General features: G+C 73.8%; 49 protein-coding genes (1 of these 49 cut by a window edge). 30 read left to right on the forward strand and 19 right to left on the reverse strand.

The genetic code is table 11. The features are described 5' to 3' along the window. Positions 1-107 (reverse strand): acyl-CoA dehydrogenase family protein (locus ACFVU3_RS21960; RefSeq protein ID WP_242483871.1); only part of this gene is annotated, 107 nt, incomplete at its 3' end. A gap of 177 nt (positions 108-284) precedes the next feature. Continuing rightward, a complete protein-coding gene (locus ACFVU3_RS21965; protein WP_390068502.1) occupies positions 285-965 on the reverse strand; it encodes a ScbR family autoregulator-binding transcription factor in 681 nt (226 codons plus the stop codon). 127 nt (positions 966-1,092) lie between these two features. On the opposite strand from ACFVU3_RS21965, the gene ACFVU3_RS21970 reads away from it, so the two are divergent. The 4 genes from ACFVU3_RS21970 to ACFVU3_RS21985 all read left to right on the forward strand — a co-directional run bounded on the left by ACFVU3_RS21970 (position 1,093) and on the right by ACFVU3_RS21985 (position 4,551). Then, positions 1,093-2,043, forward strand: coding sequence for a ScbA/BarX family gamma-butyrolactone biosynthesis protein (locus tag ACFVU3_RS21970; protein ID WP_390068504.1), 951 nt, complete (start codon positions 1,093-1,095; stop codon positions 2,041-2,043). Between the two features lie 39 nt (positions 2,044-2,082). Next, the gene (locus tag ACFVU3_RS21975) at positions 2,083-3,060 is read left to right on the forward strand and encodes an NAD-dependent epimerase/dehydratase family protein (protein ID WP_390068506.1); all 978 of its coding nucleotides are present in this window, start codon (positions 2,083-2,085) and stop codon (positions 3,058-3,060) included. Between the two features lie 54 nt (positions 3,061-3,114). Further along, positions 3,115-3,879: an SDR family oxidoreductase gene (locus tag ACFVU3_RS21980; RefSeq protein ID WP_390068508.1), complete on the forward strand. Its 765-nt coding sequence runs from the start codon at positions 3,115-3,117 to the stop codon at positions 3,877-3,879. A gap of 66 nt (positions 3,880-3,945) precedes the next feature. Then, positions 3,946-4,551 (forward strand): TetR family transcriptional regulator, encoded by a 606-nt coding sequence (locus ACFVU3_RS21985; protein WP_390068510.1) that lies wholly within the window; start codon positions 3,946-3,948, stop codon positions 4,549-4,551. Here the strand turns inward: ACFVU3_RS21985 and ACFVU3_RS21990 are convergent, their stop codons facing one another. From ACFVU3_RS21990 to ACFVU3_RS22005, 4 genes are all read right to left on the reverse strand, one after another. Beyond that, positions 4,552-5,769, reverse strand: a complete 1,218-nt coding sequence (locus ACFVU3_RS21990) for a sensor histidine kinase (RefSeq protein WP_390068511.1) — start codon at positions 5,767-5,769, stop codon at positions 4,552-4,554. It lies immediately after the preceding gene. A gap of 74 nt (positions 5,770-5,843) precedes the next feature. Next, entirely contained in the window at positions 5,844-7,799 is a 1,956-nt protein-coding gene (locus ACFVU3_RS21995) for an amino acid transporter (RefSeq protein WP_390068513.1), read from the reverse strand. 204 nt (positions 7,800-8,003) lie between these two features. After that, positions 8,004-9,095, reverse strand: a complete 1,092-nt coding sequence (corA, locus tag ACFVU3_RS22000; RefSeq protein WP_390068515.1) for a magnesium/cobalt transporter CorA — start codon at positions 9,093-9,095, stop codon at positions 8,004-8,006. 55 nt (positions 9,096-9,150) lie between these two features. Beyond that, positions 9,151-10,482 carry a D-arabinono-1,4-lactone oxidase gene (locus ACFVU3_RS22005; RefSeq protein ID WP_390068517.1) on the reverse strand — a complete coding sequence of 444 codons (1,332 nt, stop codon included), beginning with the start codon at positions 10,480-10,482 and terminating at the stop codon, positions 9,151-9,153. Positions 10,483-10,832: 350 nt separating this feature from the next. Here ACFVU3_RS22005 and ACFVU3_RS22010 point away from each other — a divergent pair, with 350 nt between their 5' ends. The 3 genes from ACFVU3_RS22010 to ACFVU3_RS22020 all read left to right on the forward strand — a co-directional run bounded on the left by ACFVU3_RS22010 (position 10,833) and on the right by ACFVU3_RS22020 (position 14,331). Then, positions 10,833-12,074, forward strand: a complete 1,242-nt coding sequence (locus tag ACFVU3_RS22010; RefSeq protein ID WP_390068519.1) for an alanine racemase — start codon at positions 10,833-10,835, stop codon at positions 12,072-12,074. 184 nt (positions 12,075-12,258) lie between these two features. Next, the gene (locus ACFVU3_RS22015; protein ID WP_390068521.1) at positions 12,259-12,858 is read left to right on the forward strand and encodes a TetR/AcrR family transcriptional regulator; all 600 of its coding nucleotides are present in this window, start codon (positions 12,259-12,261) and stop codon (positions 12,856-12,858) included. Between the two features lie 138 nt (positions 12,859-12,996). After that, positions 12,997-14,331, forward strand: a complete 1,335-nt coding sequence (locus ACFVU3_RS22020) for a DUF1254 domain-containing protein (protein ID WP_390068523.1) — start codon at positions 12,997-12,999, stop codon at positions 14,329-14,331. 64 nt (positions 14,332-14,395) lie between these two features. Here ACFVU3_RS22020 and ACFVU3_RS22025 read toward each other — a convergent pair whose 3' ends face one another. Beyond that, entirely contained in the window at positions 14,396-14,596 is a 201-nt protein-coding gene (locus tag ACFVU3_RS22025; protein ID WP_390068788.1) for a twin-arginine translocase TatA/TatE family subunit, read from the reverse strand. A gap of 157 nt (positions 14,597-14,753) precedes the next feature. Between ACFVU3_RS22025 and ACFVU3_RS22030 the strand changes: the two genes are divergently transcribed. The 6 genes from ACFVU3_RS22030 (at position 14,754) to ACFVU3_RS22055 (ending at position 21,884) form a co-directional block, all read left to right on the forward strand. Further along, a complete protein-coding gene (locus ACFVU3_RS22030; protein WP_390068525.1) occupies positions 14,754-15,194 on the forward strand; it encodes a BlaI/MecI/CopY family transcriptional regulator in 441 nt (146 codons plus the stop codon). Between the two features lie 4 nt (positions 15,195-15,198). Next, entirely contained in the window at positions 15,199-16,143 is a 945-nt protein-coding gene (locus ACFVU3_RS22035) for a M56 family metallopeptidase (RefSeq protein ID WP_390068527.1), read from the forward strand. Positions 16,144-16,595: 452 nt separating this feature from the next. Continuing rightward, positions 16,596-17,468: an alpha/beta hydrolase gene (locus ACFVU3_RS22040; RefSeq protein WP_390068529.1), complete on the forward strand. Its 873-nt coding sequence runs from the start codon at positions 16,596-16,598 to the stop codon at positions 17,466-17,468. A gap of 213 nt (positions 17,469-17,681) precedes the next feature. Continuing rightward, complete coding sequence (locus ACFVU3_RS22045) at positions 17,682-18,491, forward strand: DUF4239 domain-containing protein (RefSeq protein ID WP_390068531.1); 810 nt, start codon at positions 17,682-17,684, stop codon at positions 18,489-18,491. Positions 18,492-18,664: 173 nt separating this feature from the next. After that, positions 18,665-19,540 (forward strand): YhjD/YihY/BrkB family envelope integrity protein, encoded by an 876-nt coding sequence (locus ACFVU3_RS22050; RefSeq protein ID WP_390068533.1) that lies wholly within the window; start codon positions 18,665-18,667, stop codon positions 19,538-19,540. Positions 19,541-19,658: 118 nt separating this feature from the next. Then, on the forward strand, positions 19,659-21,884 hold the full coding sequence (locus ACFVU3_RS22055; protein WP_390068535.1) for a choice-of-anchor A family protein: 2,226 nt from the start codon (positions 19,659-19,661) through the stop codon (positions 21,882-21,884). A 127-nt stretch (positions 21,885-22,011) separates the two neighbouring features. Here the strand turns inward: ACFVU3_RS22055 and ACFVU3_RS22060 are convergent, their stop codons facing one another. Further along, positions 22,012-23,010 (reverse strand): LacI family DNA-binding transcriptional regulator, encoded by a 999-nt coding sequence (locus ACFVU3_RS22060; protein ID WP_390068537.1) that lies wholly within the window; start codon positions 23,008-23,010, stop codon positions 22,012-22,014. Positions 23,011-23,241: 231 nt separating this feature from the next. Between ACFVU3_RS22060 and ACFVU3_RS22065 the strand changes: the two genes are divergently transcribed. Further along, on the forward strand, positions 23,242-25,467 hold the full coding sequence (locus ACFVU3_RS22065) for an RICIN domain-containing protein (RefSeq protein WP_390068539.1): 2,226 nt from the start codon (positions 23,242-23,244) through the stop codon (positions 25,465-25,467). Positions 25,468-25,479: 12 nt separating this feature from the next. Here the strand turns inward: ACFVU3_RS22065 and ACFVU3_RS22070 are convergent, their stop codons facing one another. Genes ACFVU3_RS22070 through ACFVU3_RS22080 form a run of 3 tightly spaced genes read right to left on the reverse strand, consistent with a single transcriptional unit; the run spans position 25,480 to position 28,666 of the window. After that, a complete protein-coding gene (locus ACFVU3_RS22070) occupies positions 25,480-27,423 on the reverse strand; it encodes an ABC transporter permease (RefSeq protein ID WP_390068541.1) in 1,944 nt (647 codons plus the stop codon). Between the two features lie 8 nt (positions 27,424-27,431). Next, a complete protein-coding gene (modA, locus tag ACFVU3_RS22075; RefSeq protein ID WP_390068543.1) occupies positions 27,432-28,226 on the reverse strand; it encodes a molybdate ABC transporter substrate-binding protein in 795 nt (264 codons plus the stop codon). 47 nt (positions 28,227-28,273) lie between these two features. After that, positions 28,274-28,666, reverse strand: a complete 393-nt coding sequence (locus tag ACFVU3_RS22080) for a molybdopterin-binding protein (protein WP_390068545.1) — start codon at positions 28,664-28,666, stop codon at positions 28,274-28,276. Positions 28,667-28,924: 258 nt separating this feature from the next. On the opposite strand from ACFVU3_RS22080, the gene ACFVU3_RS22085 reads away from it, so the two are divergent. The 3 genes from ACFVU3_RS22085 (at position 28,925) to ACFVU3_RS22095 (ending at position 31,701) form a co-directional block, all read left to right on the forward strand. Next, positions 28,925-29,770, forward strand: a complete 846-nt coding sequence (locus ACFVU3_RS22085) for a PucR family transcriptional regulator (RefSeq protein ID WP_390068547.1) — start codon at positions 28,925-28,927, stop codon at positions 29,768-29,770. 143 nt (positions 29,771-29,913) lie between these two features. Next, entirely contained in the window at positions 29,914-31,197 is a 1,284-nt protein-coding gene (locus ACFVU3_RS22090) for an NAD(P)/FAD-dependent oxidoreductase (RefSeq protein ID WP_390068549.1), read from the forward strand. 144 nt (positions 31,198-31,341) lie between these two features. Continuing rightward, positions 31,342-31,701: an SAV_915 family protein gene (locus ACFVU3_RS22095; protein ID WP_390068550.1), complete on the forward strand. Its 360-nt coding sequence runs from the start codon at positions 31,342-31,344 to the stop codon at positions 31,699-31,701. A 94-nt stretch (positions 31,702-31,795) separates the two neighbouring features. On the opposite strand, the gene ACFVU3_RS22100 is transcribed toward ACFVU3_RS22095, so the two are convergent. Then, positions 31,796-31,936 carry a hypothetical protein gene (locus tag ACFVU3_RS22100; RefSeq protein WP_390068552.1) on the reverse strand — a complete coding sequence of 47 codons (141 nt, stop codon included), beginning with the start codon at positions 31,934-31,936 and terminating at the stop codon, positions 31,796-31,798. Positions 31,937-31,957: 21 nt separating this feature from the next. On the opposite strand from ACFVU3_RS22100, the gene kdpF reads away from it, so the two are divergent. The 5 genes from kdpF to ACFVU3_RS22125 all read left to right on the forward strand — a co-directional run bounded on the left by kdpF (position 31,958) and on the right by ACFVU3_RS22125 (position 37,091). Further along, positions 31,958-32,047 carry a K(+)-transporting ATPase subunit F gene (kdpF, locus tag ACFVU3_RS22105; protein WP_033204243.1) on the forward strand — a complete coding sequence of 30 codons (90 nt, stop codon included), beginning with the start codon at positions 31,958-31,960 and terminating at the stop codon, positions 32,045-32,047. Between the two features lie 8 nt (positions 32,048-32,055). Continuing rightward, positions 32,056-33,720, forward strand: coding sequence for a potassium-transporting ATPase subunit KdpA (gene kdpA, locus ACFVU3_RS22110; RefSeq protein ID WP_390068553.1), 1,665 nt, complete (start codon positions 32,056-32,058; stop codon positions 33,718-33,720). 29 nt (positions 33,721-33,749) lie between these two features. Then, entirely contained in the window at positions 33,750-35,867 is a 2,118-nt protein-coding gene (kdpB, locus tag ACFVU3_RS22115; protein ID WP_390068789.1) for a potassium-transporting ATPase subunit KdpB, read from the forward strand. Positions 35,868-35,873: 6 nt separating this feature from the next. Further along, on the forward strand, positions 35,874-36,524 hold the full coding sequence (locus ACFVU3_RS22120; protein WP_390068555.1) for a potassium-transporting ATPase subunit C: 651 nt from the start codon (positions 35,874-35,876) through the stop codon (positions 36,522-36,524). 81 nt (positions 36,525-36,605) lie between these two features. Further along, positions 36,606-37,091, forward strand: coding sequence for an SRPBCC family protein (locus ACFVU3_RS22125; RefSeq protein ID WP_390068557.1), 486 nt, complete (start codon positions 36,606-36,608; stop codon positions 37,089-37,091). Positions 37,092-37,441: 350 nt separating this feature from the next. On the opposite strand, the gene ACFVU3_RS22130 is transcribed toward ACFVU3_RS22125, so the two are convergent. Further along, positions 37,442-38,071: a hypothetical protein gene (locus ACFVU3_RS22130; protein WP_390068558.1), complete on the reverse strand. Its 630-nt coding sequence runs from the start codon at positions 38,069-38,071 to the stop codon at positions 37,442-37,444. Positions 38,072-38,309: 238 nt separating this feature from the next. Here ACFVU3_RS22130 and ACFVU3_RS22135 point away from each other — a divergent pair, with 238 nt between their 5' ends. Together ACFVU3_RS22135 and ACFVU3_RS22140 are read left to right on the forward strand one after the other, a co-directional pair. Beyond that, positions 38,310-39,971, forward strand: coding sequence for a phospholipase A2 (locus tag ACFVU3_RS22135; RefSeq protein ID WP_390068559.1), 1,662 nt, complete (start codon positions 38,310-38,312; stop codon positions 39,969-39,971). 184 nt (positions 39,972-40,155) lie between these two features. After that, positions 40,156-42,978 (forward strand): S8 family serine peptidase, encoded by a 2,823-nt coding sequence (locus ACFVU3_RS22140; protein WP_390068560.1) that lies wholly within the window; start codon positions 40,156-40,158, stop codon positions 42,976-42,978. A 70-nt stretch (positions 42,979-43,048) separates the two neighbouring features. Here ACFVU3_RS22140 and ACFVU3_RS22145 read toward each other — a convergent pair whose 3' ends face one another. Continuing rightward, entirely contained in the window at positions 43,049-44,155 is a 1,107-nt protein-coding gene (locus ACFVU3_RS22145) for a magnesium and cobalt transport protein CorA (protein ID WP_390068562.1), read from the reverse strand. A 153-nt stretch (positions 44,156-44,308) separates the two neighbouring features. On the opposite strand from ACFVU3_RS22145, the gene ACFVU3_RS22150 reads away from it, so the two are divergent. After that, positions 44,309-45,415 carry a winged helix DNA-binding domain-containing protein gene (locus tag ACFVU3_RS22150; protein WP_390068564.1) on the forward strand — a complete coding sequence of 369 codons (1,107 nt, stop codon included), beginning with the start codon at positions 44,309-44,311 and terminating at the stop codon, positions 45,413-45,415. Beyond that, positions 45,402-46,028 carry an SUKH-3 domain-containing protein gene (locus ACFVU3_RS22155; protein ID WP_390068566.1) on the forward strand — a complete coding sequence of 209 codons (627 nt, stop codon included), beginning with the start codon at positions 45,402-45,404 and terminating at the stop codon, positions 46,026-46,028. Before ACFVU3_RS22150 ends, ACFVU3_RS22155 begins: the two co-directional genes overlap by 14 nt. Here ACFVU3_RS22155 and ACFVU3_RS22160 read toward each other — a convergent pair. Then, a complete protein-coding gene (locus ACFVU3_RS22160; RefSeq protein ID WP_390068567.1) occupies positions 45,934-46,752 on the reverse strand; it encodes a LuxR C-terminal-related transcriptional regulator in 819 nt (272 codons plus the stop codon). The two genes, ACFVU3_RS22155 and ACFVU3_RS22160, sit on opposite strands and share 95 nt — an antisense overlap. Positions 46,753-46,857: 105 nt before the next feature. Between ACFVU3_RS22160 and ACFVU3_RS22165 the strand changes: the two genes are divergently transcribed. Continuing rightward, positions 46,858-48,540, forward strand: a complete 1,683-nt coding sequence (locus ACFVU3_RS22165; RefSeq protein ID WP_390068569.1) for an AMP-binding protein — start codon at positions 46,858-46,860, stop codon at positions 48,538-48,540. After that, complete coding sequence (locus ACFVU3_RS22170) at positions 48,537-50,135, forward strand: AMP-binding protein (protein WP_390068571.1); 1,599 nt, start codon at positions 48,537-48,539, stop codon at positions 50,133-50,135. Before ACFVU3_RS22165 ends, ACFVU3_RS22170 begins: the two co-directional genes overlap by 4 nt. 22 nt (positions 50,136-50,157) lie before the next feature. Here ACFVU3_RS22170 and ACFVU3_RS22175 read toward each other — a convergent pair whose 3' ends face one another. The 3 genes from ACFVU3_RS22175 to ACFVU3_RS22185 form a co-directional block, all read right to left on the reverse strand. After that, entirely contained in the window at positions 50,158-50,688 is a 531-nt protein-coding gene (locus ACFVU3_RS22175) for a GNAT family N-acetyltransferase (RefSeq protein WP_390068572.1), read from the reverse strand. A 19-nt stretch (positions 50,689-50,707) separates the two neighbouring features. Beyond that, positions 50,708-51,475, reverse strand: coding sequence for a TIGR04222 domain-containing membrane protein (locus ACFVU3_RS22180; protein WP_390068574.1), 768 nt, complete (start codon positions 51,473-51,475; stop codon positions 50,708-50,710). 90 nt (positions 51,476-51,565) lie between these two features. Then, the gene (locus ACFVU3_RS22185) at positions 51,566-52,600 is read right to left on the reverse strand and encodes a hypothetical protein (RefSeq protein ID WP_390068576.1); all 1,035 of its coding nucleotides are present in this window, start codon (positions 52,598-52,600) and stop codon (positions 51,566-51,568) included. 323 nt (positions 52,601-52,923) lie between these two features. On the opposite strand from ACFVU3_RS22185, the gene gcl reads away from it, so the two are divergent. Together gcl and ACFVU3_RS22195 are read left to right on the forward strand one after the other, a co-directional pair. Next, on the forward strand, positions 52,924-54,711 hold the full coding sequence (gene gcl, locus ACFVU3_RS22190) for a glyoxylate carboligase (RefSeq protein ID WP_390068577.1): 1,788 nt from the start codon (positions 52,924-52,926) through the stop codon (positions 54,709-54,711). Positions 54,712-54,904: 193 nt separating this feature from the next. Further along, positions 54,905-55,294 carry a hypothetical protein gene (locus ACFVU3_RS22195; protein ID WP_390068579.1) on the forward strand — a complete coding sequence of 130 codons (390 nt, stop codon included), beginning with the start codon at positions 54,905-54,907 and terminating at the stop codon, positions 55,292-55,294. Between the two features lie 75 nt (positions 55,295-55,369). Here ACFVU3_RS22195 and ACFVU3_RS22200 read toward each other — a convergent pair whose 3' ends face one another. Next, a protein-coding gene (locus ACFVU3_RS22200; protein ID WP_390068580.1) for an ArsR family transcriptional regulator crosses the window boundary here: on the reverse strand, positions 55,370-56,221 show its 3' portion. It continues 132 nt past the right edge of the window; only the last 852 of its 984 coding nucleotides appear in the window; its start codon lies off the right edge, out of view; its stop codon occupies positions 55,370-55,372.

Here is a 56,221-nt window from a genome sequence, read left to right on the forward strand (position 1 = left end):
ACCGCCGCCGCGAACGGGGCGATCTTCGCCTCCGCCAGCGCACGCACCGACTCCCGGAGCATCTCGTGCTCCTCGGAGGTCCGGTACAGGTCGAAGTCCTTGCCCATGGTCTTGAGCTCCCTGGAAATGCTTGTGGCACCTGGCTTGTGGCACCCGGAATCGGCTACGGCACCGCGTATGGCACTGAGTACCCTCAGCAAAACACACTCAGTGCCATGACGCCAGAGCGCCCCGACGGCGTACAGCCGTCGGGGCGCCCAAGGAGACCGTGCGGTTGGTTTCCGTTAACTCTCCGCATCCGCCGCATCGGCCTCCTCGTGCCGCCTGCGGGTCTCGTCGTACTCGGCCGCCAGCCGCTTCGCGCGGTCCTGGGACATGTCCAGGCCGGTCAGCACCGCGGGGGTGCTGATGCTCGGCAGGACGTGCTGGAGGAGGACGACGACGCGGTGCGTCAGATCGTCACGACCGCAAACCACCTGGGACATGGTCTGGATGCCGGCGAAGGCCCCGGAGAACAGCTCCGCGGTGTCCACCACGTCGACGTGGGGCAGGATCTCGCCCCGCGCCTTGGCGGCGGTGAGCGCCTCCGCGACCTGGTCCACCCACGCCTGGAACGGCGCCGCGCGGTCCACGCCCGTGGCGCCGCTGTCGAGGGCGAGCGCCACGCTCGCCTGGACCAGGGGATCGGTCTGCAGCCGGTGGGCCAGGAGGAAGCCCTGGTCCACCAGCTCCTGGAGCTTCACGTCCTGCGGCGTCAGGGGCTCGTCGAGCAGCTGGGCGTTCAGGACCCCGAGGGCGAGTTCTTCCTTCGAAGCAAAGTGGAAATACAAAGCCCCCTTGGTCACCCCGGCGCGCGCCAGGATCTCCCCGATCGTCGCCCGCTCGTAACCGCGCTCCGCGAAGACCGCCGCCGCCGAATCGAGAATGATCCGCCGGGTCCTGATCGCACGCGCTTGCTGCGCCAAGGTGCCTCCTGCTGTCTCGCTGTCCGTGCTCACCCTGTGACGTGAAGCATTGAAAAGAAAACCGTACTGTACGTATTCTACGCGCGACCTAACTCGGCGGACCTCGACGGGCAATGCAAGGGGAGTCATGGATCGGAACCTTCAAGGACTGTCAACTCCGGTCCCCGCAGAGTTCGTTCACCGTGCCGATCCCGCCGACATCCTGCCCACCGGCTGGACCCGCAGCGCAGAGAACAGATTCTCCGTGACGGCTCGCTGGCCTGCCGCCCACCCCTTCTTCGTACCGCGGACGGGTGACCGGCACGACCCGCTTCTCGTCGCGGAGACCATGCGTCAGGCGACCATGCTGGTATGTCACGCGGAATTCGGGGTACCCGAGACCGATCAGTTCGTCATGTGGGACCTCTCCTACGACGCCGTCGCCGAGGAATTGACCCGCGACGAGAGACCGGCGGAGATCACCGTCGACCTCCTCTGCACCGACATACGCACCCGGGGACGCGGCCTGCGCGAGATGCGCACCTCCCTCGTCCTCAGCCGGAACGGCCGCCGGCTCGCCTCGGGCGGCGGCGGCATCAACTGCACCTCCGCCCCCGCCTACCGCAGGATGCGGGGCGCCCGCCTCGCCGCCCTCGGCGCGCCGGTCCCGCTGCTGCCCGCCCTGCCCCCGCACGCCGTCGGCCGCGACCGCGAGCAGGACGTCGTGCTCGCCCCCGGCGACGCCCCGGGCCGCTGGCGGCTGCGGGTGGACACCACCCACACCACCCTCTTCCGCCGCGCCAACGACCACGTCCCCGGGATGCTGCTCCTCGAAGCCGCCCGCCAGGCCGCCGTGGCCGCCACGGGCGACGACGGACTGCTGCCCGTCGGCATCGACGCCCGCTTCCACCGCTACGCCGAGCTGGACGAGCCCTGCTGGATCGAGGCCGAGGTCCTGACCGGCCTCGACCGGGACGCCGTCACCGTCCAGATCCTCGCCCACCAGGGCGGCGAAGCGGTCCTCGACTGCACGCTCACCTCACCGCGGCGCGTCGCGGCGGCGGCCGGCTTCGCCCCCGCCCTCCGCGTCGCCGGCTGACCGCTCCACCGGCCCCACCCGCACCGACCGGAAGAACCCATGGGAACCCGCATCCTCGTCACCGGCGCCACCGGTTTCATCGGCGGCCGGGTCGCCGCCGCGGCCGCCGCGCACCCGGACCTCGACCACGTGCGGCTGCTCGTCCGGAGCCCCGACGCGGCCGCCGCGTCCACCGGGGCGGAGCCCGCCGGCCGGGCTGCCGGGCCCGTCGTCGAGACCGTCCGCGGGGACCTCCGCGACCGCGGGGCGCTGCGCCGGGCCTGCGACGGGATCGACGCCGTCGTCCACTGCGCCTCCGCGATCGGCGGCGACGAGGAGCTGCTGCGCGCCGTCAACGAGCACGGCACCCGGGACCTCGTGGACGCCGCGCGGCGGGCCGGCGCCGCCCGGATCGTCGCCCTCAGCACCGCCTCCGTGCACGGCCGCGGCCCCTTCCGCGCCGCCGACCCCGACCTCCTCCCGCTCGCACCGGGATCGGCGACCAGCCGCACCCGGGCCGCCGGGGAGCGGTACGTCCTGGACGCAGGCGGCAGCGTGCTGCGCCCGCACCTGGTGTACGGGACGGGGGACCGGCAGGTCGTCCCCGGGCTCCTCACGCTGCTCGCCGCCCTGCCGGGACCGCTCGGCGGCACCGGCTCGCTCCACTCGATGATCGAGGCGGAGAGCCTGGCCGGCGCCCTGCTGGGCGCCGCGCTCTCCCCGGCGACCAGGCCGGGCGCGTACGTCGTCTCCCACCCGGACCCGGTCTCCGACGCCGAGCTCCTCGCCGCCGTCGAGCCCCTGCTGCCGGAGCCGGTACGGGCCGCCCGGGGCCCCGCGGTGGAGCTCGCCGAGGCCCGCGCGCTGCTCGCCGGGAACCCGCTCGCCGCCCACCACCTGGAGCTGTTCGGCGTCGACCACTGGTTCGCCGACGAGCGCCCCTGGACGGACTTCGGCCGCGGCCCCGGCCCCGCCTTCACCGCCGCGTTCCCGCGCCACCTCCCCTGGTACCGGGAGCTGCTCGCCGCCCGCGGCTGAGCCGTACCCGCTCCGCACCACCCCCACCCGCAGCACGAGGCAGGACGTACCCCCATGGCCGGACTGGCAGGCAGGACCGCGATCGTCACCGGCGCGAGCCGGGGCATCGGACGGGGGATCGCCGAGCGGCTGGGCCGCGACGGCGCCCTCGTCGCCGTCCACTACGGCAGCGACGCGGCCGCCGCCGCCGCGACCGTCGAGGCCGTGGAGCGGGACGGCGGCCGGGCCTTCGCCTTCGGCGCCGCGCTGGACCGCCCGGACGCCGTCGACACCTTCTACGCCGCCCTCGACCGGGGCCTCGCGGAGGCCGGCGCGGGGCGGGAGGTCGACATCCTGGTCAACAACGCGGGCGCCAGCGGCTCCGGCCGGCTCCACCAGCTCACCCCGGAGGTCTTCGACCGGCTCTTCGCCGTCAACGTGAAGGCGCCGCTCTTCCTCGTCCAGCGGGGCCTCGAACGGTTCCGCGACGGCGGGCGGATCGTCAACATCTCCTCCCTGACCTCCCGCAACGCCTATCCCGAGTCCGTCACGTACGCCATGACCAAGGGGGCCGTCGACACCATGACCCTGGCCCTCGCCAAGGAGCTCGGCCCGCGCGGGATCACCGTCAACACGGTCGCCCCCGGATTCGTCGCCACCGACATGAACGCCCGCCTCCGCACCACCCCCGAGGCCGCCGCCGCGCTCGCCGCGCACGCGGTCCTCGGCCGGATCGGCACCCCCGGGGACATCGCGGACGTCGTCGCCTTCCTCGTCTCCGACGACGCCCGCTGGGTCACCGGCCAGTACCTGGAGGCCGGCGGCGGGGCGGGTCTGTGAGGCCGGGGAGCGGCCGGGCCGCGGGCCCGGCGGGATCCGGAAGGGACGGCCTAAGGTGGGGGCACGATGACACGTTTCCGTGAGAGCGTCCGCTCCCTGCTGCGCGAGCAGGTGCTCGACGCCGCCTACGACCTCGTCGCGGCCGAGGGGTGGGGCATGCTGCGCATGACCGCCATCGCGCGGTCCGCCGGGATCAGCCGCCAGACCCTCTACAACGAGTTCGGGTCGAAGGAGGCGATCGGCGGGGCGCTCGTCCAGCGCGAGCTGGAACGGTTCCTCATCGGGATCCAGGGGGAGCTGGACGCGCACCGGGGGGACCTGGAGCGGGCCGCGGAGGCGGGGGTCGGGTACACGCTCCAGCAGGCCGTCGACAATCCGCTGATCAAGAGCGTGCTGCTCGCCGCGCGGGGCGGCGCCGACGCCGACCTGCTCGCCTATCTGACCACCCGCACCGACCCCGTCTTCGGCACGGCGATGGCGCTGCTCGACGCGTACGCGATCGAGGCGTGGCCCGACGTGGACGAGGACTCGCGGGGGCTCGCCGTCGAGACCATCGTCCGGCTCACCGTCAGCCACATCGTCCAGCCGGTGGCCACCCCCGAGGCGTCGGCGCGGCGGATCGCCCGCATCACGGCCCGGGTCGCCCATCCGGGCGGCCGCCCCGCCACCTGATCAGACCGCCGTCAGCGGGACGGCGGCGGACAGCACCGTGCCCTCGCCGGGCGCGGACTCCACGGTGAGCGTGCCGCCGAGCTGACGGGCCCGGGTGCGGATGGCCGGCAGCCCGTGGCCCCGCACCCCGCCGTCCGGCCGGACCTCCGCCGGGTCGAAGCCCCGGCCGTCGTCGGCGACGTCGAGGACCACCTGGTCGTCGAGGTAGGTGAGGGTGACCGCGGCGGTACGGGCGTCCGCGTGCTCCCGCACGTTCGCCAGCGCGCCCTGCGCGATCCGCAGCAGCGCCGACTGGACCCGGTCGGGCAGCCGGCGGGCCGGGACGCCCTCGACGTGGCAGCGGACGGCCAGCCCGGCGGTGGACTCCCGGCGGGCCAGGGTGCGCAGCGCCTCGTCCAGGCCGCCGCCCCCGGCGAGGTCGGCCGGGGCGAGGTCGTGGACGAAGCGGCGCGCCTCCGTGAGGTTGTGCTCGGCGATCGTGCCAGCGGCGCGCACGTGCCGGTGGGCCGTCTCGGGGTCCGTCCGCCAGGTGCGGTCGGCGGCCTGGAGCAGCATCCGCTGGCTCGACAGGCCCTGGGCGAGGGTGTCGTGGATCTCCATGGAGAGCCGCTGCCGCTCGGCGAGGGTGCCCTCGCGGCGTTCGGTCGCGGCGAGCTCGCGCCGGGTGCGCACCAGGTCCGCGATCAGCTCGCGCTGGCGCTCGGTCTGCTGGTCCATGCGGACGAAGACGGCGACGCAGATCGCGGCGATGGCGGGCGGGGCGAGCAGGATGTCGAACTCGAAGCGGCCGGCGAGCCGCAGCTGCGCGGTGACCGAGACCACCGTGAGCAGCCCGATGAAGGCGGCCGCGGCGGGCGGGCGCAGCGTGCGCAGCCCGAGATGGAAGAGGGGGATCGAGCACCAGGCGAAGCTCGGGGCCAGGAAGACGAGCGCGATCCAGGCCGCCGAGCAGGCGCCGAGCCAGAGGTGCCGGCGGGTCCGGTCGCCGCCGAGCGCGGGCTCGGCGAGGTACAGCACGGCGAGGACGGCGGCGAGCGTGACCACCCAGGGCGCGATCCCGTCGCCGGTGTGGCGCATCAGGAAGCGGGTCAGCGAGGAGCCGAGCAGCAGGAAGAAGCCCACGTGGAGCAGGACCCGGAACCAGCGGGCCTCGTCGTCCGCCGCCCGGGGACCCCGCTCCGGGTCCGCCGCCGTCCTTGCCCCGTCCCACCGCGCCATGCCGTGCCGCACCTCTCCGCTCGCCGACCGGATGAACGGAGCAAACCTCTCATACCGGCGGAAGCGGCGGTTTCCTAGCCGACGTGGACGTGCGGGCGCCGGGCGCGGTCCGGCTCCGCCTCGCGCAGCACCTCGCGGGTGACCGGGGCGATCTCGCCCTCGCCGAGGAGGAAGAAGCGGAGGAAGTTGGCGAAGGGGTTGCCCTCGGTCCACTCGAAGTAGATGTGGGGGCGGGTGCCGGTCATGTCGCGGGCGTGCAGCAGGAGCGCCGCCAGGGCGTTCGGGACGGAGGACGACTCGACGGTGAGGACCCGGTAGCGGTCGTGCAGGACCTCGCCGCGGACGGTCAGCCCGGCCTCGAACTCGGACGGGTCGGTGATGGTCACCTCGACGAAGACGAAGTCGTCGGTGGTCGGGAGTTCGTTGTCGGCGCGGATCTGCTCGATCTTGTCGCGGTACTCGGCCCGGTCCCGCCGGTCCGGCTCGTTGGCGATGAACCGGGGCGTGCGGTGCGCGATGTCCCGGACGAACAGCTCCGCCGTCGGGTCCAGCTCGACGTGGGTGACGCGCAGCTCGAAGGCGCGGCCGAGCCGGGAGAGGAAGGAGATGAGGATGATGCCGGCGATGAAGCAGGCGCCGATCTTCACGCCGTCCGGGCGCTCGATGACGTTGAGGACGGTGGTGTAGAGGAAGACCGCGGAGATGACGCCGAAGCCGATCGTCCAGCCGCGCTGCCGGGCCTTGCGTGCCGCGATGGTCACGGCGATGGAGGCCGAGCAGATCAGCACGAGGACACCGGTCGCGTACGCGCCGCCCTGGGCGTCCACGTCGGCGTCGAAGATCCAGGTGACGAGGAAGGCGACCAGGGTGAAGACCAGCACCATCGGGCGCACGGCCCGCGCCCAGTGGGGGGCCATGCCGTACTTGGGAAGGTAGCGCGGCATCAGGTTGAGCAGGCCGGCCATGGCGGAGGCGCCCGCGAACCAGAGGATGGCGATCGTCGAGACGTCGTAGACGGTGCCGAAGGCGTTGCCCAGGTACTCGTGGGCGAGGTAGGCCAGCGCGCGGCCGTTCGCCTTGCCGCCGGACTCGAACTCCTCGTGCGGGATGAGGACGGTGGTGATGAAGCTGGTGCAGATCAGGAAGACGCTCATGATCAGCGCGGCGGTGGTCAGCAGCTTCTTGGTGTCCCGGATCCGGCCGGCGGGCCGCGCCTCGGTGTCACCGGGGTCGCCCTTGACGTGCGGCATCACGGCCACGCCCGTCTCGAAGCCGGAGAGGCCGAGGGCGAGCTTGGGGAAGACCAGGAGGGCGACGCCGATCATCGCGAAGACGTCGCCGTGCTCCTGGGTCAGCGCGGCGGACCAGTCGGTGACCACGTGCCCCTCGGTGATCACCTGCCACAGGCCGGTGACGACGACGACCGCGTTGAGCCCCAGATAGATCGCGACGAGGGCGACGGCGACGCCGATCGCCTCCAGGAAGCCCTTGAGGAAGACCGCGCCGAGCAGCGCGATCAGGATCATCGTGATGATCACCTGCTTGTCGTGGAGCGCCGACTCCAGGTGCGGGTTCTCCACCAGGTGGGTGGAGGCGTCGGCCGCCGACAGCGTGATGGTGATGAGGAAGTCGGTCGCGGCGAAGCCCAGCAGGGTGAGGACGAAGAGCTTGCCCTTCCAGAAGGAGAGCAGCCGCGACAGCATCGCGATCGAGCCCTCGCCGTGCGGGCTCTCCTCCGCGACCCGCCGGTAGACCGGCAGCGCGCCCGCGAGGGTGACGAGCACCAGGACGACGGTGGCGACGGGGGAGAGCAGTCCGGCCGCGAGGGCGGCGATGCCGGGCTGATAGCCGAGGGTGGAGAAGTAGTCGACACCGGTCAGGCACATCACCCGGTACCACGGCTGGCCCTTGTGCCCGGCGTCCGGCGCGGACTCGGCGGGCCGGGAGGGTTTGCCCTTGCCCATGTCGGACAGGCCCTCCAGCATCCACGCGCGCAGCGTGCCCGTGCGCGTGTCGTTCGAGGTGGACATGGGTGCTCCCGGGCTGACGGTGAGGGGTGGGTTCCGGCCCGCCGGACGGGCGGGACGGGTCAGCCTAAGCAGCGGGAGGAGCACGGATCCGCGCCAGCGCGTCAGGGATCCGTCAAGATCCCCCGGGCGGGCGTCGTCTCTGTCACACCGCGTCCCCCGGGCCGTGCTCCCCGGCCCGGGCCGGCACGGTCCGGGCGGTCCCGGTCACAGCCAGCCGTTGCGCCGGAAGCCCCGGTGGATGACGAAGCAGGACAGCGCGATCACCCCGAGGACCACCGGGTAGCCGTAGGTCCAGCGCAGCTCCGGCATGTGGTCGAAGTTCATGCCGTACACCCCGCAGACCATGGTCGGGACGGCGACGATCGCCGCCCAGGCGGTGATCTTCCGCATGTCCTCGTTCTGGGCGACCGTGACCTGGGCGAGGTGCGCCTGGAGCACCGAGTCGAGCAGGGTGTCGTACGAGGCGACCTGCTCGGTCACCCGGGCCAGGTGGTCCGTGACGTCCCGGAAGTACGCCCGGATCTCCGGGTCCACCAGCGGCATGGGCCGCGTGGCGAGCGCCGTCAGGGGGCGGGCGAGCGGGGCGACCGCCCGGCGCAGTTCGAGCAGCTCCCGCTTGAGCTGGTAGATCCGCCCGGCGTCCCGGCGGTCCGCCTGGTCGGAGAAGACCGCGTTCTCGATCGCGTCGAGGTCGGTCTGCACCGCGTCCGCGACGGCCAGGTAGTCGTCCACCACGTGGTCCGCCATCGCGTGCAGCACCGCCGACGGCCCCTTGGCCAGCTGCTCCGGCATCGCCTCCAGCGCCTCGCGCAGCGGTCCGAGGGAACCGTGCCCGCCGTGCCGGATGGTGATCACGAAGTCGGGACCGACGAAGGCCATCAGCTCGCCGGTGTCCACCACCTCGCTGGTGGCGGTCAGCTCCTCGTGCTCGACGTACCGGACCGTCTTCAGGACGGCGAACAGCACGCCGTCGTACTCCTCGACCTTGGGCCGCTGGTGGGCGTGGACCGCGTCCTCCACGGCCAGCGGGTGCAGCCCGAAGAGCTCGGCCAGGACCGTGAGTTCCTTCTCCGCCGGCTCGTGCAGGCCGATCCACACGAATCCGTCCCCGCCCCGGCGCACGTACCGCAGCGCGTCCTCGGCGCTCGCGCCCCGGACCGTCCGCCGCACCCCGTCGACGTACACCACGCAGTTGACGACCGCGCTGCCGAGCGGCGAGCGGGCCGGATGGCTCAGGTCCACCGTCCGCCGGTAGGTCCGGCGGACGGCGGTGCGCAGACGCTGGATGACGGACACGGCGGTACTCCTTCGGCAGACCGGGAGCCAGTGTGCCACCGTGCGGGGCGCGGGATCAGCCCGCCGCCGGAGGTGCGCCGAGGACGCGGTCGAGGTACGGGTTGGAGAGGACGCCGGACGGGTCGAGGCGGTCCCGCAGGGCCACGAAGTCGTCGAAGCGCTCGTAGCGGGGGCGCAGCTCGGCCGCGTCGAGGTCGTGCATCTTGCCCCAGTGCGGCCGGCCGCCGTAGGAGCCGAGGATCCGCGCGCAGGCGTCGAAGTACCGGCGGTACGGCATGCGGTGGTACTGGTGGAAGGCGATGTAGCAGCTCTCCCGGCCCTGCGCGGTGGAGAGCCAGATGTCGTCGGCGGCCGTGAAGCGGACCTCCAGCGGGAACGACACCGGCTCGCCCTGGGCGTCGACCCACGCCCGGAGCTCCCGCAGCGCCTCGGCGGCGTGCTCGCGCGGGATCGCGAACTCGCCCTCGTGGAAGCGGACGTCGCGCACCGAGGCGAAGATCTTGTACGCGTGGTCGGTCCAGGTCCGGGACGACATCGCGCGGGCGGCGAAGCGGGTGATCGGCGGGACCAGGCGCGGCACGCGGGTGCCGAGCCGGTTCAGGGCCTCGAAGCCGGGGCCGCTGACGGCCTCGTCGAGCCGCCGGGAGAAGGCGCCGATGGGGGAGAGGGGCGCGTCGCCGGGCAGCCGGCGGAAGCGGCGGGTGAGCGTGGTCTCGCTGTGCGGGAACCAGAAGAACTCGAAGTGGTCGTTCTCCGCCACGAGTTCGTCGACGCGGCCGAGCGTCTCGGCGACCGGCATCGAGGTGTCCCGGGCGTGCAGGGCGTAGAGCGGGACGGTCTGGAGGGTGACCTTGGTGATGATGCCGAGCGCCCCGAGGCCGACCCGGGCCGCGGCGAAGAGCTCGGGCCGCGCGTCCGGCGAACAGACCGTCACCGACCCGTCGGCCAGGACGAGTTCGAGCGCCCGCACCTGGGTGGCGATGCCGCCGAAGCGGATGCCGGAGCCGTGGGTGCCGGTGGAGATGGCGCCCGAGATCGTCTGCCGGTCGATGTCGCCCATGTTCTCCAGGGCGAGGCCGTGCGAGGCGAGCAGCGGGTTCAGCTTCCACAGCGGCATGCCCGCGCCGACGGTGACGAGCCCGGTCCGCGGGTCCACCGCGTCCACGGCGTCGAGCAGGTCGAGGCGGAGCTGGACGTCGGGGGCGACGGCGACGCCGCTGAACGAGTGCCCGGAGCCGACCGCCTTGACCCGCAGCCCGTCCCGTACCGCGTCCTTCACGGCGGCGGCGACGTCCTCGGTGCGTGCCGGGCGCAGCACGCGCCGGGGGCGGGCCTCCTCGTTGCCGGCCCAGTTGCGCCACACGCTGCCGTTCTCGCTGCCGCTCATGCCGGGCGTTCCCTTCGGGCCGGAGGTGGTCGGATCGGTCGTTCCGTGGCGGGTTACCGCCGGTTCTCGCTGTCCGGAAGGGTGGACTTGGTCAACCGTCCAAGTCAAGGGTCCTGAAGTCTTGACTTGGACGTACGACCAAGAGACCGTGACGGCGTCGCGAACGTCGAGGGTGCGGGCCCGCGCGCGCCCCTCACCGGTCCAGGCCCCGCACGCGCTCCGCACCGGTCCACGGCTCGCGCAGGTCCAGGGCCCGCACCGGTCCACGTTCCGCCGAGGTTCACGTTCCGCCGAGGTCCACGTCCCGCCGAGGTTCACGTCCCGCCGAGGTCCACGAAAGGCCGCCCATCATGGCAAGCGCCCGCCCCGACGCCGCAGCCGCCGCGTCCGCCCCGCGCCCCGCCGGCTTCGCCGACCTGGAGAAGGCGACCGCCGGACTCCAGCCGCCCTTCGCCGTCGTGGACCTCGGCGCCCTGCGCGCCAACGCCGCGCAGATGGCCCGCCGGGCCGGCGGCAAGCCGATCCGCCTCGCCAGCAAGTCGCTCCGCTGCCGCGCCCTCATCGACGACGTCCTGGCCCGCCCCGGGTACTCCGGCGTCCTCGCCTTCACCCTCCCCGAGGCGCTCTGGCTCGCCGCCCACGACCCCGGGGCGGACGTCCTCGTCGGCTACCCGACCGCCGACACCGACGCGCTCCGCCGTCTCGCCGGCGACGAGGACGCCGCCGCCCGGATCACCGTGATGATCGACTCCGTCGAGCAGCTCGACCTCCTCACCGCGGCGATCGGCCTCTCCGGCCCGCCGGTCCGCGTCTGCCTCGACCTCGACGCCTCCCTCCGCCTGCTCGGCGGCCGGGTCCACCTCGGCATGCGCCGCTCGCCGCTGCACGCCCCCGCGCAGGCGGCGGCGCTGGCCCGCGCCGTCGTGGCCCGCCCGCGGCTGCGGCTGGTCGGCGTGATGGCGTACGAGGGGCAGATCGCCGGCGTCGGCGACGACCAGCCGACCCAGGCCCGTCCGATGCGCACCGCCGTCCGCGCGGTCCAGCGGCTCTCCGCCCGCGAACTGCGCGCCCGCCGCGCCGCCGCCGTGCGCGCCGTCCGCGAGGTGGCGCCCCTGGAGTTCGTCAACGGCGGCGGCACCGGCAGCCTGGAGACCACCTCCGCCGAGCCCGCCGTCACCGAACTCGGCGCCGGCTCCGGCCTCTACGCCCCCGCCCTCTTCGACCACTACCGCGGCTTCAGCCCGCTGCCCGCCGCCTTCTTCGCGCTCGCGGTGGTCCGCCGGCCCGCCCCCGGTCACGTCACCGTCCTCGGCGGCGGCTGGACCGCCTCCGGCGCCCCCGGCCCGGACCGCCTGCCCGTCCCCGTCCACCCGTCGGGGCTGCGGATGCTCGGCTCCGAAGGCGCGGGCGAGGTGCAGACGCCGCTCGCCGGGCCCGCCGCCGACACCCTCCGGTTCGGCGACCGGGTCTGGTTCCGGCACGCCAAGGCGGGCGAGCTCTGCGAACGCGTCGACACCCTCCACCTCGTCGACCACGACCGGGTGGTGGACGAGGTCCCGACCTACCGCGGCGAGGGCATGGCCTTCCTGTGACCCTCCCGGGGGGAGGGCGTGCCCACGCCCGCTGCGGTACGTTGACCCGGCCCGCCGCCCCGGCGGCCGGGTCCCGACGGCCGGGTCCCTGCTCTCCGGCCCTCTACCGTCCAGGCCCACCCGGGCCGGCGCCGACAGTCCCGCCCCGCCCGCCCCGCCCGCCCCGCTCCGAGGAGGCCGTCCCATGCCCCGACTCTCCGCCGGCGAGCGCCGTGAGCAGCTGGCCGAGGCGGCGATCCGGGTCATGATCCGGGACGGCGTCGCGAAGACCACGACCCGGGCCGTGGTCACCGAGGCGGGAGCGCCGCTCGGCGCCTTCCACTACTGCTTCCGCTCGAAGGAGGAGCTGCTCCAGACCGTCATCGAGCGGATCATGGAGCGGAACCTCCCGCCGGCCGACCTCACCCACCCCGAGGGCGCCACCCCCTTCGAGAAGGTCCGCGCGATCCTCCACGCCTACTGGGAGCAGATCCGGGCCCGCCCGGACGAGCACCTCGTCACGTACGAGGTCACCCAGTACGCGCTCCGCAGGCCCGGGCTCGCCGACCTGGCCCGGCGTCAGTACCGGCACTACCTCGACGTGAACCGCGCCCACCTGGAGTCGATGGCCCGGGCGGCCGGCCTCGTCTGGACCGTGGACCTCGCGGTCCTCGCCCGCCATGGTCTCGGGGTCCTCGACGGCCTCACCCTCACCTGGCTGATCGACCGCGACGACATCCAGGCGCTCGCCGCCCTCGACGAGTACGCCCGCTACCTCGCCTCGGTCGCCGTGCCCCGCCCCTAGGTCCTGTCGTCCGGACCCTGCCGGACTTGCCCGGGCCCTGCCGCACCCTGCCGGACTTGCCCGGGCCCCTGACTCCGGATGCGTCTCGTTCCCGAGCGTGGCAGTTTGGGCGGAAATGCGTCGGTCAAGGAGGCGGACATGGCGGAGCGCGCGGTGCCGACGGCGGAGGAGGCGCGGCGGACCGCCGCCGAGGCGTGGATCTGGGGGTACCCCCTCCTGGAGAACCACCGCACCCTCTCCGCCCAGGTCGTCGACCCGGCCGACCCCCGCGCCGTCGGCGGGTTCGGCCGCTTCCGTCACTTCTCGGAGCCCGCCACTCCGGCCGACACCGACGTCGTCACGCCCAACAACGACACCCCCTACTCCCTGGCCTGGCTCGATCTCCGGGCCGAGCCCTGGGTGCTCTCGGTCCCCGCGACCGACCGCTACTACGTGCTGCCGGTGCACGACCTCGACACGGTCTACGCGGGCTTCGTCGGCGCGCGCGCCACCGGCCCCCGGGCGGGCGACCACCTCATCGCCGGACCCGGCTGGACGGGCCCCGTCCCCGACGGTGTCGCCTCCGTCGTGCGCACCGCCACCCACCTCGTCGGCATCGTCGGCCGCACCTACCTCGCCGGACCCGAAGACGTCCCCGCCCTGCGCGCCGTGCAGGAGGGGTACCGCCTCCGCCCGCTCTCGGAGTACACCGACAGCGCCGCCCCGCATCCGGCGGAGGAGCCGGTCTGGCCGGTCCGGCGCGAGGGGGACACCGACACCGTCGAGTTCTTCGCCGTCCTCGACTTCCTCCTCGGCTTCTTCCCCGTCCTCGACGCGGACCGTGACCTGCGGGCCCGGCTCGCCGCCCTCGGCGTCGACGGCGGCGGCGAGTTCGAGCCCGCGGCGCTCTCCCCGGAGCTCCGCGCGGCCCTCCGGGCGGGCATCGCCGACGGGCGGGCCGAGCTCACCGCGGCGGCCGCCGCCCTGACCCGCTCCGACCACCTCTTCGGCACCCGCGACGCGGTCGGCGCCGAGCCGCTGCGCCGTGCGACGGGTGCCCACGACGGTCTCTACGGGCTGCCCGAGGCCGAGGCGTGGTACGGCATCCCGCAGCGCGACCCGGCCGCCGACGGCCCGCCGGACGGGTCCCGGCACGCGTACACGCTCCGCTTCGCCCCCGGGCGGCTCCCGCCCGCCCGGTTCTTCTGGTCGGCCTCGCTCTACGGGCTGCCCGAACGGTTCTTCACCGAGAACGAGATCGACCGGTACGCGATCGGCGACCGCACGCCCGGACTCGTCCACGACGACGACGGGGGACTCACCCTGTACCTCGCGCACCGGCGGCCGGCCGACCCCAAGCACGCGGCCAACTGGTTGCCCGCCCCGGCGGGGCCCTTCGTCGTGGTGGTCCGCCTCTACGGCCCCGATCCCTCGGTCCTGGACGGCCGCTGGAGCCTGCCGCCGCTCACCCTCCACGACGGGACGGACGCCTGACGGCCCCGCCGGCGGCTCCGCGCGGGAGGGGCCGCCGGTCCTCGGCGACGCTCCGCGCGGGAGGTCAGCGGTCCTCGGCGGCGGTCCGGGTCTCCTTGACGGTGTAGGTGGCCGCGGGCTCCCGCGGCGTGCCGTCCGCCTTCATCTCGCGCGCCTCGGCCTTGAGGATGCGGCTCGCCTTGCCGGCGTTGCGCGCCAGCTCCGGCAGCTTCCGCGCGCCGACCACCAGGGCGACGACGACCAGCAGGATCGCGATCTCGCTCATACCGAACACGGGGACTCTCCTGGCGGGGGACGGGGCGCTGGTCGGACCCGCGTCAATCTACAGGGACGTAGAAGGACCGGGTAGGGTCACCCCCCGAACGATGAACGGCACCCGGGTGGCCCGGGCGAGCGGCCGGGAACGACGAGGGGGACGACGGATGAAGAAGCGGGACGAGGGCGCGGAACCGGGTGTGCGCCGGCGCGGCCAGGGCGAGCTGGAGGTCCAGGTCCTCGCCGCGGTGCGCGCCGCCGGGGGACCGGTGACCGCCGGCCGGGTGCGGGAACGGCTCGGCGGCGGACTCGCGTACACCACCGTCATCACCATCCTCACGCGCCTGCACGCCAAGGGGGCCGTCGCCCGCGAGCGCGTCGGCCGGTCCTTCGAGTGGACCGCCGTCGCCGACGAGGCCGGGCTCGCCGCCCTCCGCATGCGCCGGCTGCTCGACGGCGAGGGCGACCGCGAGGCCGTCCTCACCCGCTTCGTCACCACCCTCCCCGCCTCCGACGAACAGCTCCTGCGGGAACTCCTGGCCCGCGCCGAGGCGGAGGACGCCGGGGCGGAGGACGGGGCGGAGGACCACCGGACGGGGGAGGGCTGACACCGTGGGCGTCCTCGTCTTCCTCCCGCTCGTGCTGCCGCTGACCGCGTGGCCCGTCGCCCGCCTTGCCGAGCACCATCTGCACCCCCGCACCGCCACCCGGCTGCTCACCGCCGTCGCCGCGCTGCTCGCCGTGTGCAGCACGCTCTGCCTCGCCCTCCTCATGGTCGTCGGCACCGCCCAGCTGCCCGGCAACCCGCTCCCGGACGCCTGGTCGGACCCGGAGGTGCGGGCCGCCCTGCCGTACGACGAGTTCGCGGGCCGGGCGGCGATCCCCGCGCTCCTCGTGGTGGCCGCCGTCTGCGGCCGGGTGCTGCTGCGCCACCGGGGCGTCCGCCGGCGGGCCGCCCGCGCGCTCGCCGGGCTGCCGGACCGCCCGGTCGCGGTGCTGCCGGACCCGGTCCCGTACGCGTACGCCCTCCCGGCCGCGGCGGGACGCTCCCGCGGCAGGGTGGTGGTGAGCCGCGGCATGCTCGCCCGGCTGGGTTCCGCCGAGCGGCGGGCCCTCTTCGCCCACGAGCGGGCGCATCTGACGGGCCGGCACGACCGGCTGCTGCTCGTGGCGCGACTGGCCGCGGCCGCCAACCCGTTCCTGAGGCCGCTGCGCACCGCCGTCACGTACTCGGCCGAGCGCTGGGCGGACGAGGACGCGGCGGTACGGGTCGGCAGCCGGCGCGTGGTCGCGCGGGCCATCGGGCGGGCGGCGCTGGCCTCCGGCGGCACGGGTCCCGCCCTCCTGCCGGCCTTCGCCGTCGCCGGGCCGGTCCCGCGCCGGGTGGCCGCCCTCCTCGCACCCCCGCCCCCGGCCGCGCGCGCCTGGCCGCCGGTCTTCACCGCCGTCGGGCTCGCCCTGTGGGGCGCGGTGGTGGGCGCCGTCGCCTCGGCCTTCGCCTCGGCGAACTCGGCGGTGACGCTCTACGCGGTCCTCAAGGCGGCGACCCTGCTGTAGGACCCCCGCCGGCCCCGGGATCCGAGCCCCCTCCCGGGGATCCCCCGGATCCCCCGGCCCCCCGGGCGGCCCCGAGAGCGCTCCGGAACGCGGTCCGAAGATCGGTCAGGAACGCGGTCAGGAACGCGGTCAGGAACGCGGTCCGGAACGCGGTCCGAAGATCGGCCCGAAAAGGAGTACGAAGCGCCGGGGGAGGGCTGTTAGGGTCACACGCATGTGCTCCGTCATCCAGAACTTCCGGGCGATCCGGCTCCGTTCCGCGCGCTGACCGCGGTTCCGGCCCCACCCGCACGCCGACGCGCCCCGCAGGCGCGCGTCCCTCCGTGCCCGCGCCACCGTGCGCCGGCGCGTCCGTGCCCTTTCGCGTCCGCGCTTCCGCGCGCCGTCGCGCCCGCCGGTCCCGAGGTCCACGCGTCCATCGTTTCGCCTCAGGATGACGAGGATCTTCACCCATGCGCTCAGACCAGCGCCCCACGTTCGTGTTCGTGCACGGCGGTGCCAGCAACGCCCGCGCCTGGATTCCGCTCCAGAACGCCCTGGCCCTGCGCGGCCACCGCTCGTACGCCGTCGACCTGCCGGGTCACGGCGACGCGGCCACCGGCCCCGCCGCCTACCACCGGCCGGACCAGGACCGTACGGCCCTGACCCACGAGGCGTCCCCGATGCACGGGGTCACCCTCGCCGACAACGTCCGGCACGTCGTCGGCGTGCTGCGGCGGCTCGCCGAGCACGGCCCGGTCGTCCTCGCCGGCAACAGCCTCGGCGGCCTCACCCTCACCGCCGTCGTCAACGCCGTCCCCGACCTCGTCGACCGGGTCGTCTACCTGTCGGCGCTCTGCCTCGCCGACCCCGCCATGCTCACCGAGCCGTGGGACGTCGTCGACGAGAACCTGCTCGACGCGGCCGTGGCCCGGATCGCCGTCCCGTACGACGCGCCCGGCCGCGACCCCGGTGTCGTCCGCCTCGACTGGCGGCGCGGCCACACCGATCCGGAGACCTTCGCGGCGCTGAAGGAGGCCATCATGGCCGACGCGCCCGACCACCTCTTCCGCCACTTCCTCGACTCGCTGGACGCCGACGAGAACCACGGCGTCATGGAACCGGCCGCGCTGGTCCGGCCCGAGGCGTGGCGCCGGGTGCCCCACACCTACGTCCGTCTCTCGGCCGACCGCGGCCTCACCCCGGCCGTCCAGGACTACATGATCCGCAAGGCGGACGAACTCACCCCCGACCACCCCTTCGACGTGCACACCCTGCCCACCTCGCACGTCGGGTACGTGAGCCGGCCCGAGCTCTTCGCCGACCTCCTCGTCCGCCTGACGTGACCCGACCCGATGTGACCCGACCCGATGTGACCTGACCCGAGGGTCACGCCCCGGTGGCCGCCGGACACTCCGGTGGCCACCGGGGCACTCCTCCGGTGACCGCCGGGGCCTCGGACCGCGTCACTCGTTGGTGTGCACTCTCGTCATGCGCCGGGGGCGTACGCCTCGGCCGTGGTCCGGAGCGTGCGCGCCCGCTCCCTAGACTCCGCGCTCATGTCGCTCTGGCTGCTCAACCACCTCAGCTCCTTCACCCTCGCCGTCGTCCTCGTCGGCGGCACCGTCGCGTTCGCCGTCGCCGGCAGCGTGCTGCTCCGCCGCCGCCATCCCTCGCTCGCCGAGGGGGAGCACAACGACATGGTCGGCGTCACCCTGGGGATGTTCGGCGCGATCTACGGGATCATCCTCGCCTTCGTCATCGTCACCCTCTGGACCCAGCTGGAGAGCACCCAGACGATCGTCGCCGCCGAGGCCACCGACGTCGCCCTCATCGCCCGGGACGCCGCCGCCTTCCCGCCGGCCGTCCGCGACGGCCTCGACGCCGCCCTGAGCGACTACGTCCACGCCGTCGTCGAACACCAGTGGCCTTTGATGCGCGAGGGCCGGCCGCAGTACGGCGCCACCGAACGCAGTCTCGTCGCGGCCTTCGACGTGCTCCAGGCGTACGACCCCCGGACCCCGCGCGAGGAGGTCTTCTACGAGGAGGCCGTCTCCCACCTCAACGACGTGGCCGCGCAGCGACGCGCCCGGATCACCATGGCCGAGCAGGAACTCCCGCCGCTGCTCCAGATCCTCGCCTTCGGCGGCGCGCTCGTCCTCGTCCCGCTGACCTTCCTGTACGGGATGCGGCGCCTGCGGATCCAGGTGCTCTTCGTCGCCTCCGTCGCCGCCCTGATCGGCTTCAGCCTGCTGCTCGTCCTCGTCCTCGACCGCCCCTTCGCCGGCGAACTGAGCGTCAGCCCCGCCCCGTACAAGGAAGGCGCGCTCGCCCGCTACTGGGCCCCCGAGGGGCCGTCCAGGACCTAGGGACGTCCGTCCGGTGGGCCGGGCGGGGCGTTCCGGACGGGTCCGGCCCCGTTCGGGCGGCGCCGGGTGGCCGGAACCCCGTCCGTGCCGTCTCATGGCGGAGAACGTCCGCGCGGACGGCGGGCCCGGCCGCCCGCGGCGGGAGCGACCGGCGAGGCGGGGCGGGAGGCGCGATGGGGTGGTCGCAGCGGCTGCGGGACCTCCGCGCCGGCGCCGAGCGGCGCTTCCCGGTGCTGACCGAGGTGACCGAACGGCTCGTCGGCGGCAACCTCCTCGACGCCGGCACCCGTCTCGCCGCCCAGGCGTTCCTCGCCGCCGTCCCGCTGCTCTTCGCCCTCGCCGCCTTCGCCCCCGCCCCGGTGCGCGACCAGCTGCGGGAGTCCCTGCGCGTGATGTTCGGCCTCACCGGCCCCTCCGACGAGGAGCTCCAGCAGGTCTTCGACCGGACCACCGCCGACGGGGTGCGGGAGACCACCGGCGCCGTCGGCGCCCTCCTCGCCCTCGTCTCCGCCACCAGCTTCAGCCGCGCCATGGCCCGCGTCTGCGAACGCGCCTGGGGCCTGACCAAGGCCGGCACCCGGATCGCCGCCTGGCGGTGGGCGGTCTGGCTGCTCGTCCTGGTCGTCGTCGTCCTCCTCCAGGCGCCGATCCGCGGCGGCTTCGGAGCCGGCGGCTGGCTCGGCGTCCCGCTCTTCTTCCTCGTCGCCACCGGCGTCTGGCTGTGGACCCAGCACCTCCTGCTCGCCAAGCGCGTCCCCTGGCTGCCGCTGCTGCCCGGCGCCCTCCTGGGGGCCACCACCTCCACGGTCCTCGGGATCACCGCCCGCTTCTACATGCCCGGGGCGCTCAACCGGGCCCTCGCCGAGTACGGCGCCCTCGGCCTCGTCCTCACCCTGCTGTCCTGGCTCATCGTCGTCTGCGCGTCGCTGACCTTCGCCTTCACCATCGGCGCCGTCCTCGCCCGCGAACCGACCCTCCGCCGTGTCCTCGGCACCGACCGGATCCGCCCGGCGGGCGCGCCTCCCGGCGACGGGCCCGACGGCGCCTGACGGTGCCGCGCGCCGATGGCGGATCCGACCGCACCCGACGGGTGAGCCCGCGACCTGTCCGGCCCAACCACGGGCTTCACGAGTGGTGGACCGTCCGTTCCGCTCCAAGACTCCGGGCATGACCAACCACATTTATCGTGCCCGTGCGCACCGCCGTGGGCGCGCCGGGACGACGAGCCTCGCCTGTGCCGTGGCGCTCGCCACCGTGCCCGTGCTGATGCTCGGACCGGCTGCCGCCCCCGCGGCTGCCGCGCCCCTCCCCGGCGGCCTCGGCCCGTGCGTCTCCGCGGCGCCGCAGGGGGACCCCAGCACCTGCCCGACCCCCTTCCCTCCGATCGACAACGACCCGATCAAGGGCCGGGACAACGCGATCAACATCTACGTCGGCGAGGACTACCTGGTCCGCGGCCGGGCGGCCGAGGCGGAGGGCCGGATCGTCGTCCTCGACGCCTTCGACATGAACAAGGCCGCGGGCGGCGTCTACAACATCGGAGAGGTGGGCGTCGGCTCCAAGGTGCCGCCGGCCGTGGGCGCGGACTGGCTGACCACCGGCGGCGACATCACCGTCGCCACCGGCCAGGAGCTGCTGGCCGAGGCCGGAGTCGTCCGCCACGCGGGCACCGTCACCGGCGTCGTCAAGGCGACCCTCGACCAGGACGACGCGGCCACCGCCCCGTACACCGCCCTGCGGGACCGGCTGACGGCCGCGAGCCAGTGCTACGCGCGCGTGGACGGCGCCCCGCGCACCCCCACCGGCACCGCCGTCAACCAGGGCGGCCAGACGCTCTTCACCGGCGACGGCACCTCCCCGCTCCAGATCTTCAACGTCGGCTTCGACATGGAGGGCCCGAACGACGGGCAGCAGGGCATCGTCTTCGCGAACATCCCGGACGGCGCGACCATCCTCGTCAACGTCACCGGTGACAGCCGCACCCTGCGCACCTACAGCGGCGGCATCGCCGACACCGACCCGCTCAACGCCTACCGCGAGCGGCTGCTGTGGAACTTCCCCGACGCGACCACCGTCGACCTGGAGGGCACCGGCCAGTTCCAGGGCAGCTTCCTCATCGGCAACCAGGCGTCCACCACGACCGTCAGCCTGCCCGGCATCAACGGCCGCTTCTTCACCACCGGCTCCCTCACCCACACCAGCCTCGGGGAGAGCGGCGGCCAGGAGTTCCACGCCTACCCCTTCACCGGCGACCTCCCGGACTGCGACACCCCCAACACGGTCACCGGCGAGGTGCGGGTCGTCAAGCGGGACGCCCGGTCGGGCGGACCGCTGGGCGGTGCCACGTTCCAGCTGTGGGAGGAGACCAACGGCGTTCCCGGCCTTCAGACCGGCGGGGCCGACCCGGACACGTCGGTCGGCGAGCCCTGCGTGACGGGCGCGGACGGTGTCTGTGCCCGGACGGTGCCGACCGGCACCTACTACTGGCAGGAGACGCAGGCGCCGTCCGGCTACGACCTGCCGGTGAACCCGGTCTTCGGCCCGCTGGTGCTGACCGAGGAGAACGCGTCCGACGGAGTGGAGGTGGAGGCGGCCAACCAGGCCACGACGGTCACCGGTGTGGTCCGGGTGGTGAAGGAGGACGCCGGGAGCGGTGATCCGCTGGGCGGGGCCACCTTCCGCCTGTGGGAGGAGACCAACGGCGTTCCCGGCCTTCAGACCGGCGGGGCCGACCCGGACACGTCGGTCGGCGAGCCCTGCGTGACGGGCGCGGACGGTGTCTGTGCCCGGACGGTGCCGACCGGCACCTACTACTGGCAGGAGACGCAGGCGCCGTCCGGCTACGACCCGCCGGCGGACCCGGTCTTCGGCCCGCTGGTGCTGACCGAGGAGAACGCGGAGGCGGGCGTCACCGTCCAGGCGGCCAACTCCCGTACGCCGATCCCGCCGGGGACCGGATCGGTGCGCCTGATCAAGACCGACGCGGACAGCGGACTGCCGCTGCGCGGTGCCGTCTTCGAGCTGTGGGAGGAGACCAACGGCGTCGCCGGTCTCCAGACCGCCGGCGGCGACCCTGACACCCGGGTCGGAACGCCCTGCACCACCGGCTTCGCCGGCCTGTGCGGCTTCGGCGACCTCGACCACGGCACGTACTACCTGCGGGAGACGGCCGCCCCCGACGGCTACGCGCTCCCGGCCGACCCGGTCAGCGGGCCGTACGTGGTGAGCGCCGGGCAGGAGGCCGTCTTCGTCATGCTGGACAACGAGCGGGGCGACGGCCCCGGCCCCGGCCCGGACCCCTGTGAGCCGAAGGGCTACGGGGACGAGGGCTACGGCGACGAGGGCTACGGCGACGAGTGCCCCGCGTCCGGGGCGCGGCACGTCACCGTCTGAGAGCGGTGATCCGACGGGCGGGCGGTGCGAGGAGCACCGTCCGCCCGTCGGTCTGTCCGTCGGTCGGTCCGTCGGTCCGCCCGTCGGTCTGTCCGTCAGGGCGCCCGTCCGTCCGCCCGTCGGTCCGTCAGGGCGCGGGGGCCGTGCTGTCGCCGGCGACGAGGGAGGGCAGCAGCAGCCGCGGGCGGGGGTCGGGCGGCGTCGCGGAGGCGGCCGCGCCGAGGGCGAGGTCGACGGCCTGCCGGGCCATCTCCCGCTTGGGGAGGACCACGCTGGTGAGCGCCGTGCCGGACAGCACGCCGGCCGGGGTGTCGTCGTGCGCGACCACGGACAGGTCGCCGGGGACGGTACGGCCCAGGGCGCGGGCGGCCTCCACGGCCGCGACCGCGAGGACGTCGTGGGTGGCGAAGAGCGCCGTCGCCTCCGGGTGGGCCCGCAGCGCGTCGAGCGCCGCGGTCAGACCGCCCCGGAAGGTGGGTTCGGCCGCCGTCCGCACCGCGTCGTCCGGGAGCGGGATCCCGTCCTCGCGGAAGGCCCGCCGGAAGCCGGCCGTGCGGACGGTGTGGGCGGGGCTGGCGAGGACGAGGGCCCGCTGGTGCCCGAGCGCCCGCAGATGCCGGCCGGCGAGGTGGCCGCCGTGCTCGTAGTCGGCCGTGACCACCGGGAAGCCGTCCGGCAGCGCGGCCTCCCAGGCGCACAGCACCACGGGGAAGCGGGCGTCCGCGAGGAGCGGCAGATGGCCGGTGAGCCCCTGGTCGCCGGCGATGAGGAGGGCGTCCACGGAGCGGCTGGCCAGCGCGGCCAGATGGCGCCGGGCCCGCTCCCCGTCGAGGCGGGTGGTGCAGAGCAGCAGCCGGTACCCGCGCTCCTCCAGGGCGTCCTCGACCTCCTCGACCACGTCCGCGTAGAACGGCGTGGAGACGGTCGGCACGAAGAGCCCGACGGTGCGGCTGCTGCCGGTGGCGAGCGACCGGGCCACCAGATTGGGCACGTAGCCGAGTTCGGCGATCGCGGCGCGGACGCGGGCCTCCGTGGCCGGGCGCACCGCGACGCGTCCGGTGACGACGTTGGAGACGGTCTGCTTGGTGACGCCGGCCCGCTCCGCCACGTCCTGCATGGTGACCATGACGCCGCCCCCGTCGTCCCCGCCCCGCCCGCCGATCACGCCCGGCTCGCAACGTAACCGGGCCCCCACCTGCGGTCAAGGCGTCGCCGTCTGCTTCCTGACGGCCTCCCGGGCGGTCAACTCCCTTGCGCACCAAGGGATCTGGCGGACGCAAGGCTCTTGTTTTACCGGTCAAATGCGCTCTAGGGTCCGTGCCACCAGCGCCCCGGCTCCTCCACCCAGGGAGTACTCGTGCACCTTCCGCGCAGCAGTTTCGTGACCACGCTCGTCGCGGCGGCCCTCGCCGTGACCGGCGGCGCGGCCCTCGCCGCCGCCCCGCCCGGCACGGCACCGGCCCCCACGCCCGCCTCCGCGACCGCCACCTACACCGTCACCGTCGGCGCCAAGGGTTCGTGGAACCGCCCCGACGACACCCCGGCCAGTCCCTACATCGACAAGGACGGCACCTTCTACTACCAGCAGGCCCACGCGCTCTACGGGGCGAACGACCCCCGCAAGTGGACCTTCTACACGGGCGCGGACTTCGACTCCGCCAACCGCTCCGCCGCCCTCAGCGACGCCGTGAACCCGGCGAACTCCCTCGACCGCAACGACGACACCACCTGGCGCTGCAACAACAGCCCCACCGGCGTGGAGTCCACCCCGGCCCCCGCCGGCAGCGGCTACGCCCACCGCAACTACTGCGACCTGACCGGCATGTGGGTCGACCCGGACACCGGCGACTGGTACGGCCTCGTCCACAACGAGTTCACCCCGCAGCCCTTCGCCGACGGCATCCACTACGACGGCATCGACTACGCCGTCTCGCGGGACCAGGGCCGGACATGGACGATCAAGGACCACGTCATCACCTCGCCGCACAGCACGGACCGCGGCGACACCGCCGCCTTCCCGCAGCAGACGTACCACTACGGCACCGGCGACCCCCGGCTCTTCGTCGACACCGCCTCCGGCTACTTCTACGCCTTCTACGGCTCCCGGATCGTCAACAAGGGCGGCGGCTGGGCCGCCTTCTACGGGCACGTCGCCCGCGCCCCCATCTCCGGGAAGATGGCGCCCGGTTCCTGGCGCAAGTGGTACGACGGCGCCTGGACCCAGCCCGGCGTCGGCGGCCGCGAGTCCACCATGGTCCCGGTCGGCGCCGGCAGCTCCACCGGCTACGTGCCGAAGGAGAAGGAGTACGACCCCGACAACGCCGGCTCGGTGAGCCAGCAGGTCGCCGCCGGGCTCACCCCCGCCACCTCCCCGCTCTTCGTCATGGACATCACGTACAACGCCTACCTCGGCCTGTACATCGGCGAGCCGCAGGCCGTCGACCAGAGCGGCAACGCCCCGCAGGAGATCTACGCCACCACCGACCTGACCACCCAGAAGTGGTTCCGGCTCGGCGACACCGGCGGCTACCGCACCGCCTCCTGGTACCGCTGGTTCCTCGACGCCGGCAACCGCACCGGCTCCGGCATCGTCGGCAAGGACTTCCGCGCCTACTGCTCCTTCGGCTGCTCGGGCGGTTCGAGCGCCGAGTACGTGAACCTGAGCATCGGCACGAACGAACCCGCGGCCCCCGTCGACACCGGCCGCGCCTACCGCATCGGCGCCGCGGACGGCCGGGTCCTCGCCCAGGTGTCCGGCGGATCCGCCACCACGTCGGGGCCGTCCACCGGCTCCGCGCTGGAGACCTGGACCTTCACCGCGAAGGGCGACGGCTCCTACCGCGTCGCCAACGCCGCCACCGGCGGCCTCCTCGGCGTCGCCTCCACCGGCCCCGCCACGCGCGCGTGGGGCACGAAGCCCACGGTCACCGCGGCGGCCTCCGGCACCGGCCAGGACTGGTTCGTCGTCCGCGGCGCCTCCGCCGCCGACAACACCCCCACCGGCACCGTCAAGCTGGTCAACCGCTACAGCGGCCTCGTCCTCGGACTCTCCGCCGCCGCCACCCGCACCGCCGAGACCACCCCCGCCCGCAGCTGGACCGACACCAGCGGCTCCCCGGTCGGCTCCGGCCGCACCGCCGCCGAGCAGACCCTCACCCTCACCCCGGCCGGCGACGCCCCCCGGACCGTCACCCTCACCAGCGGGGGCAAGGCCCTCGACACCCCGAACAGTAGCTCCGCCGATGGCACCGGGCTCGTCACCTGGACCCCGAACAACGGCGCCAACCAGAAGTGGACCCTCACGCCCCGCGCCGACGGCGGCTACGAGCTGCGCAACCACTCCTCCGGCAAGTGCGCCGACATCGAGAACGGCTCCACCGCCGCCGGCGCCCGCGTCATCCAGTGGACCTGCCACGGCGGCGCCAACCAGCGCTGGACCGTCGGCCGCCTCCCCGACGGCACCTCCACCGTCACCTCCGTGGGCAGCGGCCTCCTCCTGACGACCGCCTCCACGGCGAACGGGGCACGGGTCACCCAGCAGCCGGACACCGGGAGCGCCCTCCAGCGGTGGACGATCGGCTGACGGCCGCCTCCGTCAGAGGGCGACGACCGTCGTCTCCGTCGCCTTCACGCTCGTCCACACGGACACCCCGTCGGCCAGGCCGAGTTCGGCCGCGGCCTGCGGGGTGATCTCGGCGACGAGCTCGGGCGCCTCGGCGGAGGCGACCAGGACCCGCAGCCGGCTCCCGCTCGCGGTGATCTCGCGCACGGTGCCCGGCCAGACGTTGCGGGGACTGCCGGCCGGCCGGTCGCGGTGCAGGGACACCGCCTCGGGCGCGACGATCGCCAGGGCCGGCGTCCCCGGCGGCGGCGGTTCGGCCGCGACCAGGACACCGCCGCCGTCGAGGGCGAGCCCCTCGGCGGTGGCGGTCCCCGGCCAGGCGTTGCGGCCGAGCATCCGGGCCACCCAGGGGGAGCGCGGGTGGCGGGCGACCTCGGTGGGGGAGGCGTCCTGGAGGGCCCGGCCCCCGTCGAGGACCAGCACCCGGTCGGCGAGCGAGACCGCCTCCACCGGATCGTGGGTGACGAGGAGACAGACGCCCCCGAAACCGGCCAGGTGGGTGCGGAGCGTGTGCCGGACGCGGGCGCGGGTGGTCTGGTCGAGCGCGGCCAGCGGCTCGTCGAGCACCAGCAGCCGGGGCCGGGCGGCCAGCGCCCGGGCCAGCGCCACCCGCTGGGCCTGCCCGCCGGAGAGCTGGCCGGGCCGGCGGTGGGCCAGGTGCCCCACGCCGAGGCGGTCGAGCCAGGCGCGTGCCTCCCGGCGGGCCTCGGCCCGCCCGGCGCCCTGGCTCCGCAGACCGTACGCGGTGTTCGCGAGCGCCGTCATGTGGGGGAAGAGGGCGCCGTCCTGCGGCACCCAGGCGACCCGGCGCCGGTGCGGCGGCAGCGCCGTCACGTCCGTACCGCCGAGGGTGAGCCGCGCGTGCGCCCGGGGGGTGAGACCGAGCAGGGCGCGCAGCAGCGTGGTCTTCCCGGCGCCGTTGGGGCCGACGACCGCGACGGTGGTGCCGGGCTCCGCGTCGAGGGTGAGCGCGGTGAAGCCGGTGACGTCGGCGTGCAGCGACCAGCGCTCGCCGGGCGGGGCGGACGGGACGGGCGGGACGGTGCCGGACGGCGGTTCCTGCGCGACCGGTTCCCCGGCCGGGGCGGTACGCCGCCGCTTCCGGTCGACCGGGGTGCCCGTCCACCGGCCGCGCAGCGCGACGAGCACGCCCATGGCGATGGCGAGCAGCAGCAGCGAGACCGACGTGGCCGCCTCGGGCTCCTCCTGGAGCAGCAGATAGACCTGGAGCGGCAGGGTCTGGGTCGTCCCGGGCAGGTTCCCGGCGAAGGTGATCGTGGCGCCGAACTCGCCCAGTGCCCGCGCCCAGGTGAGCGCGGCGCCCGCGATCAGCCCGGGCGCCACCATCGGCAGCGTGACGGTGAGGAAGACCCGCAGCGGCGGCGCCCCGAGGGAGGCCGCCGTCTCCTCGTACCGGGGCCGCAGTCCGCCGAGCGCGCCCTCCAGGCTGATGACGAGGAACGGCATGGCGACGAAGGTGGCGGCGAGGACGGCGCCGGAGGTGTGGAAGGGGAAGGTGACGCCGAAGGTGGACTCCAGCCAGGGGCCGAGAAGTCCGCGCCGGCCGAAGGCGAGGAGCAGGGCCACCCCGCCGACGGTCGGCGGCAGGACCATCGGCAGCAGGACGAGCGAACGGACGAACGCCTTCCCCCGGAACGGCACCCGGGCCAGCAGCCAGGCGAGCGGCACTCCGAGCAGGAGCGAGAGCCCCAGCGCCCAGAACGACACCACGAGCGACAGCTTCAGCGCCTCGACGGTGCCGGGCGAGCCGAGGTGGCCGGCCAGCTCGCCCCATTCCGTCCGGACGAGGACGCCGGCCAGCGGAAGGACGAGGAAGGCCACGCCGAGGAGGGCGGGCACCGCCAGCGCGAGGGGCGGACGGGCCCCCGGGGCGGTGCGGACGCCGGTTCGCTTCATCAGGGTCCCTACGGCTTCTGGAAGCCCGCGTCCTGGAGGATCTTCTGCCCCTCGGGCGAGGAGAGCCAGGTGACGAACGCGGCGGCGGCGTCGCCGTGCTTCGAGTCCTTCAGTGTGGCGGCCGGGTACTGCGCGACGGCGTTCCGGTCGTCGGGGATCTCGACGGCGTCGACCTTGCCGGCGGCGCCGGCGGCGTCCGTCCGGTAGACCAGGCCGGCGTCGGCCTCGCCCATCTCGACCTTGCTGAGCACGGCGCGCACGTTGGGCTCCTGGGAGACCGGCTTCACCGTGATGCCCTGCTTCTCCAGGATCTGCTCGCTGTACTTGCCGGCGGGCACCTCGGGGGCCGCGAGGACGACCTTGAGCTTCGGGTCGGCCAGGTCCTTCAGGTCGTCGACCTTGTGCGGGTTGCCCTCGCCGGTGGCGATGACGAGCCGGTTCTTCGCGATCACCGTGGGGGTGCCCGTGTCGGCCTTCACCTTGTCCATGCTCTTGGTGTCGGCGGTGACCAGGACGTCGGCGGGCGAGCCCTGCGACACCTGGGCGACCAGCTCCTGCGAGCCGGCGAAGGAGAAGGTGAGCTTCGTGCCGGGGTGGGACTTCTCGTACGCGGCGCCGGCGGTCGTGAAGACGTCGGTGAGGGAGGCGGCGGCGAGCACGGTCAGGGTGGTGCCGGCCGTACTGCCGGACGCGCCGGAGCGGTCCGCGGCGTCGTCGCCGCAGGCGGCCAGGGGCACGAGGAGGGCGGCGGTGAGGACGGCGCCGGCGGCGCGGCGTCTCGCGGGGGTGAGGGTGGAGGACATGAGGGTCCGGACTCCTTGGTTCGGCGGGGCGGAAGACGTGCGCGGGCTCAGGTGCGGTCGATGTGCACGCTGGTCGACTTCACGCGGGCGGTGGCCCGCATGCCGACTTCCAGTCCCAGCTCCTCCACGGCCTCCCGGGTCAGCAGGGAGACGAGGCGGTGCGGACCGGCCTGGACGGTGACCTGGGCCGCGACGTCACCGAGCTTGATCGCCGTGACGATCCCCGGGAACGCGTTGCGCGCCGAGGTGTACGAGGCGTCCTCCTCGTCGTCGCTCTGCGCGAGCTCCACGGAGAAGGCGGCCAGCGACCGGCCGTCGATCACGCGCCGGCCGCTCTCGTCGCGGTGGGTGGCGATCCGGCCGGCGTCGGCCCAGCGGCGGGCCGTGTCCGGGCTGACGCCCAGCAGACGCGCGGCCTGCCCGATGGTGTAGGACTGCATATGCGACACGTTAGGGCGGTTCTCCTCTCATCTGCAACAAGCTTGTGGGACTCTCCATCGTGGATGAGAGGGCGCTGGAGAAAGGGACGAAGGGGATCCGGGCCCGGTCTCGCCCCTCGGACGGAACACGCCGGGGACCGCTGCGGCGAACGCGAGCTGTTCTCCTGTCTGGCCTGGGCATTTACGATGTCCCGACCCGAATCCGCCTCGTGCGTGCGGCGTGCGGACCCGTCCCGCGACCGCGCAAGGAGCCCCCGTATGCGCGTCGACGTCCTCCGCCCCGACCGTCCGGACCTCTCGCCCGCCGTCCCCGCGCAGCCCGGCCTCGGGGCCGACGGCGGGGCCGACCGCCCCGGGGAGCGGGACGGGCGGAGCGCCGGCGGACCGGCCGCGCCGGACGCCGTCACCGCCCGGCTGCGGACCGCCCTCGCCGTCTGCGGGCCGGGCGCCTACACGGTCGTGGCGGCCTCCCTGGCGCCGCGCGGGGAGCCGGGCGACGCCTCCGCCGCCCTCGCCGAGGCGCTGGACCGGCTGCCGTCCGCCGTCTGCGCGGTGGCCGAGGAGGACGACGGTGAGGCGACGGCGGTGGTCACCCCCGGCCCGGACGCCGGGTACGACGTGCGGGCCCTGCTGGGCGAGGTGTGGGCGCAGGTCCACGCCGCCCGCCCCGGGGCCGTCCCGCACGCCGGGGTGAGCGGCCCCTCCGACGCCCCCGAGCGGCTGGACGCGGCCCTCGCCCAGGCCCGTCACGCCCTGGCGGCGGCGCGGGCCGCGAGCCCGGCGGCGCCCCGGGTCGCCGGCCTCGGCGACCTCGACGGGCTGGAGATGCTGCTGGCCGGCGTCCCCGCGGACGTACGGACCGTCTTCCGCGACACGGTGCTGGGCCCGCTCCGGGCCGCGGGCGGGAGATCGGGCGCGATGCTCCTGGAGACGCTGGAGACCTTCCTGGCGCACGACTGCTCGTGGGCGCGGACCGCCGAGGCCCTGCGCGTCCACGTCAACACGGTCCACTACCGGGTCACGCGGATCGAGGCGCTGACCGGCCGCGACCTGTCCCGCCTCGACCACAAGGCGGACCTGCGCGCGGCCCTGCTCTGCCGCTGACGGACGCGGCCCGGCGGGGGAGGGGATCGGTCCGCGAGGGGCCGGCGGGCCCGGGCCCTTGACAGGAAGGTCATGTCCCTGACAGGAGTGACGGCTGCACCACTCCCACGGACGGCAGCACACCCCGAAGGGGGCGACAGCACATGACCCAGCCCGAGGGCACGGGAACCGGCCGGCGGCCGGACGACGCCTACGACGTCGTCATCGGCGGAGCCGGCCTGGCCGGCAGCGCCGCGGCGATCCTGCTCGCGCGACGTGGCGCCCGTGTCGCCCTCCTGGAACGCCGGCCGGACCCCGACGCGTACAAGGTCCTCTGCACCCACGCCCTGACCGCCTGTGCCTACCCGGTGCTCGACGAACTCGGCCTCGTCCCCGCCCTGGAGAAGGCCGGAGCCGTCCGCAACGAGGCCCGCTGGTACACCCGCTGGGGCTGGATCGCACCGCGCGCCGCACCCGGCGGCCCCGACCTCCCGTACGCGTACAACGTCCGGCGCTCCACCCTCGACCCGCTCATCAGGTCCCACGCCGCGCAGACCCCCGGCGTGGAGCTGCTCCTCGGCCACAAGGTCACCGGAGTGCTCCAGGACGCCGGCCGGACCACCGGCGTGCGCGTCGAGACCCCCGACGGCGAACGGGAGCTCCGCGCCCGCCTGGTGGTCGGCGCCGACGGCAAGGACTCGGCCGTCGCGAAGCTCGCCGCGATCCCCACCCGCCGGCACGGGAACGGGCGCTTCGGCTACTTCGCCCACTTCCGCGACCTCCCGCTGCCCGGTGGCATCGGCCAGGCGTGGTTCCTCGAACCCGACATGGCGTACTCCTTCCCGAACGACGACGGCGTGACGGTCCTCGCCGTCCTCCCGGACAAGAAGCGCCTGCCGGAGTTCCGGGAGGACCTGGAAGGCAGCTTCCACGCCTTCGTCCGCGCCCTGCCCGACGCACCCCCCATCGACTCCGCCCGGCGCGTCTCGAAGATCATCGGCACCGTCGACCACCCCCTCGTCACCCGCGACCCCACGGCCCCCGGCATCGCCCTCGTCGGCGACGCCGCCCTCACCGGCGACCCGCTCTGGGGCGTCGGCTGCGGCTGGGCCCTCCAGACCGCGCAGTGGCTGGCCGAGGCGGTGGCCCCCGCCCTGACCGGCGGCGGCGACCTCGACCGCGCCCTCGCCTCGTACGGCCGCACCCACGGCCGCCGGCTCCGCCCCCACCAGCGACTGGCCGTCGACTTCGCCCGGTCCCGCCCCTTCAACCCCCTGGAACGCCTCATGTTCGCGGCCGCCGCCCGGGACGCGGCGTCCGCCCGCCACATGTACCTCTTCGCCTCCCGTCTGATCGGCCCCCTGGGCTTCCTCGCCCCGGCCCCGATGGCCAGAGCGGTGGCGGTCAACATCCGCCACCGGGTCCGCGGCCCCCGCCGGGCGGGCTGACACGGGCCGCGCCGGGGAGCGTGGCTGATTCCGCCGGGAGCGCTGCGGGCGGCGGCTTGGCCCGGTGGCCGCCGGGTACAGCGTCGGAGACACGCCCCCGGCGCGGACCCGTGCCGGGGTCCGTTCCGTTCCCGGGAGGAACCGATGGAAGACGCCCTGTACGGAGACGCCGCCGAGCCGGGGGGACGGCTCCGGGCCGGACGGCTCTGCGTGCCGGTCCGGCCGGGCCCGCGCGCCTGCGTGACCCGGCTGTTCCGCACGCCGTTCGGGGACAGGACGGCCGTCGCGTTCAGCGGCCCGGCACGGCTGAGGGAGGCCCTGGGGGCGGCCCAGCCGTGGATCGTCCTCGCGGAGCCGGCGCTGCGCGCGCTCGTCGAGCCGCTGGGGATCCGTGAACTGCGGATCGACCCCGCCGGCCTCCCCGGGCCCGCGCCCGTGTCTGTGCCCGCGCCCGCGCCCGTGTCCGTGTCCGTTCCCGTGCCGGCGACGGCGCCGGTGGCCTGAAGGATCCGGTCCGCCCGGAGAGCCCCGCACGGGCTCTCCGGGCGGACCGCGTAGGGGAAGCGTCAAGAGGGGCCTGGAGGGCGTCAGGGAGCCGTCAACGACGGTCGGAACCGGCCAGAAAGGTTGTTTTCTCATCTCGTCCGAGAATCCGCTCTTCCTTCCTCAGGGAGTCCACGATGGCCGATCTGGCCTTCGTCGCCACCACGCTCGCGGTCTTCGCGCTGGTGGCGCTCATCGCCAAGGGGGTGGCCAAGCTGTGAGTGCCGAGAACATCGTCGGTCTGCTGGTCGCCGCCGCCCTGCTGGGCTATCTCGTCCTCGCCCTCGTCAAGCCGGAGAGGTTCTGAGTCCCGAGATGAGTCCCGTTCTTGCTGGAGTCCTCCAGCTCCTGGCGCTGATCGTCGCCCTGGGCCTGTCGTACCGGCCGCTGGGCGACCACATGGCGAGGGTGTACTCCTCGGAGAGGCACCACCGGCCCGAGAAGTGGATCTACAGGGCGATCGGCGCGAACCCGGACGTGGAGATGCGCTGGCCGGCGTATCTGCGCGGGGTGCTCGCCTTCTCCGTGGTGAGCGTGCTCTTCCTCTACCTGCTCCAGCGGGTGCAGGGGTCGCTGCCCGGCTCGCTCGGTTTCGTGTCGATCGACCCGGACCAGGCGTTCAACACGGCCGCGTCCTTCGTCGCCAACACCAACTGGCAGTCGTACTACGGCGAGCAGGCCATGGGCCACGTCGTGCAGACCGGCGGTCTGGCGGTGCAGAACTTCGTGTCGGCGGCCGTCGGCATGGCCGTGGCGGTCGCCCTCGTCCGCGGCTTCGCCCGCTCCCGCACCGGTGAGCTGGGCAACTTCTGGGCCGACCTGGTCCGGGGCACGGTCCGGATCCTGCTGCCGATGGCGGTCGTCGGCGCGCTGGTGCTCGTGGCGTGCGGCGCGATCCAGAACTTCTCCGGCATCCACGAGGTCGGCCAGTTCTCCGGCGGCACGCAGCAGTGGAACGGCGGGGCGGTGGCCTCGCAGGAGGTCATCAAGGAGCTGGGCACCAACGGCGGCGGCTACTTCAACGCCAACTCCGCCCACCCCTTCGAGAACCCCAACGGTCTGTCCAACCTCTTCGAGATCTACCTGATCCTGGTCATCCCGTTCGCGCTGACCCGCACGTTCGGCCGCATGGTCGGCTCGCTGCGGCAGGGGTACGCGATCCTCGGCACGATGGCGGCGATCTGGGTCGGGTTCACGGCGCTGATGATGTGGACCGAGTTCGCCCACAACGGCCCGGCGTTCGACATCGCGGGCGGGGCGATGGAGGGCAAGGAGACCCGGTTCGGGATCGCCGGCTCGTCGCTCTTCGCGGTGGCCACCACGCTGACCTCCACCGGCGCGGTGAACTCCTTCCACTCCTCGTACACCGGCTTCGGCGGCGGCATCACGATGCTGGGCATGCAGCTCGGCGAGATCGCGCCCGGCGGTGTCGGCTCCGGCCTCTACGGCATGCTGATCATGGCGGTCATCGCCGTGTTCATTGCCGGCCTGATGGTCGGCCGGACCCCCGAGTACCTGGGCAAGAAGATCGGCACCCGCGAGATCAAGTTCGCGGCCTGCTACATCCTGGTCACCCCGGCCCTGGTGCTCTGCTTCACCGCCGCCTCGTTCGTCCTGGACACCCCGGCGCACTCGATGACCAACTCCGGCGCGCACGGCTTCTCCGAGATCCTGTACGCGTTCACCTCGGGCGCCAACAACAACGGCTCCGCCTTCGCGGGCCTGAACGCCGACACGCAGTGGTTCAACACCACGATCGGCATCGCGATGCTGCTGGGCCGGTTCCTGCCGATGGTGTTCGTCCTCGCGCTCGCCGGCTCGCTCGCCGAGCAGCGGCCCGTCCCCGAGACGGCGGGCACCCTGCGGACCGAGAAGCCGCTGTTCACGGGCCTCCTGGCCGGCACGATCATGATCATCACCGGTCTCACCTACTTCCCGGCCCTCGCTCTCGGCCCGCTCGCCGAAGGGCTCGCGGCATGACCATCGACGTAAGGAAGCGGCGGGACGCCATGTCCACCACGACCTCCCCCACCCCGGCCTCCGCCGCCCCGCACGACGACCTCCCCGCCGGCCACCAGCCGGCCGGCGGCCGGGTCGGCGGCGGCCTCTTCGACCCCCGGCTCCTGATCGCCTCCCTGCCGGACGCCTTCCGCAAGCTCGACCCGCGCGTGATGATCACGTCGCCGGTGATGTTCGTGGTGCTGGTCGGCTCGGTCGTCACCACCGTGCTCGCGGTGTCGGACCCCGGGAACTGGTTCGGCTGGGCGATCACCGCCTGGCTCTGGCTCACGACGGTCTTCGCCAACCTGGCGGAGGCGGTGGCCGAGGGCCGCGGCAAGGCGCAGGCCGACACCCTGCGCAAGGCCAAGACCGACACCGTCGCCCGCCGCCTCACCAAGACCGGTGAGGAGCAGGTCCCCGGCACCGACCTCACCATCGGCGACCTGGTCGTCTGCGAGGCCGGTGACGTCATCCCCGGTGACGGGGACGTCGTCGAGGGTGTGGCGTCGGTGGACGAGTCCGCGATCACCGGCGAGTCCGCGCCCGTCATCCGCGAGTCCGGCGGCGACCGGTGCGCCGTGACGGGCGGCACGAAGGTCCTCTCGGACCGGATCGTCGTCAAGATCACGACGAAGCCCGGCGAGACGTTCATCGACCGGATGATCAACCTGGTCGAGGGCGCCGCCCGGCAGAAGACCCCCAACGAGATCGCGCTGAACATCCTCCTCGCCTCCCTCACGATCGTCTTCCTGCTCGCCGTCGTCACCCTGAAGCCGTTCGCGATCTACGCCGGCGCCGACGAGCAGACCTCCCTGATCGTGCTGACGGCCCTGCTCGTCTGCCTGATCCCGACGACGATCGGCGCCCTGCTCTCGGCGATCGGCATCGCCGGCATGGACCGGCTGGTCCAGCGCAACGTCCTCGCCATGTCGGGCCGCGCCGTCGAGGCCGCCGGCGACGTCTCCACGCTGCTCCTCGACAAGACCGGCACGATCACCCTGGGCAACCGGCAGGCGGCCGCGTTCGTCCCGGTCGCGGGGGTCACGGCGGCCGAACTCGCCGACGCCGCCCAGCTCTCGTCGCTCGCCGACGAGACCCCCGAGGGCCGCTCGATCGTCGTCCTCGCCAAGGAGAAGTACGGCCTGCGCGAACGCCACCAGGGCGAGCTCGCCCACGCCGACTGGATCGAGTTCACCGCCCAGACCCGCATGTCCGGCGTCGACCTCGACGGCCGGAAGGTCCGCAAGGGCGCGACGGGCTCCGTCGCAGCCTGGGTGACGGAACGCGGCGGCCAGGTCGCCCGCGACGCCCAGGAACTCACCGACACCATCTCCCAGGCCGGCGGCACCCCCCTGCTCGTCGCGGTCGAGGACGACCGCGGCGCCCGGGTCCTCGGGGTGATCCACCTCAAGGACGTCGTCAAGGAGGGCATGCGGGAACGGTTCGACGAGCTGCGCCGCATGGGCATCAGGACCGTCATGATCACGGGTGACAACCCGCTGACGGCGAAGGCGATCGCCGAGGAGGCGGGCGTCGACGACTTCCTCGCCGAGGCCACCCCCGAGGACAAGATGGCCCTCATCAAGCGCGAGCAGGCCGGCGGCAAGCTCGTCGCGATGACGGGTGACGGCACCAACGACGCCCCGGCGCTCGCGCAGGCGGACGTGGGCGTGGCGATGAACACCGGCACGTCGGCCGCGAAGGAGGCCGGCAACATGGTCGACCTCGACTCGAACCCGACCAAGCTCATCGAGATCGTCGAGATCGGCAAGCAACTCCTCATCACCCGAGGCGCCCTGACGACCTTCTCCATCGCCAACGACGTGGCGAAGTACTTCGCGATCATCCCCGCGATGTTCGCGGTCGCCTACCCGTCGCTGGACAAGCTCAACATCATGGGCCTGACCTCGCCCGAGTCCGCGATCCTCTCCGCCGTCATCTTCAACGCGCTGATCATCGTGGCCCTCGTCCCGCTCGCCCTCAAGGGCGTCCGCTACCGGCCCTCCAGCGCCGACTCCATGCTCCGCCGCAACCTCGGCCTCTACGGAATCGGCGGCCTGATCGCCCCCTTCCTCGGCATCAAGCTCATCGACATGCTCCTCTCCCTCATCCCCGGAATCGGCTGACCCACGATGAACAACTCAGCAGCGAACACCGGCCGCGTGCTCTGGGCGGGCCTGCGCGCCCTCCTCGTCCTCACCGTCGTCTGCGGCGTGCTCTACCCCCTCGCCGTCACCGGCATCGCCCAGCTCACCATGCCCGGCAAGGCGAACGGCTCCGAGATCGAGGACGCGTCCGGAAAGGTCGTCGGCTCCGCGCTCATCGGCCAGACCTACCTCGACGGCGACGCCCCGGACCTGCGCTGGTTCCAGCCGCGCCCGTCCAACGGCCTCGGCACCAACTCCGTCAACACCCGGTACTCGCTCATCCTCTCCGGAGCCACCAACCGCTCCGGCGACAACGAGGACCTGATCCGGTGGGTGACCGACGCCAAGGCCGCCGTGGTGAAGGACAACTCCACGGCCGGCTACAAGGTGAAGCCCTCCGACGTCCCCGCCGACGCCGTCACCTCCTCCGGCTCCGGCCTCGACCCGCACATCTCGCCCGAGTACGCGAAGCTCCAGGTCCACCGGGTCGCCGAGCGGAACGGGCTCACCGTCGCCCAGGTCGACAGGCTCGTCGCCGGCCACACCGACGACCGCATCCTCGGCTTCATCGGCGAACCCCGCGTCAACGTCCTCGAACTCAACACCGCGCTGAGGGACTTGGCGGCCGGGCGGTGATGACCCCGCCGCGCGGGATCCGTTACGGTACCCGCGAGTAACGGGCGGGCGGCCGCCCGTACCGCCCGAGGGGAGACCGCGATGGAACGGCAGTGGCGCCTGGAGGAGAGCACGGTCGTGGACGCCCCGCCGGCGCGTGTCTACGCGATGGTGTCGGACCTGCGGAACATGGGGCGCTGGAGCCCGGAATGCCGGTACGTCTGGGTGCCCCGGCCCCCCTCGCGCGCCGGCACCCGGTTCGTCGGCCTCAACCGGCGCGGCCCCTTCGCCTGGCCGACCGTGGGGCGGGTGGTCCGCGCCACCCCGGGCAGCGAGTTCGTCTTCGACGTCGGCGTCTTCGGACTGCCGATCGCCCGCTGGGGCTACCGCTTCGAGGCGGAGGGCGAGGGGACGCGGCTCACCGAGTTCTGGGAGGACCTGCGGACCGACGGTCGCCGCGCCAAGGCCGCCGAACTGCTGGGCACCGTCTTCGCCGGCACCGGCCCCGCCCGCCGGATCGCCGTCAACCGCTCCGGCATGCGCACCACCCTGGAGCGCATCGCCCGCACCGCCGCCGCCACGAACTGACCGGCCGCGGGCCGGTCCCGCCCCGGTCCAGCACCAGTCCCGCCCCGGTCCGCCCCGGCGGTGGCCCCCCGCCCCGAGAGGTCCCGCCCCGACGGGCTCAGCCGTACCGAAAGCCGCAGGCCGTTCCGGCCTGCGGCTTCTCTCATGTCCGCCCCTGCCCGCGGGCATGACTGATTGCTGACGCAATGGTAAATGCAAGCGTCGTGGACAACTGCCCTCAATGGCTCGGCGCCCCCTAACTCGCCGCTACAGCATCGATTTGGGACACTATCCCCCATTAATGGGTCACATGGTGTTGCCGATCGGTCACTCAGGATGAGACACAGGATGTGACCTCGTTCACATTCGAATCATGACCGAGAGTGTGGATTTGCAATAACGAACGGTCCGTTCGTGGGTGCGACGCACGCCTCGACCTCCGTCAGCTCGCCGTTGGCCGTGCCGTCCAGGCAGAGCCGCCCTCCCTTGTCGCGGAGGTCGACGGCGAACGTGGTGACCGCGCCGGACCGCTTCAGGCCGTGGATCCGCTCGTCGATGTAGCCGAGATCGTTCAGCACCTTCCTGACCTGGGCGGGATCGGGCTTCTTGAGCCGTAGGACCGCCTCGGCCACCCGCTGCTCGTGCTGGACGCCGGCGCACCGGTCGCGGGCGTCGAGCTCCACCTCAGGACCCGCGGTGGGGGTGAGGGGCTCGGTCGCGCCGCCCGGCGGCGGACCCACCGTGGCGCCGGGCGGCGGCTCCACCGGAGCGGTCGGCGCCACGCCCTCCGGGGCGGCCGCGGATTTCCTCTTCGTGCCTGGCGGGGGGCACTCCCGCGCCACCTCGTCCAGCATCGCGCGGAAGGCCGCGTCGCCGCCGGACGGGACGGCGTCGGCGGACGCGCCCCGCGCCGTCCGGGGTGCCGGCTCCGCGGAGCCGCAGGCGGCCAGGGCCAGGGCGGCGAGGGCCGTCACCGCGAGCGTGCGCCCAAGACGGCGCATTGCGGGGTCAACTGCCCTGTTCGGAAGGTGCGTTCGCTTCATGTGCTCAGTCTTGGGACGGGCCCCCGGTGCCACATGAGTACGCGTACTCAACCTCGGCCGGCGGCCGGGCGAACTTCACTGCTGCAAGGAAGCGGAACCAAGTCGGGTTCAATTCCGGCCACTTGTGGACGTGATCAGCGCGGGTCTACGTTCCGCAGCGATCAAGCAGCACACCTACGACACGAGGGGGGAACTCGTGCGCAAGTCAGCTCTGCCTGTCATGGCCGCGCTCTCCATGGCGTTGATGCTCCCGCAGCACGCCGCAGGAGCCGCCGTCATCGAGCAGCCGCGGGCCGCGGCCGCCACGGTCGATCCGCCACTGGCCGACGGGGAGATCCAGCAGGTCGGTCCCGGCCTGTACTCCACCGCGGAGAAGTCCTTCGAGCTGTACGAGACCGATGTGGCCGAGGGCCTCATGGGCCGTACCCACACGGTCACCGAAGGCGCGGACGGGGTCGCCCGGCCCGAGTCGGCGCCCGCGACCCGCCCGGACCAGGGCGTCTTCGGCCCCGGCTGGGAGGCCGGGTTCCTGGGGGGCCAGCTCAACCGCAAGCTGGAGCAGAAGGCCGACTCCGTCGTGGTCACCGACCTCGACGCGAAGGTCTCCGTCGCGTACGCCCTGAAGAGCAGCGTCGACTACCCGAGCGGCGGCGGCGTCAAGAAGTACGAGACCACCACCGGCGACAAGCTCACCGAGACCACCACGTACAACGAGGCGACCGGCGCGCTGGTGACCACCGCCGTCGAGACCCTCGCTCCGGCCACCGGCACCCCGGACACCGACGCGACGGGCGACGAGGACGCCGGCGCGGCCATCGGGACCGCCGTCCTGACGGCCACCTACCACTGGAAGCAGGTCGCTCCGGGCGCCGACAAGTGGCGGGTGACCAGCCTCGGCAACCTGGCCGACGGTGCCACCGCCACGGTCTCCTACGACACCAAGGGCCGGGTCGCCACGGTCGGCGAGCCCGCCACCGCGGACGCTCCGGCGCAGTCGCTGGCGGTCAAGTACTCGACCGCCACCACGGCCGCCGGCTCGGCGCTCGGTGAGTACACGGGCCGCGCGAAGGAGATCACCCTCACGTCGGGTGTCACCGTGCAGACGCTGGCGCGCTACTCGTACGACGCCTCGGGCCTGCTGCGCAAGGTGACCAACCCGGTCGAGAGCACCGACCCGGTCTCGTCCTACGCCTACGACTCCACCGGGCGCGTCTCCGACGTCGCCTCGCCGACCAACGGCGAGTGGGACCTGGCCTTCCCGGCCGGCTCGGAGGAGTCGGCCGTCCCGAACGCCGCGCCCGTCGGCACCGACCTGCCGTCCTCCACCGAGCCCCTGCAGGGCCCGGCCGGCGACGGATCCGCGACCACGCCTCCGGCCGGGGACTTCACCACCGGCGAGATCAACGACCCGCAGGCGTACCCGCGCTACTGCAACCGCGCCACCGAGTGGATGTGGTACCTCAACCGCGGCTGCGTCGCGTGGGCCGCGCACTACGGCTGGCACTGGCCGGTCTTCCGGTACACGCCGACCGGCTTCCGCGTGGCGGGCATCCTCAACGACGGCTGCAGCACCCCCGGCCCGAACATCAGCCGCCCGGGCGGCTTCAACTTCCGCGCCGCGTGCGACACCCACGACTACGGCTACGGCCTGATCGGCAACACGTACAAGGGCTACAAGTACTACCTGGACCGCAGCAAGAAGTCGAACGTCGACAACGCCTTCTACACCACGATGAAGACGCACAGCTGCAAGGCGTACAACTACTTCGTCCGCTGGAAGTGCAACTCCTACGCGTACGTGTACCTCAAGGCCGTGGCCTGGAAGGGCCACCCGAAGAACGGTGCGAACAAGACCTGACCGCAGGTCCCCGCACCGTCCGACGACGCGACGCGCACCCTCCTGACGGAGCACGCCCCCCGGGCGTGACCGGGCCGGGCGGCGAACACCCCTCGCCGCCCGGCCCGTTCCGCCGGGACCCCGCACCCACCGCTCCCCACATCTCCCCGGGCTGTGCCATGTCCGCCTCCCCACGGGTCCGGTCATGACCCGCCCCCTGCTCACCGAGGCCATAGTGAAGAGAACGATCTGGGCGACGGTCGTCATGGCGATGACGGCCGTGACCCTCGGCGCCGCGATACCGGCCCACGCCACCCCGCCGCCGAGCGCCGCGACGGCGGCGGCCGCGGCCGACCCGATCGACCCGCCGCTCTACGAGCGGACCGCGGGCGGCGACAAGGTCCGCGTCAACGTCGTCACGGAGACCCTCGCGGACGTCGCCGACGCGGCGACCGCCGGCGAGACGAAGCAGGAGTTCGAGACCGTACCGGTGGTCACCCTCCAGGTGGACCGGGCCGGCCTCGACCGACTGGCCGCGAAGCCGGGCGTGGTCAGCGTCACCGAGGACCAGGTGGAGCCGCCGACCCTGGACCAGAGCATCCCGCTCATCGGCGGTGACGACGCCGTCGCGGCCGGCAAGACCGGTACGGGCCAGGCGATCGCCGTCCTGGACACGGGCGTCGAGACCGCCCACCCGTTCCTGAAGAACCGGGTCGTCGCCGAGGCGTGCTTCTCGCCGAGCGACGCGGAGAGCGGCATCGTCAGCCTGTGCCCGAACGGCGCCGACGCGCAGGAGGGCACGGGTGCGGCGAACACCGCGGCCGGCCCCTGCGCGACCATGGCCTCCTGCGACCACGGCACCCACGTGGCCGGCATCGCCGCGGGCAACGGCACCGGCGTCACGGGCGCCCCCAAGCACGGTGTGGCGCCCGGCGCCGGCATCGTCGCCATCCAGGTCTTCAGCCAGTTCACCACCGAGGAGTTCTGCGGTGGCGTCGCCCCCTGCGTCGGCAGCTACCAGAGCGCCCAGCTCAAGGGCCTGGAGCACGTGCTGAAGCTCAAGCAGGCCGGCACGCCGATCGTCGCGGCCAACCTCAGCCTCGGCAACGGCCGTTACACCACCGCCTGCGACACCGACCTGCGCAAGCCGGTCGTGGACAGCCTGCTGACCGCCGGCGTGGCCACCGTGATCGCGGCCGGCAACAACGGCCACACCGACGCGGTGAGCATGCCCGGCTGCATCTCCTCCGCCGTCACGGTCGGCTCGACCACCGACGACGACGAGCTGTCCGCCTTCACCAACCGGGGCCCGCTGCTCGACCTGTTCGCCCCCGGCACGGGCATCGTCTCCTCCGTGCCCGGCGGCACCTACGCCGCCAAGAACGGAACCTCCATGGCCGCGCCGCACGTCGCCGGCGCGTACGCGGTGCTCAAGCAGGCGTTCCCCACCAAGAGCGTCGCCGACCTCACGGCCCTGCTGAAGAGCGGCGGCCGGGGCATCGCCTACACCGGTGCCACCACTCCGCGGCTCGACCTCGGCACCGCTCTCGGCGGCGGGGGCACCCCTCCGAAGCCGGCCGGGATGACCGACTTCAACGGTGACGGCGCGGAGGACATCGCGATCTCCGACCCCCAGGCCACGGTCGGCACGGACGCGAAGGCCGGTCTGATCCGCGTCGTGTACGGCGCCGGCAAGGGCACCGCGGAGATCAGCCAGGACCTCGACTGGGTGCCCGGCGGCGCCGAGGCGGAGGACTACTTCGGCGAGACCCTGGCCACCATCGACTGGAACAAGGACGGCTTCACCGACCTGGTCGCCGGAACCCCGAGCGAGACCGTCGGCACCGCCGCCGACGCGGGCTTCGTCGACATCCTGTACGGCGCGGCGGGCGGTCTGGGCGCCGGCACCCTGAAGGTCACGCACCTCGAACAGGGCTCCGGCACCGGCTCGATCGCGGCCTCGGCGTCCGAGGCGGGCGACCGGATGGGCCACAAGATCGCGGCCGCGGTCAACGACGCCGGCCGGCCGTACCTGGTCATCGGCCTGCCCGGCGAGGCGAACGGCACCATCGCGCAGTCGGGATCCGCGTTCTACGTCCACGGCACCACCAGCCTGACGGTGAACCAGGCGACGGCCGGCGTTCCCGGCGACCCGGAGACGGGCGACCTCTTCGGCTGGTCCGTCAGCGCCGACCAGAACTACATCGCCATCGGCGCCCCCAACGAGGCCCTGGGCACCACGGCGAAGGCCGGCGGTGTCGTGATCTTCGACGCCAACCGCTTCACCTCCACCGGCCACCCCCTGCCGCTCGCCGGCCTCGACCAGGACAACGCGGCCATCTCCGGCGGCTCCGAGGCGGGCGACCAGTTCGGGTACGCGCTGGCCATGGCGCCCTTCCGGGCCAGCGGCACGGCGTCCGCGGCGGAGTCGATCCTGGCGATCGGCTCGCCCGGCGAGAGCGTGACGGTCGGCACCGAGGACCGGGCCGGCGCGGGCCGCGTGGTGCAGATCCGCATCAAGCCCGACGGCACCTGGAGCTACCTGCGCGAGCTCAAGCAGGGGACGGCGGAGGACGACGTCTCCGGCACTTCCGAGACCGGCGACCGCATGGGCGAGTCCCTCGCGGCCGTCAACACCGCTCCCGGTTCGGTGAGCACCGTGGCGTCCATGCGGCTCGCCGTGGGAACGCCCGGTGAGGACCTCGGCACCGCGGCCAACGCGGGCGCGGTCCACACGTTCTCGCTGGCCGGATCGGCCGGCCCGAACGACCGCTGGATCGAGGCCGGCGACGGCGACGGCGTCCCCGGCCCGCCCGGCGCCAACCAGTACATGGGCAGGTACATCCACTTCACGGCGACCAGGCTGTACGTCGGCATGCCCGTCGGCCCGCTGGCGACCGGCTCGCTCTACGCGCTGCCGATGTCCAACGTGACCGCGGGCGGCACGGTCGCCTCCACCACCACGTACCGGCCCGGCGCCGGCGGCCTCCCGGCCAACGGCGTGGCCTTCGGCTACGCGGCACGGTAGGCGACGACCCGATGGGAACGGCCCCCGCAGGCCCTGGCCTGCGGGGGCCGCTCCCCGCTTCCGCCGGCGCCTACAGCCAGTCCTTCCGCTTGAAGACCACGTACAGACTCACGCACACCACCGCCATCAGCACCACCGCGAACGGATACCCGCCCGCCCAGTGCAGCTCCGGCATGTTGTCGAAGTTCATGCCGTAGATCGTTCCCACCAGCGTGGGTGCGAACAGGATGGCCGCCCATGAGGAGATCTTCTTGATCTCCTCGTTCTGTTCGAAGCCGGCCTCCGCCAACGCCCGCATCTCCGCGTTCTGTTGCTGGGTGACCAGGGTCGCGTTGACCGTCAGGATCTCCGTGAGGGCCTGGCGGAAGCCGTCGACGCGTTCGCTGGTGTGGGTCACGTGGTCGGCGACGTCGCGGAGGTAGCGCTGGAGCTCCTCGTCGGTGCCGTACTTGGCGAAGCCGGCCATCAGGCCGTGGAGCATGCCGACGAGGGGACGGGTGGCGCGCTGGAACTCGACCATCTCGCGGGAGAGTTCGTAGATGCGGCGGGAGACGGCGGGGTCGCCGCCGAAGACCTCGGTCTCGATCTCGTCGACGTCGTTCTGGACGCCGGCGACGACCGGGGCGTAGCCGTCGACCACCGCGTCCAGGATGGCGTACAGGACGGCCTCCGGCCCGAGGGCCAGCAGGCCGGGGTCGCCCTCCATGCGGCGGCGGACCGCCGAGAGGTCGGGGGCCGCGCCGTGGCGGACCGTGATGAGGAAGTCGGGGCCCACGAAGATGTGCAGCTCGCCGAAGTCGACCTCCTCCTGGGCGTCCAGGTAGCGGGCCGCCCGCAGGACGACGAAGAGGGTGTCGCCGTACCGCTCCAGCTTCGGGCGCTGGTGGGCCTCCAGGGCGTCCTCGACGGCGAGCTCATGGAGGTCGAACTCGGCTGCCAGGGAGTGGAGTTCCTGCTCGGTCGGGCGCTGGAGGCCGATCCACGCCATGCCGTCCGGGTGCTCGCGCAGCTGCCGGTACGTCTCCGCCAGCGTCGCCGGCGACGCCACCTTGCGCCCGTCGCGGTACAGGGTCGCCTGGATCACGCTCGGGCCCCCGGCGGAGGACTCCGGCGGCGCGGGGGCGGGGGACGGCTCCGGGCGGCGGCGCCAGGCCGCGCGGGGGCGGCGGTCGGACACGTGCGTACCTCCGTCGGCTGCTGCGGGTCCCGCCGGACCTCCCGGGGGACGAGCAGGATATATCGGCGGGAATGGGGTGGCCGGAGGCGGGCCGCCGCGCGCGCTCGCCCCTTCAGGACGGAAACTGTCCTCGACGGCTTGTAGCGTCCCCGCATGGACTCGCTTCCCCCGGTCTCCCGCCGCGCCCTGGGCCGCGCCACCCTCGCCCGCCAGCTGCTGCTCCGGCCCGCGCCGCTCGGGCCCGAGGAGGCCGTGCGCCACCTGGTGGGGCTCCAGGCGCAGAACACCATGCCGCCGTACTACGCCCTCGCCGCCCGCCTCGACGGCTTCCGGCCCGAGCAGCTGTCCGCGCTCATGGAGTCCCGGGCCGTCGCCCGGATCGTCACCCTGCGGTCCACCGTCCACACCCACACCGCCCGCGACGCCGTCGCCCTGCGCGCCTTCGCCCAGCCGGGCGCGATCGACCGCGAGCTCGGCATCTTCCGCAAGAAGCTCCCCGGCGTCGACCTCGGAAGGCTCGCCGCCCTCGCCCGCGACCTCGTCGAGGCGGAGCCCCGTACCCCCAGGCAGCTCCGCGAGCATCTGCTCCGGGAGTGGCCGGAGGCCGACCCGCAGGCCCTGTCGGTGGCCGCGCGCTGTCTGCTGCCGCTCGTCCAGGTCACCCCGCGCGGGCTGTGGGGGAGCGGCGGGCAGGTCGCGCTGACCACCACCGACGTGTGGTTCGGGGGCGCGGCGGCGGAGCCCGCCGACCTCGACGAGACCGTGCTGCGCTACCTCGGCGCCTTCGGGCCCGCCTCCGTGAAGGACATGCAGAGCTGGTGCGGGCTCACCCGGCTGCGGCCCGCCTTCGAGCGGCTGCGGTCCCGGCTGGTCGTCCTCCGGGACGAGGACGGCACCGAGCTCTTCGACCTGCCCGACGCGCCCCGCCCGGACGAGTCCGTCCCCGCCCCGCCCCGCTTCCTGCCCGAGTTCGACAACCTGCTGCTCTCGCACGCCGACCGGCGCCGGGTCGTCCCCGACGAGCACCGGGGCCGCACCTGGACCGGCAACCGGTCCCACCGCGTCTTCCTCCTCGACGGCGTCCTCGCCGGCCTCTGGTTCCTGGAGGAGGCCGACGGGCGCGTCAGGCTGACGGTCGAGCCCTTCGGCCGCCTCACCCGAGCCGACCGCGCCGCGCTCACCGCCGAGGCCGAACGGACCCTCCGCCTCACCGGCCCCGCCGACGGCGCCTACGACCTGGCCTTCCGTGCCGGCGCCTGACGGGGCGGGCCGGGACACGCCGTCGCCGGGCCCGGACGCGGCCGGCCCGCCGTCGCCGATGAGCCCGGCCGAGGCGGCGGCCGTGCTGGCCCGCGCCGGTCACCACCCGGGGCGGGACATCGGCGACGAACGGCTCCGGGAGCTGCTGCGGACGGTGAGCGAACGGTTCGCCGAGGAGGGCCACCCCGTCGAGGCGTTCCCCGCCGCCCGCGCCTTCGTCCGCGCGTACGGCGGGCTGCGCCTGCGGATCCCGGGCACCCCGCCCGACACCGTCGGGTTCACCCCGCACTGGATCTACGAGGAGAGCGGCGAGGACGTCGCCGAACTCGCCGCCGCGCTGGGAAGGCGGCTCTTCCCCGTCGGGTACACCACCTTCGACGGGGCCATGATCCTCGTCGACGAGACCGGACGGTTCTTCCTCCTCCACCACACCGGCCCGTACCACCTCGGGAACGACGTCCACGAGGCCGTGGGGCGCCTCCTGCGCGGCCCGAACGTCGAGGCCCGCGCGTTCTTCGCTACGGCAGCGCCCCCGCCCGCCGCGCCGCCACCACCGCCTCCAGCCGGGTGTGCGCCCCCAGCTTCCGCATCGCCGAGCGCAGATAGCCCTTGACCGTCTCCGGGCGCAGCCCGAGCCGCTGCGCCGCCGCCGCGTTCGTCGCCCCCGACGCGACCGCCGCCAGGACGTCCGTCTCGCGCGGCGTCAGGGAGACGCCCGGCAGCGGCGCCGAGGCGCCGGCCGCCGACTCCAGACGGCCGCAGACGGCGAGCAGCCGGGCCCGCAGCTCCTCGTCGGCGACCCGCGGGGCGAGGGCGCGCAGCTCCCCGTAGGCGTGCCGCACCTCCTCCCACGACGGGCCGGGCGCCTCCGCAGGCTCCGCGAGCCGGCTCACCTCGTCCCGTACGGCCAGCGCCTGCTCCACGTCCCGGGCCGCCGCCACCGCCGCGTCGAAGACCCGCTCACCGAGCGGCAGCGCGTCCCGCAGCGCCCCGTACAGCACCCCGCGCACCTGCCGCCGGACGACCACCGGCACCGCGATCACCGACCGCAGCCCCTCCGCCGACACCGGGAGGTCGTACTCGTGGGTGATGTGCCGGGCCACCGGGTAGTCGGTGACCGCGCACGGTCTGGCCAGCGCCAGGCACTTCCCGCCGAGGCCGTTGCCCGGCGAGATCGCCAGGCCCTGGAGCGCCGGGGTCAGCGCCCCGTGCAGCTCGGCGATCCGCAGCGGCCGGCCGCCGTCCATCAGGCCGCCGAAGACCACGGGCAGCCCGCTGCCGCGCCGCAGCCGCACCAGCGCGGCCCGCAGCTCGACCCCCTCGATCCGCTCGGACACGGAAGAACGCCCCTTCCTCCACGCCTTCACCCCCGAACGGGGGTAGTGAGACCTGGGTCACCGATTACACGATGTGCGGGACCGGTCCCGCAACGAGGAGGACACATGACGGCTACCAGCGCGACGGAGGAGTTCCGGACCGCCCGGGACTTCCTGCTCCGGCACCGCGAGGACTACGAGGCGGCCCGCGACGGCTTCTCCTGGCCCCGCCCCGACCGGTTCAACTGGGCGCTGGAGTGGTTCGACGTCATCGCCGAGGGCAACGACCGCACCGCCCTGCACATCGTCGAGGAGGACGGCTCCGAGGTCAGGGTGAGCTTCGCGGAGATGTCCGCCCGCTCGAACCGGGTCGCGAACTGGCTGCGCGCCCAGGGCGTCCGCGCCGGGGACCGGATCATCGTGATGCTGGGCAACCAGACCGAGCTGTGGGAGACCATGCTCGCCGCGATGAAGCTGCGGGCCGTCGTCATCCCCGCCACCCCGCTCCTCGGCCCCGCCGACCTCCGCGACCGGGTCGAACGCGGCCGGGCCCGCCACGTGATCGTGCGCGCCGAGGACACCGGGAAGTTCGCCGACGTGCCCGGCGACTACACCCGCATCTCGATCGGCGGCGACGGGGTGAACTGGCTGGGGTACGAGCACGCCGCCGGCGAGCCGGACGTCTTCGAGCCCGACGGCGCCACCCTCGCCCACGACACCCTGATGCTCTACTTCACCTCCGGCACCACCGCCCGCCCCAAGCTCGTCGAGCACACCCACACCTCCTACCCGGTGGGGCACCTGGCGACGATGTACTGGATCGGGCTGAAGCCCGGCGACGTGCACCTGAACATCTCCTCGCCCGGCTGGGCCAAGCACGCCTGGTCCAACCTCTTCGCCCCCTGGAACGCCGAGGCGACCGTCTTCATCCACAACTACACGCGCTTCGACGCGGGCCGGCTGATGGACGAGATGGAACGCCACGGCGTCACCTCCTTCTGCGCCCCGCCGACCGTGTGGCGGATGCTCATCCAGTCGGACCTGAGCCGGCTCACCACCCCGCCCCGCGAGGTCGTCGCCGCCGGCGAACCGCTGAACCCCGAGGTCATCGAGGCGGTGCGGCGCGGCTGGGGCGTCACCATCCGGGACGGCTTCGGGCAGACCGAGACCGCCGTCCAGGTCTCGAACAGCCCCGGCCAGCGGCTCAAGGAGGGCTCCATGGGCCGCCCGAGCCCCGGGTACGCGGTCACCCTCGTCGACCCGGTCACCGGTACCCCGGACGTGGCGGAGGGCGAGATCTGCCTCGACCTCTCCGCCCACCCGGTCGGTCTGATGACCGGCTACCACGGCGACCCGGACAAGACGGCGGAGGCGTTGGCCGGCGGCTACTACCGCACCGGCGACATCGGCAGCCGCGACGAGGACGGCTACATCCACTACGTGGGCCGGGCCGACGACGTCTTCAAGGCGTCCGACTACAAGATCAGCCCGTTCGAGCTGGAGAGCGCGCTCCTGGAGCACGAGGCCGTCGCCGAGGCGGCCGTCGTCCCCGCGCCCGATCCGCTGCGGCTCGCCGTCCCGAAGGCGTACGTCGTCCTCGCCGAGGGCTTCAAGCCGGACGCGGAGACCGCCCGCGCCCTCTTCGCCCACTCGCGCGCCGTCCTCGCCCCGTACAAGCGGGTCCGCCGCATCGAGTTCGCCGAGCTGCCGAAGACCGTCTCCGGCAAGATCCGGCGGGTCGAGCTGCGCCGCCTCACCGCCGAAGGCGCCTCCACGGGCCCGGAGTTCACCGAAGGGGACCTGGCATGACCGGCACGGAGCTCTCGTACGCGCACGGGGTCGCGGACACCCCGCTCCTCGGCGACACCATCGGCGCCAGCCTCGACCGGGCCGTCGCCGCCTGGCCCGACCGCGAGGCCCTGGTCGACGTGGCCGGCGGACGCCGCTGGACCTACGCCGAGTTCGGCGCCGAGGTCGACCGGATCGCGGGCGCGCTGCTCGGCAGCGGCGTCCGCAAGGGCGACCGGGTCGGGATCTGGGCGGTCAACTGCCCCGAGTGGGTCCTCGTCCAGTACGCCACCGCCCGCGTCGGCGCCGTCATGGTCACCATCAACCCGGCCTACCGCGCCCACGAACTCGCCTACGTGCTGCGCCAGTCGGGGACCTCGCTGCTCTTCGCCTCGCTCGCCCACAGGACCAGCGACTACCGGGCGATGGTCGAGGAGGTCCGCGGCGCGTGTCCGGAGCTGCGGGAGGCGGTGTACTTCGGCGACACGAGCTGGGAGGCGTTCACGGCCCGCCCGTCCGGGGGGCTCGTCCCCGCACCGCTCGCCGCCGACGAGCCGGTGAACATCCAGTACACCTCGGGCACGACCGGCTTCCCGAAGGGCGCCACCCTCTCCCACCACAACATCCTCAACAACGGTTATTTCGTGGGCGAGATGATCGCCTACACCGAGCGCGACCGGATCTGCGTACCGGTGCCCTTCTACCACTGCTTCGGCATGGTGATGGGCAACCTGGCGGCCACCTCGCACGGCGCGTGCATCGTGATCCCGGCCCCGTCCTTCGACCCGGCCGCGACCCTCCGCGCCGTCCAGGAGGAGCGCTGCACCTCCCTGTACGGGGTGCCGACGATGTTCATCGCGGAGCTGAACCTCCCGGACTTCGCCGCGTACGACCTCTCCTCCCTGCGCACCGGCATCATGGCGGGCTCGCCGTGCCCGGTGGAGGTGATGAAGCGGGTGGTCGCCGAGATGAACATGGCGGAGGTGTCGATCTGTTACGGCATGACCGAGACCTCCCCGGTCTCCACCCAGACCCGCCGCGACGACGACCTGGAGCGGCGCACCGGCACCGTCGGCCGGGTGCTGCCGCACGTCGAGGTGAAGGTCGTCGACCCGGCCACCGGCCTCACCGTGCCGCGCGGCACCGCGGGCGAGCTGTGCACCCGCGGCTACAGCGTGATGCTCGGCTACTGGGACGAGCCGGCGAAGACGGCCGAAGTCGTCGACGCGGGCCGCTGGATGCACACGGGCGACCTGGCCGTGCTGCGCGAGGACGGGTACGTCCAGATCGTCGGCCGCATCAAGGACATGATCATCCGCGGTGGTGAGAACGTGTACCCGCGCGAGATCGAGGAGTTCCTGTACGGGCACCCGAAGATCGCCGACGTGCAGGTCGTCGGCGTCCCCGACGAGCGGTACGGCGAGGAGATCCTGGCCTGCGTGATCCCGCGCGACCCGGCCGACCCGCCGACCCTCGACGACCTCACCGCCTTCTGCCGCGACCGCCTCGCCCACTACAAGGTCCCGCGCCGGGTCGAGATCCTCACCGAGTTCCCGATGACGGTGAGCGGCAAGGTGCGGAAGGTGGAGCTGAGGGAGCGGTTCGGCACGGCCTGATCCGGAGGAGACGGGACAGGGCCTAGCAGGCGGGCCGGCCCGTCAGGTCGCGGCGCATGCAGACGCGGGGCCAGGCCGCCAGGCCGTGGGCGGCCTCGGCCGTGCTGATGGCGCGCAGACCGTCGGTCAGGGCCGGGTCCGTCTCGGCGAGGGGGCGGAAGCCGAGGCGGGAGTAGTACGGGGCGTTCCACGGCACTTCGGTGAAGGTCGTCAGGGTCAGGGCCGTCAGGCCCTCCTCCCGGGCGGCCGACGCCAGGTGCTCGATGAGCGCCCGGCCGACGCCCCGGCGGGCGGCCTCGGGGTGCACGGAGACCTGCTCGATGTGGGCGGCGCCGTCGACGGTGTCCGCGAGGAGGTACGCGACGGGCCGGTCGGTCCCGTCGACCGCCACCCAGGCCCGGCCCGCCGCGCGGTACCCCTCCAGCACGTCCAGCGGGAGGGGTTCGTCGTCGGCGATCGCCGTCATGCCGAGGGTGCGGAAGGGTTCGCCCGCCGCGCGCTCGATGGACTGGAGCAGCGGGAGTTCGGCCGGTGCGGCCACTCGGATGCGCATACGCCAGTATGGCCCCGGCTCACCGTCCGCCGGAGGCGCGGCGGTCGAGCAGGCCGCCGTCGCGGGAGAACCGGGGCAGGAACAGGGCCAGCGCCGGGTCGCCGTACAGCGCCACGTACAGCCGGACCAGCCGCCCGTCCGTCACCTCGTGCCGCTGCTCCGGCAGCGGGTGCCGTTCCCGCAGCTCGGCCAGGAGCCGCCGGGCGGCCCGGGTCGCGGGCGGCAGCCGCAGCAGGGCGAGGGCGGCGAGGAGGACCGGCGCCCCGAGGGCGAGGGCGGGCAGGAGCCCGGGTCCGTCCCCGGTGGCGGCGGCCGCGAGGAGTCCGGCCCCGAGCGTCGGCGGTGCCGCGGCCAGCAGCAGCCGGGCCGCGCGGTGCCGTCCCGGCGGCCGCAGCAGCCCCGTCCGCCCCAGCTCGGCCCGCAGGCCGTCGACCGCCCGGCGCGCCTCGGGGCGCAGGGCGAGCGCGCGCAGGGCGAGCGCGTTGCGGAGCGAGCGGTGGACGCCGAGCTGGACGGGGTCCCGGGTCCGGCCCGGCCCGCCATTGGCCCGAATCGTGTGTTTGCGCCCGGCCGCGACCGCACCGTGCTGGTGCAGCGCCACCAGCGCGACGGTCACCGCCGCGCGCCGTCCGCCGCGCAGCAGGGCCAGCGCCTCCGGCCCGGGCACCGCCCTGGCGGAGCCCCCGCCCTCACCTCGGCCCCGTGCGCGCAGCAGCACCGCCGCGGCGAGCACTTCGGCCCAGGCGGCCACGGCCGCCGCCACGCACCACCATGTCCCCGTCCCCATGCCGTCCACCCCCAGGGTGTTTCTGCCCGGGGGACCGTGATCATCACGCGTGGATGGCCGGATCCGTTCGCTCAAAGGGCGTGGTCCGGATCAGACGGCGCCGCCCGAGGTGAGTTCGTCGGCCGCGTTGTTCACGGGCTGCGGGGTGCCGGTGAGGTCGAGGACGAAGAGCGGCAGCCCTATCTCGGCGGCGCGCGAGCGCGCCTCGGGGGTGTAGCCGGCGAGCGAGAAGAAGATGCCCACGGCGGAGGCGCCGAGTCCGTTCAGCCACAGGCACTCCACGGCCCGCAGCCCGGCCGGCCGGGTGCTGGGGTCGACCTGGGCGACGAGCCCGGGACCGCGCAGGTCCACCCCGGCGGAGTGCCGGTCCTCCGGCTGGACGATCTCCCGGAACCCGAGCCAGTGCAGGTAGGTGGCCGCCGCGGCGACCGCGTCCTGCGCCGTCCGGATCGTCACCGGCCGGAACGCGCCCCGGGCGGGGGCGGGCCGGGGCGCGGTCGGCGGCAGCGGGATGTGGACGGGGTACCGCTCGGCGAAGGACCGGGGCGGGTTCCCGAACCAGTCCGAGACGGGAGCGGCGGGCCGTTCCTCCCCGGCCTCCCCGTCCGGGACGGCGACCGGCCCGGCCGGACCGGCGCCGGGCCCGGCACCGGCGGATCCGTCCGTCGCGTGCGCCGGGGAGCCGTGCGACTCGGAGCCGTACCCCTCCTCGGGGCCGTCCCCCTCCTCGGTCCCGGTCTCCGGTCCGGGGACCGCGGTCTCCGGCCAAGGGGTCGCGGCGTCCGGTCCGGGGGCCACGGCGTCCGGTCCGGACGGGAAGGTCTCCGCTTCCGCCGTCACGGCCTCCGGCCCCGGAGCGGCACCCTCCGCGCCGGGGAACACGCCCTCCGCGCCGGGAAACGGGCTCTCCGCCCCGAGGTCCACGCCCTCCGCCCCCGTCCCCTCCCGCGCGGGGTCCGGGGCCACCGGGATCCGCAGGACGGCGCCGCAGGCGCAGCCCAGTTCCGGCTGCGGCCACTGGTCCTCGCGGCCGCAGGCGCGGCAGCGCACGGTGACCCAGTCGTCCAGCCAGGTCCGGTGCCGGACCGGTTCGGCGGTGGCGTCCGGGAGGAGCCGGGGGGCCACGGGGTTTCCGCAGGGGCAGGGGTAGGCGGGCGCCGCGTAGGCATGGCTCCGCCGGCACTCCGGGCAGCGCACCGATACCGATTCACCCACACCGAACCCCCTCTTCCCGTGCGCCCATGGTCCACCCATCCGGCCGCTCGGGGGTGCGACTTCGGCCATCGGGGAGGGTCCGCCGGTGCCCGTCTGGTGGGCGGTCCCTTGACGGCTTCCCGACCCCCACCTACATTGCTTCCGTATAGCAGAACAGTTCTTCCGCATTACGGAAACAGGATCGGGCGGCCCGCCCGGAACCTGCGACCGACCGGCCGAGCAGGAGCACTCCCATGCCTCGTATGACCGCCGCCGCAGCGGCCGTTGAGATCCTCAAGCGCGAAGGCGTCACGAACGCGTTCGGCGTGCCCGGCGCGGCGATCAACCCCTTCTACCGCGAGCTCAAGAACGTCGGCGGCATCGGCCACACGCTGGCCCGCCACGTCGAGGGCGCCTCCCACATGGCGGAGGGCTACACCCGCGCCAAGGCCGGCAACATCGGTGTCTGCATCGGCACCTCCGGCCCCGCCGGCACCGACATGATCACCGGCCTGTACTCGGCGATCGCCGACTCGATCCCGATCCTCTGCATCACGGGCCAGGCCCCGGTCTCGAAGCTCCACAAGGAGGACTTCCAGGCCGTCGACATCGCCTCGATCGCCGCCCCCGTCACCAAGAAGGCCACCACCGTCCTGGAGGCCGCGCAGGTCCCCGGCGTCTTCCAGCAGGCGTTCCACCTGATGCGCTCCGGCCGTCCCGGCCCGGTCCTCATCGACCTGCCGATCGACGTCCAGCTCACCGAGATCGAGTTCGACCCGGAGACGTACGAGCCGCTGCCGGTCTACAAGCCGCGGGCCACCCGCGCCCAGGCCGAGAAGGCGCTCTCCTTCCTCCTGGAGGCCGAGCGCCCGCTGATCGTCGCCGGCGGCGGCATCATCAACGCCGACGCCACCGACCTCCTCGTCGAGTTCGCCGAGCTGACGAACATCCCGGTCATCTCCACCCTCATGGGCTGGGGCACCATCCCGGACGACCACGAGCTCGCCGCCGGCATGGTCGGCGTCCAGACCGCGCACCGCTACGGCAACGCGACCTTCCTGGAGTCCGACGTCGTCATCGGCATCGGCAACCGCTGGGCCAACCGCCACACCGGCTACAACCTCGACGCCTACACCGCCGGCCGGAAGTTCGTCCACGTCGACATCGAGCCCACCCAGCTCGGCAAGATCTTCGCCCCGGACTACGGCGTCGCCTCCGACGCCAAGGCCGCCCTGGAGCTCTTCGTCGCCATCGCCAAGGAGTGGAAGGCCGAGGGCAAGCTCCCCGACTTCACCGCCTGGGCCGCCTCCGCGCAGGACCGCAAGGCCACCCTCCAGCGCCGCACGCACTTCGACAACGTGCCGATCAAGCCGCAGCGCGTCTACGAGGAGATGAACAAGGCGTTCGGACCGGAGACCCGGTACGTCACCACCATCGGCCTCTCCCAGATCGCCGCCGCGCAGTTCCTGCACGTCTACAAGCCGCGCCACTGGATCAACTGCGGTCAGGCCGGCCCGCTCGGCTGGACCATCCCCGCCGCCATCGGCGCCGCCACCGCCGACCCGGAGACCCCGGTCGTCGCGCTCTCCGGCGACTACGACTTCCAGTTCATGATCGAGGAACTGGCCGTCGCCGCCCAGCACAAGGTCCCCTACGTCCACGTCCTCGTGAACAACGCCTACCTCGGCCTCATCCGGCAGGCGCAGGGCGGCCTCGGCATCAACTTCGAGGTCAACCTGGAGTTCGAGAACATCAACACCCCCGAGATCGGCGTCTACGGCGTCGACCACGTCAAGGTCGCCGAGGGCCTCGGCGTCAAGGCGATCCGCGTCACCGACCCGGAGAAGCTGGGCGAGGCCCTGGAGCAGGCCAAGAAGCTGGCCGTCGAGCACCAGGTCCCGGTCGTCGTCGAGGCGATCCTGGAGCGCATCACCAACATCGCCATGAGCAAGACCGTCGACATGAGCGACGTCACCGAGTTCGAGGACCTGGCCACCGAGCCGGGTCACGCGCCGACCGCGATCAAGCCGCTCGCGGTCTGACCGACCGGATCCGCCCGCGCCCCTCGTCCACGTCACGGGTGCGGGCGGGCCCGCCCGGGGCTCCATCCCCGGGACGACGTGCCTGGCAGGCCCCATCCCGCCGGGCACGTCGCCATGCCCGCCGGCGCGCGCACCGCGCGGCACCTCCCGGACAGGCCCTACGCTGGACACAGGCCGAGGAGAGGACGCCGCCATGCCCGTCGTGACCCGCCTGGTCACCCACGTCGAGCTGGACGAGGACCTCACGACCGACCGGCAGCTCAGCGTGTCGGCCCGGCTGGAGGCCGAACTCTCCGACGGGCGCGCCCTGGTCCTCCTCGACGACCGCGGCTGGAGTGAGAGCGGGCCGCCCGGTATCCGCGACCGGCTCACCCGCGCCTCCGTCGAGGACGACGCCCGGACCGTCGTCGGCCCCGACGAACCCTTCGGCGACCAGACGCGGGAGGAGGCCGCCGCCGCCCACTGGGGCGCCCTCGCCGACCACCTCGCCCGCCGGGGCGTCACCGCCGACGCGGCCGGCCTCGCGGCCCTCCCGCACCACGTCGACCTCGGCGAACGCCTGCGCGCCTGGGCCGGTTTCTAGGCCGTCGCTTCCGGATCCCGCCGGGCTCGCGGCGCAGGCCGTCTCCTCCTGATCCCGCCGGCCCCGGGAAGACCGCTACCGGCCCGCCCGTACGAGCACCGCGCCCGCCTCCGTCCAGTCGTAGAGCACCGACCGGCCCGCCCTCGTCCGGCGCACCAGGCCGGCGTCGTGCAGCACCTTCAGGTGGCGGCCCACCGAGCCGAGGCCCTGCCCGGTCAGGGCCACCAACTGGCTGGTCGACAAAGGGGCTTCGAGGCGCAGCAGCACCCCCGCGCGGGCAGGTCCGAGGAGCGTGCCCAGCGCCTGGGGCACCTCGGGGCCCGACCGGTCGGCGAGAACTCCCGCGCAGGCGTAGACGATCGCGCACCGCTCGACCGTCTCCCCGGGCGCCTCCCACGACACCCAGCCCGCCACCGGCGTCACCGGCACCAGCAGCAGCCGCCCGCCCGTGACCGAACGCGGCGGATAGTCCCGGGGGTTGACCTGGAGCCTGCCGTCGCCGAGCCAGCGCATCCGCCCCGGACACAGCTCGTCGAGCGCCGCCGCCCAGCCGTCCCGCGCGAGCCGCGCGGTCCGGGCCGTCACATCGGCCTCCAGCACCCTCCGCCGCCGCGGCCAGTCCGGCAGCACCGTCTCCCGCCACACCCAGTCGAGCAGCGCCGCCAGCCGCTCCGGCAGATCGCGCGCCGACCGCAGCGGCTCGGGGACCGGACCGCCCACCGACACCGCCAGGTCGGCGAGGGCGGCCTCCGGCGTGGTCGCCCGGACCGCCTCGACCTCCTCCTCGAAGCACCGCTCGCCGTCGCCGTACGGAGTGGGGGTGAGGAAGTCCGCGTTCCAGGTGGGGCTGATCGCGGCCCGGACGAGCAGGGCGTCCAGAGGTTCGGCGGCCAGCCGCGCCCGGTACGCGGGCAGCCGGTCCGCGAG

The organism is Streptomyces sp. NPDC058052 (assembly GCF_042885515.1).
GTDB lineage: Bacteria > Actinomycetota > Actinomycetes > Streptomycetales > Streptomycetaceae > Streptomyces.

Excerpts from the sequence above, each read along its gene's own strand:
- ACFVU3_RS22005 (WP_390068517.1), bottom strand. The coding sequence starts at position 10,482 with ATGAGCGGCAGCGAGAACGGCAGCGTGTGGCGCAACTGGGCCGGCAAC.
- ACFVU3_RS22020 (WP_390068523.1), top strand. The coding sequence starts at position 12,997 with ATGGCGGAGCGCGCGGTGCCGACGGCGGAGGAGGCGCGGCGGACCGCC.
- ACFVU3_RS22165 (WP_390068569.1), top strand. The coding sequence starts at position 46,858 with ATGACGGCTACCAGCGCGACGGAGGAGTTCCGGACCGCCCGGGACTTC.
- ACFVU3_RS22120 (WP_390068555.1), top strand. The coding sequence starts at position 35,874 with ATGAACAACTCAGCAGCGAACACCGGCCGCGTGCTCTGGGCGGGCCTG.
- ACFVU3_RS22040 (WP_390068529.1), top strand. The coding sequence starts at position 16,596 with ATGCGCTCAGACCAGCGCCCCACGTTCGTGTTCGTGCACGGCGGTGCC.
- ACFVU3_RS22055 (WP_390068535.1), top strand. The coding sequence starts at position 19,659 with ATGACCAACCACATTTATCGTGCCCGTGCGCACCGCCGTGGGCGCGCC.
- ACFVU3_RS21980 (WP_390068508.1), top strand. The coding sequence starts at position 3,115 with ATGGCCGGACTGGCAGGCAGGACCGCGATCGTCACCGGCGCGAGCCGG.
- ACFVU3_RS22180 (WP_390068574.1), bottom strand. The coding sequence starts at position 51,475 with ATGGGGACGGGGACATGGTGGTGCGTGGCGGCGGCCGTGGCCGCCTGG.
- ACFVU3_RS22170 (WP_390068571.1), top strand. The coding sequence starts at position 48,537 with ATGACCGGCACGGAGCTCTCGTACGCGCACGGGGTCGCGGACACCCCG.
- ACFVU3_RS22070 (WP_390068541.1), bottom strand. The coding sequence starts at position 27,423 with ATGAAGCGAACCGGCGTCCGCACCGCCCCGGGGGCCCGTCCGCCCCTC.
- ACFVU3_RS22100 (WP_390068552.1), bottom strand. The coding sequence starts at position 31,936 with ATGAGCGCCACCAGCGCGAAGACCGCGAGCGTGGTGGCGACGAAGGCC.
- ACFVU3_RS22050 (WP_390068533.1), top strand. The coding sequence starts at position 18,665 with ATGGGGTGGTCGCAGCGGCTGCGGGACCTCCGCGCCGGCGCCGAGCGG.
- kdpB (WP_390068789.1), top strand. The coding sequence starts at position 33,750 with ATGTCCACCACGACCTCCCCCACCCCGGCCTCCGCCGCCCCGCACGAC.
- gcl (WP_390068577.1), top strand. The coding sequence starts at position 52,924 with ATGCCTCGTATGACCGCCGCCGCAGCGGCCGTTGAGATCCTCAAGCGC.
- ACFVU3_RS22080 (WP_390068545.1), bottom strand. The coding sequence starts at position 28,666 with ATGCAGTCCTACACCATCGGGCAGGCCGCGCGTCTGCTGGGCGTCAGC.
- ACFVU3_RS22175 (WP_390068572.1), bottom strand. The coding sequence starts at position 50,688 with ATGCGCATCCGAGTGGCCGCACCGGCCGAACTCCCGCTGCTCCAGTCC.
- ACFVU3_RS22125 (WP_390068557.1), top strand. The coding sequence starts at position 36,606 with ATGGAACGGCAGTGGCGCCTGGAGGAGAGCACGGTCGTGGACGCCCCG.
- ACFVU3_RS21970 (WP_390068504.1), top strand. The coding sequence starts at position 1,093 with ATGGATCGGAACCTTCAAGGACTGTCAACTCCGGTCCCCGCAGAGTTC.
- ACFVU3_RS22195 (WP_390068579.1), top strand. The coding sequence starts at position 54,905 with ATGCCCGTCGTGACCCGCCTGGTCACCCACGTCGAGCTGGACGAGGAC.
- ACFVU3_RS21990 (WP_390068511.1), bottom strand. The coding sequence starts at position 5,769 with ATGGCGCGGTGGGACGGGGCAAGGACGGCGGCGGACCCGGAGCGGGGT.
- ACFVU3_RS21975 (WP_390068506.1), top strand. The coding sequence starts at position 2,083 with ATGGGAACCCGCATCCTCGTCACCGGCGCCACCGGTTTCATCGGCGGC.
- ACFVU3_RS22085 (WP_390068547.1), top strand. The coding sequence starts at position 28,925 with ATGCGCGTCGACGTCCTCCGCCCCGACCGTCCGGACCTCTCGCCCGCC.
- ACFVU3_RS22090 (WP_390068549.1), top strand. The coding sequence starts at position 29,914 with ATGACCCAGCCCGAGGGCACGGGAACCGGCCGGCGGCCGGACGACGCC.
- ACFVU3_RS22140 (WP_390068560.1), top strand. The coding sequence starts at position 40,156 with ATGACCCGCCCCCTGCTCACCGAGGCCATAGTGAAGAGAACGATCTGG.
- ACFVU3_RS22060 (WP_390068537.1), bottom strand. The coding sequence starts at position 23,010 with ATGGTCACCATGCAGGACGTGGCGGAGCGGGCCGGCGTCACCAAGCAG.
- ACFVU3_RS22030 (WP_390068525.1), top strand. The coding sequence starts at position 14,754 with ATGAAGAAGCGGGACGAGGGCGCGGAACCGGGTGTGCGCCGGCGCGGC.
- kdpA (WP_390068553.1), top strand. The coding sequence starts at position 32,056 with ATGAGTCCCGTTCTTGCTGGAGTCCTCCAGCTCCTGGCGCTGATCGTC.
- ACFVU3_RS22045 (WP_390068531.1), top strand. The coding sequence starts at position 17,682 with ATGTCGCTCTGGCTGCTCAACCACCTCAGCTCCTTCACCCTCGCCGTC.
- ACFVU3_RS22010 (WP_390068519.1), top strand. The coding sequence starts at position 10,833 with ATGGCAAGCGCCCGCCCCGACGCCGCAGCCGCCGCGTCCGCCCCGCGC.
- ACFVU3_RS21995 (WP_390068513.1), bottom strand. The coding sequence starts at position 7,799 with ATGTCCACCTCGAACGACACGCGCACGGGCACGCTGCGCGCGTGGATG.
- ACFVU3_RS22015 (WP_390068521.1), top strand. The coding sequence starts at position 12,259 with ATGCCCCGACTCTCCGCCGGCGAGCGCCGTGAGCAGCTGGCCGAGGCG.
- ACFVU3_RS22130 (WP_390068558.1), bottom strand. The coding sequence starts at position 38,071 with ATGCGCCGTCTTGGGCGCACGCTCGCGGTGACGGCCCTCGCCGCCCTG.
- ACFVU3_RS21985 (WP_390068510.1), top strand. The coding sequence starts at position 3,946 with ATGACACGTTTCCGTGAGAGCGTCCGCTCCCTGCTGCGCGAGCAGGTG.
- ACFVU3_RS22095 (WP_390068550.1), top strand. The coding sequence starts at position 31,342 with ATGGAAGACGCCCTGTACGGAGACGCCGCCGAGCCGGGGGGACGGCTC.
- modA (WP_390068543.1), bottom strand. The coding sequence starts at position 28,226 with ATGTCCTCCACCCTCACCCCCGCGAGACGCCGCGCCGCCGGCGCCGTC.
- ACFVU3_RS22025 (WP_390068788.1), bottom strand. The coding sequence starts at position 14,596 with ATGAGCGAGATCGCGATCCTGCTGGTCGTCGTCGCCCTGGTGGTCGGC.
- ACFVU3_RS22150 (WP_390068564.1), top strand. The coding sequence starts at position 44,309 with ATGGACTCGCTTCCCCCGGTCTCCCGCCGCGCCCTGGGCCGCGCCACC.